This is a genomic window from Duganella sp. BJB476 (assembly GCF_003416895.1).
Taxonomy (GTDB): Bacteria; Pseudomonadota; Gammaproteobacteria; order Burkholderiales; family Burkholderiaceae_D; genus Rugamonas.
Genome location: NZ_QVIO01000006.1, coordinates 393,138 through 449,949, shown reverse-complemented (window position 1 = coordinate 449,949; position 56,812 = coordinate 393,138). Strand labels below are relative to the sequence as shown.

At 62.8% G+C, this 56,812-nt stretch carries 50 protein-coding genes (2 of these 50 only partly in view); 23 read left to right on the top strand and 27 right to left on the bottom strand.

All coding sequences use genetic code 11. The annotated features are described in order from the left end of the window. A protein-coding gene (locus D0T21_RS24030) for a PAS domain-containing sensor histidine kinase (protein WP_116993056.1) crosses the window boundary here: on the top strand, nt 1-366 show its end. The gene continues 795 nt to the left of window position 1, outside the view; the window shows 366 of its 1,161 coding nt (coding positions 796-1,161); the start codon falls outside the window, past its left edge; its stop codon occupies nt 364-366. A 6-nt stretch (nt 367-372) separates the two neighbouring features. Here the strand turns inward: D0T21_RS24030 and D0T21_RS24025 are convergent, their stop codons facing one another. From D0T21_RS24025 to D0T21_RS24015, 3 genes are all read right to left on the bottom strand, one after another. Beyond that, on the bottom strand, nt 373-1,440 hold the full coding sequence (locus D0T21_RS24025; protein WP_116993054.1) for a porin: 1,068 nt from the start codon (nt 1,438-1,440) through the stop codon (nt 373-375). A gap of 183 nt (nt 1,441-1,623) precedes the next feature. After that, nucleotides 1,624-2,277 (bottom strand): class I SAM-dependent methyltransferase, encoded by a 654-nt coding sequence (locus D0T21_RS24020; RefSeq protein ID WP_116993052.1) that lies wholly within the window; start codon nt 2,275-2,277, stop codon nt 1,624-1,626. A gap of 15 nt (nt 2,278-2,292) precedes the next feature. Further along, entirely contained in the window at nt 2,293-3,234 is a 942-nt protein-coding gene (locus tag D0T21_RS24015; RefSeq protein WP_116993051.1) for a CysB family HTH-type transcriptional regulator, read from the bottom strand. A gap of 151 nt (nt 3,235-3,385) precedes the next feature. Between D0T21_RS24015 and D0T21_RS24010 the strand changes: the two genes are divergently transcribed. The 8 genes from D0T21_RS24010 to D0T21_RS23975 are packed head-to-tail and all read left to right on the top strand — an operon-like array spanning nt 3,386 to nt 10,993. Continuing rightward, nucleotides 3,386-5,077 carry a nitrite/sulfite reductase gene (locus D0T21_RS24010; RefSeq protein WP_116993049.1) on the top strand — a complete coding sequence of 564 codons (1,692 nt, stop codon included), beginning with the start codon at nt 3,386-3,388 and terminating at the stop codon, nt 5,075-5,077. Further along, the gene (locus tag D0T21_RS24005; RefSeq protein WP_116993048.1) at nt 5,070-5,663 is read left to right on the top strand and encodes a DUF934 domain-containing protein; all 594 of its coding nucleotides are present in this window, start codon (nt 5,070-5,072) and stop codon (nt 5,661-5,663) included. Before D0T21_RS24010 ends, D0T21_RS24005 begins: the two co-directional genes overlap by 8 nt. Nucleotides 5,664-5,674: 11 nt before the next feature. After that, nucleotides 5,675-6,394, top strand: a complete 720-nt coding sequence (locus tag D0T21_RS24000; RefSeq protein ID WP_116993047.1) for a phosphoadenylyl-sulfate reductase — start codon at nt 5,675-5,677, stop codon at nt 6,392-6,394. Nucleotides 6,395-6,424: 30 nt separating this feature from the next. Next, entirely contained in the window at nt 6,425-7,357 is a 933-nt protein-coding gene (gene cysD, locus D0T21_RS23995) for a sulfate adenylyltransferase subunit CysD (RefSeq protein WP_116993045.1), read from the top strand. Continuing rightward, nucleotides 7,357-8,664: a sulfate adenylyltransferase subunit 1 gene (locus D0T21_RS23990; protein ID WP_116993043.1), complete on the top strand. Its 1,308-nt coding sequence runs from the start codon at nt 7,357-7,359 to the stop codon at nt 8,662-8,664. The genes cysD and D0T21_RS23990 overlap by 1 nt, the downstream gene beginning before the upstream one ends. Before the next feature lie 17 nt (nt 8,665-8,681). Continuing rightward, nucleotides 8,682-9,443: a uroporphyrinogen-III C-methyltransferase gene (gene cobA, locus D0T21_RS23985; RefSeq protein WP_116993042.1), complete on the top strand. Its 762-nt coding sequence runs from the start codon at nt 8,682-8,684 to the stop codon at nt 9,441-9,443. A gap of 39 nt (nt 9,444-9,482) precedes the next feature. Further along, nucleotides 9,483-10,220 (top strand): hypothetical protein, encoded by a 738-nt coding sequence (locus D0T21_RS23980; protein ID WP_116993040.1) that lies wholly within the window; start codon nt 9,483-9,485, stop codon nt 10,218-10,220. Then, nucleotides 10,220-10,993 carry a glutaminyl-peptide cyclotransferase gene (locus D0T21_RS23975; RefSeq protein WP_116993038.1) on the top strand — a complete coding sequence of 258 codons (774 nt, stop codon included), beginning with the start codon at nt 10,220-10,222 and terminating at the stop codon, nt 10,991-10,993. Before D0T21_RS23980 ends, D0T21_RS23975 begins: the two co-directional genes overlap by 1 nt. Here D0T21_RS23975 and D0T21_RS23970 read toward each other — a convergent pair. Beyond that, on the bottom strand, nt 10,983-11,837 hold the full coding sequence (locus tag D0T21_RS23970; protein WP_116993037.1) for a LysR family transcriptional regulator: 855 nt from the start codon (nt 11,835-11,837) through the stop codon (nt 10,983-10,985). The genes D0T21_RS23975 and D0T21_RS23970 overlap by 11 nt on opposite strands. A 94-nt stretch (nt 11,838-11,931) precedes the next feature. On the opposite strand from D0T21_RS23970, the gene D0T21_RS23965 reads away from it, so the two are divergent. Beyond that, nucleotides 11,932-12,423 carry a lipocalin-like domain-containing protein gene (locus tag D0T21_RS23965; RefSeq protein WP_116993085.1) on the top strand — a complete coding sequence of 164 codons (492 nt, stop codon included), beginning with the start codon at nt 11,932-11,934 and terminating at the stop codon, nt 12,421-12,423. Here D0T21_RS23965 and D0T21_RS23960 read toward each other — a convergent pair. Genes D0T21_RS23960 through lptF form a run of 3 tightly spaced genes read right to left on the bottom strand, consistent with a single transcriptional unit; the run spans nt 12,400 to nt 15,062 of the window. Further along, nucleotides 12,400-12,789, bottom strand: coding sequence for a sirohydrochlorin chelatase (locus D0T21_RS23960; RefSeq protein ID WP_116993035.1), 390 nt, complete (start codon nt 12,787-12,789; stop codon nt 12,400-12,402). The two genes, D0T21_RS23965 and D0T21_RS23960, sit on opposite strands and share 24 nt — an antisense overlap. Then, entirely contained in the window at nt 12,790-13,959 is a 1,170-nt protein-coding gene (lptG, locus tag D0T21_RS23955; protein WP_116993034.1) for an LPS export ABC transporter permease LptG, read from the bottom strand. Beyond that, nucleotides 13,956-15,062, bottom strand: coding sequence for an LPS export ABC transporter permease LptF (gene lptF, locus D0T21_RS23950; RefSeq protein ID WP_229211618.1), 1,107 nt, complete (start codon nt 15,060-15,062; stop codon nt 13,956-13,958). Before lptF ends, lptG begins: the two co-directional genes overlap by 4 nt. A gap of 131 nt (nt 15,063-15,193) precedes the next feature. Between lptF and D0T21_RS23945 the strand changes: the two genes are divergently transcribed. Beyond that, nucleotides 15,194-16,690 (top strand): leucyl aminopeptidase, encoded by a 1,497-nt coding sequence (locus D0T21_RS23945; RefSeq protein ID WP_116993032.1) that lies wholly within the window; start codon nt 15,194-15,196, stop codon nt 16,688-16,690. Here D0T21_RS23945 and D0T21_RS23940 read toward each other — a convergent pair. Genes D0T21_RS23940 through D0T21_RS23930 form a run of 3 tightly spaced genes read right to left on the bottom strand, consistent with a single transcriptional unit; the run spans nt 16,687 to nt 17,804 of the window. Then, the gene (locus D0T21_RS23940) at nt 16,687-17,142 is read right to left on the bottom strand and encodes a hypothetical protein (RefSeq protein WP_116993031.1); all 456 of its coding nucleotides are present in this window, start codon (nt 17,140-17,142) and stop codon (nt 16,687-16,689) included. The genes D0T21_RS23945 and D0T21_RS23940 overlap by 4 nt on opposite strands. 60 nt (nt 17,143-17,202) lie before the next feature. Continuing rightward, nucleotides 17,203-17,391, bottom strand: coding sequence for a DUF1653 domain-containing protein (locus tag D0T21_RS23935; protein ID WP_116993029.1), 189 nt, complete (start codon nt 17,389-17,391; stop codon nt 17,203-17,205). 5 nt (nt 17,392-17,396) lie between these two features. Continuing rightward, the gene (locus D0T21_RS23930) at nt 17,397-17,804 is read right to left on the bottom strand and encodes a hypothetical protein (protein ID WP_116993028.1); all 408 of its coding nucleotides are present in this window, start codon (nt 17,802-17,804) and stop codon (nt 17,397-17,399) included. A gap of 418 nt (nt 17,805-18,222) precedes the next feature. Here D0T21_RS23930 and xth point away from each other — a divergent pair, with 418 nt between their 5' ends. Further along, the gene (gene xth / locus D0T21_RS23925; RefSeq protein ID WP_116993027.1) at nt 18,223-18,987 is read left to right on the top strand and encodes an exodeoxyribonuclease III; all 765 of its coding nucleotides are present in this window, start codon (nt 18,223-18,225) and stop codon (nt 18,985-18,987) included. A gap of 1 nt (nt 18,988) precedes the next feature. Here the strand turns inward: xth and D0T21_RS23920 are convergent, their stop codons facing one another. From D0T21_RS23920 to prpB, 8 genes are all read right to left on the bottom strand, one after another. Next, nucleotides 18,989-22,633: a bifunctional diguanylate cyclase/phosphodiesterase gene (locus tag D0T21_RS23920; protein ID WP_116993083.1), complete on the bottom strand. Its 3,645-nt coding sequence runs from the start codon at nt 22,631-22,633 to the stop codon at nt 18,989-18,991. A gap of 178 nt (nt 22,634-22,811) precedes the next feature. After that, nucleotides 22,812-24,485 carry a cation acetate symporter gene (locus D0T21_RS23915; protein WP_199538595.1) on the bottom strand — a complete coding sequence of 558 codons (1,674 nt, stop codon included), beginning with the start codon at nt 24,483-24,485 and terminating at the stop codon, nt 22,812-22,814. Continuing rightward, entirely contained in the window at nt 24,482-24,790 is a 309-nt protein-coding gene (locus D0T21_RS23910; protein WP_116993025.1) for a DUF485 domain-containing protein, read from the bottom strand. Before D0T21_RS23910 ends, D0T21_RS23915 begins: the two co-directional genes overlap by 4 nt. A gap of 66 nt (nt 24,791-24,856) precedes the next feature. After that, a complete protein-coding gene (locus D0T21_RS23905) occupies nt 24,857-26,758 on the bottom strand; it encodes a propionate--CoA ligase (protein ID WP_116993023.1) in 1,902 nt (633 codons plus the stop codon). Nucleotides 26,759-26,784: 26 nt separating this feature from the next. Continuing rightward, complete coding sequence (gene prpF, locus D0T21_RS23900) at nt 26,785-27,975, bottom strand: 2-methylaconitate cis-trans isomerase PrpF (RefSeq protein WP_116993021.1); 1,191 nt, start codon at nt 27,973-27,975, stop codon at nt 26,785-26,787. Between the two features lie 2 nt (nt 27,976-27,977). Continuing rightward, a complete protein-coding gene (gene acnD / locus D0T21_RS23895; RefSeq protein WP_116993018.1) occupies nt 27,978-30,575 on the bottom strand; it encodes a Fe/S-dependent 2-methylisocitrate dehydratase AcnD in 2,598 nt (865 codons plus the stop codon). Further along, on the bottom strand, nt 30,575-31,720 hold the full coding sequence (prpC, locus tag D0T21_RS23890; protein ID WP_116993016.1) for a 2-methylcitrate synthase: 1,146 nt from the start codon (nt 31,718-31,720) through the stop codon (nt 30,575-30,577). The genes acnD and prpC overlap by 1 nt, the downstream gene beginning before the upstream one ends. Before the next feature lie 16 nt (nt 31,721-31,736). Continuing rightward, the gene (prpB, locus tag D0T21_RS23885; RefSeq protein ID WP_116993014.1) at nt 31,737-32,624 is read right to left on the bottom strand and encodes a methylisocitrate lyase; all 888 of its coding nucleotides are present in this window, start codon (nt 32,622-32,624) and stop codon (nt 31,737-31,739) included. A 153-nt stretch (nt 32,625-32,777) separates the two neighbouring features. On the opposite strand from prpB, the gene prpR reads away from it, so the two are divergent. The 6 genes from prpR (at nt 32,778) to D0T21_RS23855 (ending at nt 37,863) form a co-directional block, all read left to right on the top strand. Continuing rightward, the gene (gene prpR, locus D0T21_RS23880) at nt 32,778-34,445 is read left to right on the top strand and encodes a propionate catabolism operon regulatory protein PrpR (RefSeq protein WP_116993012.1); all 1,668 of its coding nucleotides are present in this window, start codon (nt 32,778-32,780) and stop codon (nt 34,443-34,445) included. A gap of 131 nt (nt 34,446-34,576) precedes the next feature. After that, nucleotides 34,577-35,473: an alpha/beta fold hydrolase gene (locus D0T21_RS23875; RefSeq protein ID WP_116993010.1), complete on the top strand. Its 897-nt coding sequence runs from the start codon at nt 34,577-34,579 to the stop codon at nt 35,471-35,473. 7 nt (nt 35,474-35,480) lie between these two features. Beyond that, on the top strand, nt 35,481-36,521 hold the full coding sequence (locus D0T21_RS23870) for a sensor histidine kinase (RefSeq protein ID WP_116993008.1): 1,041 nt from the start codon (nt 35,481-35,483) through the stop codon (nt 36,519-36,521). Continuing rightward, on the top strand, nt 36,521-37,249 hold the full coding sequence (locus tag D0T21_RS23865; RefSeq protein ID WP_116993006.1) for a LytTR family DNA-binding domain-containing protein: 729 nt from the start codon (nt 36,521-36,523) through the stop codon (nt 37,247-37,249). The genes D0T21_RS23870 and D0T21_RS23865 overlap by 1 nt, the downstream gene beginning before the upstream one ends. A gap of 70 nt (nt 37,250-37,319) precedes the next feature. Beyond that, nucleotides 37,320-37,601, top strand: coding sequence for a type II toxin-antitoxin system mRNA interferase toxin, RelE/StbE family (locus D0T21_RS32885; protein WP_116993005.1), 282 nt, complete (start codon nt 37,320-37,322; stop codon nt 37,599-37,601). After that, nucleotides 37,582-37,863, top strand: a complete 282-nt coding sequence (locus D0T21_RS23855; RefSeq protein WP_199538593.1) for a helix-turn-helix domain-containing protein — start codon at nt 37,582-37,584, stop codon at nt 37,861-37,863. The genes D0T21_RS32885 and D0T21_RS23855 overlap by 20 nt, the downstream gene beginning before the upstream one ends. Nucleotides 37,864-37,868: 5 nt before the next feature. On the opposite strand, the gene D0T21_RS23850 is transcribed toward D0T21_RS23855, so the two are convergent. The 5 genes from D0T21_RS23850 to clpS form a co-directional block, all read right to left on the bottom strand. Then, a complete protein-coding gene (locus D0T21_RS23850) occupies nt 37,869-40,313 on the bottom strand; it encodes an ABC transporter permease (RefSeq protein WP_116993003.1) in 2,445 nt (814 codons plus the stop codon). A 141-nt stretch (nt 40,314-40,454) separates the two neighbouring features. Beyond that, a complete protein-coding gene (locus tag D0T21_RS23845; protein WP_116993001.1) occupies nt 40,455-43,754 on the bottom strand; it encodes a S41 family peptidase in 3,300 nt (1,099 codons plus the stop codon). Nucleotides 43,755-43,763: 9 nt separating this feature from the next. Then, complete coding sequence (locus tag D0T21_RS23840; RefSeq protein ID WP_116992999.1) at nt 43,764-47,108, bottom strand: S41 family peptidase; 3,345 nt, start codon at nt 47,106-47,108, stop codon at nt 43,764-43,766. Between the two features lie 115 nt (nt 47,109-47,223). Then, entirely contained in the window at nt 47,224-49,530 is a 2,307-nt protein-coding gene (gene clpA / locus D0T21_RS23835) for an ATP-dependent Clp protease ATP-binding subunit ClpA (protein WP_116992998.1), read from the bottom strand. Beyond that, nucleotides 49,527-49,829, bottom strand: a complete 303-nt coding sequence (clpS, locus tag D0T21_RS23830) for an ATP-dependent Clp protease adapter ClpS (RefSeq protein WP_008446470.1) — start codon at nt 49,827-49,829, stop codon at nt 49,527-49,529. Before clpS ends, clpA begins: the two co-directional genes overlap by 4 nt. A gap of 324 nt (nt 49,830-50,153) precedes the next feature. Here clpS and D0T21_RS23825 point away from each other — a divergent pair, with 324 nt between their 5' ends. From D0T21_RS23825 to D0T21_RS23815, 3 genes are all read left to right on the top strand, one after another. Next, complete coding sequence (locus D0T21_RS23825) at nt 50,154-50,357, top strand: cold-shock protein (RefSeq protein WP_008446468.1); 204 nt, start codon at nt 50,154-50,156, stop codon at nt 50,355-50,357. Nucleotides 50,358-50,570: 213 nt separating this feature from the next. Then, the gene (locus D0T21_RS23820; protein WP_116992997.1) at nt 50,571-50,978 is read left to right on the top strand and encodes a glutaredoxin family protein; all 408 of its coding nucleotides are present in this window, start codon (nt 50,571-50,573) and stop codon (nt 50,976-50,978) included. A 77-nt stretch (nt 50,979-51,055) separates the two neighbouring features. Continuing rightward, entirely contained in the window at nt 51,056-51,235 is a 180-nt protein-coding gene (locus D0T21_RS23815; RefSeq protein WP_116992995.1) for a hypothetical protein, read from the top strand. Nucleotides 51,236-51,281: 46 nt separating this feature from the next. Here D0T21_RS23815 and chrA read toward each other — a convergent pair whose 3' ends face one another. After that, the gene (gene chrA, locus D0T21_RS23810) at nt 51,282-52,622 is read right to left on the bottom strand and encodes a chromate efflux transporter (protein WP_116992994.1); all 1,341 of its coding nucleotides are present in this window, start codon (nt 52,620-52,622) and stop codon (nt 51,282-51,284) included. Nucleotides 52,623-52,694: 72 nt separating this feature from the next. After that, nucleotides 52,695-53,948, bottom strand: coding sequence for an NADP-dependent isocitrate dehydrogenase (gene icd / locus D0T21_RS23805; protein WP_116992992.1), 1,254 nt, complete (start codon nt 53,946-53,948; stop codon nt 52,695-52,697). A gap of 166 nt (nt 53,949-54,114) precedes the next feature. Here icd and D0T21_RS23800 point away from each other — a divergent pair, with 166 nt between their 5' ends. Beyond that, a complete protein-coding gene (locus tag D0T21_RS23800) occupies nt 54,115-54,675 on the top strand; it encodes a pseudouridine synthase (RefSeq protein ID WP_116992990.1) in 561 nt (186 codons plus the stop codon). A 120-nt stretch (nt 54,676-54,795) separates the two neighbouring features. On the opposite strand, the gene D0T21_RS32110 is transcribed toward D0T21_RS23800, so the two are convergent. Together D0T21_RS32110 and rpsT are read right to left on the bottom strand one after the other, a co-directional pair. Next, complete coding sequence (locus tag D0T21_RS32110) at nt 54,796-55,041, bottom strand: hypothetical protein (protein ID WP_158568049.1); 246 nt, start codon at nt 55,039-55,041, stop codon at nt 54,796-54,798. Between the two features lie 132 nt (nt 55,042-55,173). Next, a complete protein-coding gene (rpsT, locus tag D0T21_RS23790) occupies nt 55,174-55,440 on the bottom strand; it encodes a 30S ribosomal protein S20 (protein ID WP_008446456.1) in 267 nt (88 codons plus the stop codon). A 190-nt stretch (nt 55,441-55,630) separates the two neighbouring features. Between rpsT and murJ the strand changes: the two genes are divergently transcribed. Further along, nucleotides 55,631-56,812 carry the 5' portion of a murein biosynthesis integral membrane protein MurJ gene (gene murJ / locus D0T21_RS23785; RefSeq protein ID WP_116992987.1) on the top strand. Its footprint extends 369 nt past the window's final position, so only the first 1,182 of its 1,551 coding nucleotides appear in the window; the start codon lies at nt 55,631-55,633; the stop codon falls past the right edge of the window.

Here is a 56,812-nt window from a genome sequence, read left to right as displayed (position 1 = left end):
GAATTCGTCTCGCGCTACGGCATCGCCTGCACGCTGGACGCGAACGAAGAAGACTTGATACTGGACGACGCCTACAGCACGGCCATCTTCCGCATTGCGCAGGAAGCGCTGACCAACATCACCCGCCACGCCGAAGCGCGCACGGTCTTGCTGTCGCTGTACCGCACCGACGGCCTGCTGCAAATCACCATCCATGACGACGGCCGTGGCATCGCCGAAAAGGATATGGACAAAGCTTCATCCTTCGGCCTGATCGGGATGCGCGAACGCGTCTGGGCACTGCATGGCGACATTTCCATCGTTAGCGACGGCGGCACCCGGATCATGATCCGGCTGCCGCTGCAGCCTCAGGAAAACGTCGCCTGATCCCGCTTAGAACGCGTGACGGATGCCGACGTTGAAGGCCTTGTCGCCGCTACCAGCTTCGTTGTTGTTACCAACGGTGTAGCCGGCGCCGTTCTTGTTCTTGATCTTGGCGTAGGCGACATACATGCCGGTACGCTTCGACACCGAGTACAGGTAACCCAGCGCCCACTGGTCGGCGTCCTGGTTGTTGACGGTCTTGTCGTTCTTGCGGATGTACGAAGCCATGATGGTGCCGCTAGGAGCGACTGGCACTTGCACGCCGATCAGCAGGTCGTTGCTGTCCAGGCTGGCCTTAGGTGCCACGGTGTAGCCGTAGGCGTTAGCCGATGGCAGGGCCGCGCTGTTCACGCCCTTGTCTGCGCCGTAGGCGAAGTAGGCTTTGACAACCTGGAAATCGTAGTTGATCGCGAACAGGGTGTTGCGGCCGCTGTCTTGCAGCTTGGCAGGGGTGGCGCCGACGGCAGCGGTGTCGTTGTTGCGGTTGTTGTACACCAGGCGCGCGGTCAGCGGGCCGTTGGCGAAGTTCAGGCCGAAACCGAACTGACGGCCGGCGGTCGAGCTGCCAGCTTGCTCGCCCAGCGAGTACAAACCGTCGGCGCTGAAGCCGTCCATCACTGGAGTCGAGTAGACCAGGGCGTTGCTGGTGCGGGTGTTCGCGCCGGCTGCCGGGAACAAGTTCTTGATGCTGCCTGCGTAACCGGCGCCGAATGGGTCGGCAACCTGGCTCATGGCGTTGTACAGCATGGTGTATTGGCGACCGATGGTCAGGGTGCCGGCTTCCTTGCTTTTCAGGCCGACGTACGATTGACGGTTGAACAGGGTGCTGGTGGTGTTGTCCAGCGTGCCATCGTCTACTTTCAGGCCGGTTTCCAGGGTGAAGATGGCCGACAGACCATTGCCCAGGTCTTCCGTGCCACGGAAGCCCAGACGCGACTGGCCGCCGATACCGCTGGTGACTTTGGTCACGCTGCCTGCCGCGCCGCCGCGCTCGCCGACCAGACCTGCGTCGACCAGGCCATAGATCGTGACATTCGATTGAGCTTGAGCTTGAGCTGCGAAACCGCCGATGATCATTGCTACCAGAGTAAGTTTTTTCACTTGATGTTCTCTACTGAAGGTTGGAAGAAGTAACTGCATGTAATCAATCTACGGGGCGAATCATGCCTATCAATTACTTCAACAATGTGACATCAACCATTTGTTGTAAATCAGCACCACAATGAACAAAGCCGCGAAACGCGGCTTTGGGAGTGGTTTTTATTTCAAGCGACAGTTGAGCAGGTAGTAGTACTCCAGCCGCTCGATGCGGATCTGCCGGGCCGACGTCGCGAAGCGCTTGCGCAGCGTACTGTCGGTCAGGTAGTTCTTCATCACTTCGTAGCGCTGGCCGTCGTCGGCGGTCAGGATCTGGAAAGTATTGCCTTCCAGATCGGTACGCGCGAACACCATGCTGTTGCCATCGACATAAGTCTCATCCAGCAACACCAGCAGCACGTCCTTGCCCAGCTTGGCCCGCAGGGTCTTCAGGTATTTCTCCTGGTCTTCACGCTTGACGTGTCCCCACAAGCCGGCCGCGAACACCGCCGTGTACTTGCCTTCCAGGTCGTCCGGCAGGTTGAAGGCGTCCATCACGCCGAAGCTCACGACATCCTCGTCCAGGCCGCGGGTTTCGGCCAACGCGATCATTTCCGGCACCAGGTCGGTGGCGTGCACCGATTCCGCCACTTCGGCGATCAGGTCGGTCCAGTAGGCAGTGCCGCAGGCCAGTTCCAGCACCTTGTGGCCCTGGAACAGCTCGGCGACCATTTCCTGCAAGTCATCCAGATCGTCGAAGCGCTCTTCCTGCGCGTAGACCTGGTCATAGTTATCGGCGTTGACGGCATAAAATTGTGCCAACTGGTTGGTAATCATGTCTTACTTTCTAATTTACAGTTCGTAGTGTTCTTTTGCACCGCTCATGGCCTGCTCGATCAATTTACGGTTGAGCGTAGGCGCCAGCAGTTCGATAAAGGTGTAGATATAGCTGCGCAGATAAGCCCCCTGCTTGACCGCCACCCGCGACACATTCATGCCGAACAGGTGCCCCACAGGAATGGCGCGCAGCGATTTGTCGCGCTCGGCGTCGAAGGCCATGCCCGCTATGATACCAATCCCCATGCCCAACTCCACATAAGTCTTGATCACGTCGGCGTCTATGGCTTCCAGCAACACGTCCAGCTTCAGCCCGCGCAGGGAGAAGGCATGGTCGATCTTGCTGCGGCCGGCAAAGGCGCCATCGTAAGTGATAATCGGGAAAGCGGCAATTTCTTCCAGCGTAATCTGCTTAGATTTAAGCAATGGATGGTCCGGCGCCACCACCACCACGTGTTCCCATTGATAACATGGCAAAGTTATCAAACCAGTCACGCCGGCGATGGATTCGGTGGCGATGGCCAGGTCGGCCTGGTCGCGCTGGACCATTTCGGCGATCTGCTGCGGATTTCCTTGCAATAAAGACAAGCGCACCTTGGGGAACTTCAGCATGAAGGCCTGCACCACTTTCGGCAGCGTGTAACGGGCCTGCGTGTGTGTGGTGGCGATGGTAAAACTACCACTGTCCTGGGCCGCATATTCCTTGCCGATGCGCTTGAGGCTGTCAATTTCCTGCATAATTAACTCCACCGATTCCAGCACCAGCCGCCCTGGCTCGGTCAGGCCACGGATACGCTTGCCGTGCCGGGTGAAGATATCGACGCCCAGTTCCTCCTCCAGCTCGATAATCGCCTTGGACACGCCCGGCTGCGACGTAAACAGCGCCTTGGCGGCATCGGTCAGGTTGTAGTTCTGGCGTACAGCTTCGCGCACGAAGCGCAGTTGGTGAAGGTTCATTGCGGGTCCAGGCTCATCATAAATTGAACGTCCATGCTTATACCCAATACGTATATAAGCAAATAAAGACTAAGTCGTATGGAATAAAGACGAAGTTTATTACTATTAGCGCTAGTTTGGGGGTTCTAGCAAGCGACTATCTAGGAAGAATATGTATCAATACGACCAATATGACCATCTCATCGTCCGCGAACGCATCGCCCAATACCGGGATCAAGTGCGCCGTCGCCTGTCCGATGAGCTGACCGAAGCCGAATTCCTGCCGCTGCGCCTGCAAAATGGCCTGTACATGCAGCGTCACGCCTACATGCTGCGCATCGCCGTGCCGTACGGCTTGCTGGCATCCAAGCAAATGCGCATGTTTGCGCACATCGCCCGCAAGTACGACCGCGGCTATGGCCACTTCACCACCCGCCAGAACATCCAGTTTAACTGGATCGAGCTGGAGCAGACCCCGGACATCCTGGCCGACCTGGCCTCGGTGGAGATGCACGCCATCCAGACCTCGGGCAACTGCATCCGCAACACCACCTCCGATCCCTACGCCGGCGTCGCCGCCGACGAGATCATCGATCCTCGTCCGTACGCCGAGGTGCTGCGCCAGTGGTCCACCTTCCACCCTGAATTCATCGCCCTGCCGCGCAAGTTCAAGGTCGCCATCAACGGCGCCGTCGAAGACCGCGCCGCCATCGCCGTGCATGACATCGGCCTGACCGTGGTGCGCAACGACGCCGGCGAGATCGGCTTCAAGTTCATGGCCGGCGGCGGCATGGGCCGCACGCCTATCCTGGGCAGCGTGATTCGCGACTTCCTGCCATGGCAGCACCTGCTGACCTACACCGAAGCCGTGATGCGCGTGTATAACCAGTACGGCCGCCGCGACAACAAGTACAAGGCCCGCATCAAGATCCTGCTGAAGGCCATCGGCGTCGAAGAGTTCACCCGCCAGGTCGAAGCCGAATGGGCCGACCTGAAAGACGGCCCGGAAACGCTGACCGTCGAAGAGATGCAGCGCGTGATCGACTACTTCCAGCCGCCAGCCTACAAGCAGCTGGACGACAGCGACGTGGTCGCGGCGCATGCCGGCAACAAAGCCTTCGCCAACTGGGTCAACCGCAACGTCAAGCCGCACAAGCAGCCAGGCTACGCCGCCGTGGTGCTGTCGCTGAAGAAGACCGGCGTGCCGCCGGGCGACGCCACCGCCGAGCAGATCGACTTCATGGCCGACCTGTCGGACCGTTACAGCTTCGGCGAACTGCGCGTCACGCACGAGCAGAACATCGTGCTGGCCGACGTCGAGCAATCGCAGTTGTTCACGCTGTGGGAGCAAGTCAAGGCCAAAGGCCTGGCCACGCCTAACATCGGCCTGCTGACCGACATGATCTGCTGCCCGGGCGGCGACTTCTGCTCGCTGGCCAATGCCAAATCGCTGCCGATCGCCGCCGCCATCGCGGAGCGCTTCGACAATATCGACTTCCAGCACGACATCGGCGAGATCGAACTGAATATCTCGGGCTGCATCAACGCCTGCGGCCACCACCACGTCGGCAGCATCGGCGTGCTGGGCGTCGACAAGGACGGCAGCGAATGGTACCAGGTGTCGATCGGCGGCTCGCAGGGCAACAACGCCGCCATCGGCAAGATCATCGGACCATCGTTCTCCGCGCTGCAAATGCCGGAAGTGATAGGCCGCCTGCTGCAAGTGTATGTGCGCGATCGCTACGAAGACGAATCGTTCGCCGACTGTGCGCAGCGCCTGGGCGTCGCGCCGTTCAAGGAATTTGTGTACGCCACGCCGATCGTCGAAGCCGGTCGCCTGGTAGGAGAGGATGAATATGTCTGACGTTAAGAACCTGATCATCAAAGGCCGTGAAGTGGTCGAAGATACGTGGCACGTGCTGCGCGCGCCGGAAGCGGCCGACGGCGGCGTGGCCCCTGAAGCCGACGCCATCGCCGCCCTGCCCGTCCCTGCGGGCAAGGTGATCGTGCCGGTCGCGGTCTGGAACGCCCAGCGCGAATCGCTGCTGGCGCGCGCCGCCGCCGGCGAGATCGGCGTCTGGATCGCCAGCGACGAACGCCCGGAAGCGCTGAAGGAAGACCTGTCCAAGTTCGCTCTGGTCGCCGTCGACTTCCCTAAATTTACCGATGGCCGCGGCTACTCGATCGCCTACAATCTGCGCACCCGCCTGGGCTGGACCGGCGAACTGCGCGCCATCGGCGACGTGCTGCGCGACCAGCTGTTCTCGATGCAGCGCGTGGGCTTCGACGCCTACGCCACGCGGCCGGACCGCAACATCCACGACGCGCTCAAAGGCCTGTCCGATTTCTCCGAGACCTACCAGGCATCGGTGGACCAGAAGGTACCGCTGTTCCGCCGCCACGCCCGCAACGTCGGCGTCAACACCGGCGACGCCGGCTACGGCATCTGATCGGAGCAGCCATGAGTGACCTGAACACGCTGATTGCCGACACCAACGCCACGCTGGCGCGCATCGTCAAGGACCACAGCCCGGCGGTCTTCGCCTCCAGCCTGGCGGCCGAAGACATGGTGCTGACCGACTTGATCCTGAAAGGCAAACTGGATATCGGCATCTTCTCGCTCGAAACCGGACGCCTGCATCCAGAAACGCTGGCCATGCTGGACCGCGTCAAGGAGCACTACGACGGCTACGAGATCGCGCTGTACAAGCCGCAGACCGAAGCGGTCGACGCCTACGTCGCCCAGAACGGCCTGAACGCCTTCTACGACAGCGTCGAGATGCGCCGCGAATGCTGCCGCATCCGCAAGGTCGAACCGCTGGGCCGCGCCCTTTCCGGCAACAAGGCCTGGGTCACCGGCCAGCGCCGCGCGCAGTCGGCCACCCGCACCTCGCTGATGGTGGAAGAAGACGATCCGGCCCACCTCATGACCAAGTTCAATCCACTGGCCGACTGGTCGGAGGCAGACATCTGGAACTACCTCCGCGACAACGGCGTGCCGTACAACGCGCTGCACGACCAGGGCTATCCATCGATCGGCTGCGCACCCTGCACGCGCGCCATCGAACCGGGTGAAGATGTCCGCGCCGGCCGCTGGTGGTGGGAGAACCCGGATTCGAAAGAGTGCGGCCTGCATATGGTCGACGGCAAACTGATACGCATTAAATCCGTGGCGGCGTAAGCGCGCCACACAAAAGAATAGGCATAGTCCATGAACGCTTTAGTTGAAAACCACGCCGCGCACGTGAATTCGCGCCACCTCGACGCTTTGGAATCGGAAGCGATCCACATCATGCGCGAAGTCGCGGCCGAATGCAGCAACCCTGCGCTGCTGTTCTCGGGCGGTAAAGACTCGGTGGTCTTGCTGCGCATCGCGGAGAAGGCTTTCCGTCCCGGCAAATTCCCGTTCCCGCTGGTGCACGTCGATACCGGCCATAACTTCGCCGAAGTGATCACCTTCCGCGACAAGCGCGTGGCCGAACTGGGCGAGCGCCTGATCGTCGGCTCGGTCGAAGAGTCGATCAAAAAAGGCACGGTGCGCCTGCGTAATCCGCTGACCGATTCGCGCAACGCCGCGCAGGCGGTCACGCTGCTGGAGACCATCGCCGAACACGGCTTCGACGCCTGCATCGGCGGCGCCCGCCGCGACGAAGAGAAGGCCCGCGCCAAGGAGCGCATCTTCTCCTTCCGCGACGAATTCGGCCAGTGGGATCCGAAGTCGCAACGCCCGGAACTGTGGGACCTGTATAACACCCGCGTTCATCCAGGCGAGAACATGCGCGTGTTCCCGATCTCGAACTGGACCGAGCTCGATGTGTGGATGTACATCGCCCGCGAAAAGCTGGAACTGCCGCCGATCTACTTCGCCCACGAACGCCAGGTCATCCCGCGCAACGGCCTGCTGGTGCCGCTGACCGACCTGACCCCGGCGCGCGAAGGCGAGACCGTCGAAACGCAAGTGGTGCGCTTCCGCACCGTCGGCGACATCTCCTGCACCTGCCCGGTGTCGTCGGATGCGGCCACGGTGGAGCAGATCATCGCCGAAACCGCAGTCACGCAAATCACCGAACGCGGCGCCACCCGGATGGACGACCAGACCTCCGAGGCTTCGATGGAAAAACGTAAAAAAGCAGGATACTTCTGATGAATGCACTGAATGAGAATCTGACTGAACGCGGCCTGCTGCGCTTCATCACCGCCGGCTCCGTCGACGACGGCAAATCCACCCTGATCGGCCGCCTGCTGTTCGACAGCAAAGGCATCTTCGCCGACCAACTGGACGCAATGTCGCGCTCCAAGCACAAGCGCACCGTCGGCGACGCCGTCGACCTGTCGCTGCTGACCGACGGCCTGGAAGCCGAACGCGAACAAGGCATCACCATCGACGTGGCCTACCGCTACTTCGCCACGCCGAAGCGCAAGTTCATCATCGCCGACACGCCGGGCCACGAGCAGTACACCCGCAACATGGTCACCGGCGCTTCGACCGCCGATGCCGTCATCATCCTGATCGACGTCTCGAAAGTGAAGCTGCACGAAGACGGCGGCGTGGACCTGCTGATCCAGACCAAGCGCCACTCGACCATCGCCCACCTGCTGCAAATCGAACACGTGGTAGTCGCCGTCAACAAGATGGACCTGGTGAACTACGACCAGGCGATCTACGACCGCATCGTCAAGGCCTACCGCGAGTTCGCCGAGACGCTGGGCCTGAAGGACATCACGCCAATTCCGCTGTCCGCCCTGACCGGCGACAACGTGGTTGCCGCCAGCGAAAAACTGAGCTGGTACAAGGGCCCGACGCTGATCGAGTTGCTCGAATCGCTGTCGGTGTACGACGAGTCGCACAACGCGCCGTTCCGCTTCCCGGTGCAACTGGTGGCGCGCCACAACGGCCACGAAGCCAACGACTTCCGCGGCTACATGGGCCGTATCGAAGCCGGCAAGGTATCGGTCGGCGACAAGCTGGTGGTACAGCCTTCCGGCCAGAGCGCGACCGTCAAGGACATCGTCACGCTGGAAGGTTCGCATCAGTCGGCGGTGGTCGGTCAGTCGATCACGCTGCTGCTGAACGAATACCTGGACATCTCGCGCGGCGACCTGCTGGCCGGCGCCAGCCAGCCTGCGACCCTGCTCAAGCAATTGAAGGCGGACGTCTGCTGGATGTCCGACGAGCCGCTGGACCAGCGCCGCAAGTACTGGATCAAGCACGGCACCAAGCAGACCTCGGCCAAGATCACCGGCATTGACTCGCTGTTGGACATCAACACCCAGCAGCGCCACAACGCCGAAGGCCTGAAGCTGAACGACATCGCCCGCATCGGCCTGACCGTGCAGCAGCCGCTGGCGGCCGACGCCTACGCCGACATCCGCGCCACCGGCGCCTTCATCCTGATCGACGAAGTCACGCACCAAACCGTCGCAGCGGGCATGATCCGCCTCGGCGAATAAAGTAAGAGGAAACAGCAATGGCATCCCTTGGAAAAGTCTACCTGATCGGCGCCGGTCCCGGCGCCCAGGACCTGATCACCCTGCGCGGCGCGCGCCTGCTGGCGCAAGCCGACGTGGTGCTGCACGACGCCCTGGTGACCGAGGAGATGCTGGATCTGTGCCCTCAGGCCGAGAAAATCCTGGTCGGCAAACGCTGCGGCCAGCTATCGACCGCGCAGCAGTTCATCAACAAGCAGATGATCGACAACGCCCACAAGTTCCCGCTGGTGGTGCGCCTCAAGGGCGGCGACCCGATGCTGTTCGGCCGCGCCGACGAGGAACTGCGCGCGCTGGAAGAAGCGGGCATCGAGGTGGAAGTCGTCCCCGGCATCACCACCGCGCTGGCCGCAGCGGCCGCCAGCAAGCAGCCGCTGACCAAGCGCGGCGTAGCGCGCAGCGTCGCCTTCTTCACCTCCTCCACCGCGCCGGAACACGCCGAGCACGACGCCATCCCCGACACCGACACCCTGGTCCAGTACATGGGCGGCCGCGAAGCCATCGCCACGGCGGAACGCCTGCTGGCGCAGGGCCGCCGTCCAGACACGCCGGTGGTCGTCATCGAAAACTGCAGCCGTCCGGACCAGCATATCCGCCGCCTGACCATCGCCTCGCTGGCGCAAGGCCTGGGCGCGGCCCACGGCCCGGTGCTGGTCATGCTGGGCGACGCGATGAAAACCCGCACCCACCAGCACAGCGACGAACAACAACTCCCTTCAGCAGTACAGCAACTGAGCGCCTGATCCGTAATAGAATGTCCGTTCATACCAAACGAGGTAGTAATGGACACTGTTCACGAAGTGCTGGAACGCGCATGGAAGGCCCACTCCGACGGCGCCTTCGACAGCGCGCTTAATGACTACATCTGGCTGTTCGACGCCAGCGCCGCCGACGCGGAGACCGCGCCGCTGCGCCTGTCCTACGTGCTGGGCGCCTGGGCCAAGCTGGCGGAAGAACACCTGCCGGCGCGCCGCGCCCTGGTTGAGCTGCGCGATCGCGACAGCCAGCGCCTGCTGGCCCAGGCCGACGGCGACGCCGCCGAGGCCCTGTTCAACGACATCCGCGCCATCAACGACAAGCTGGGCGACCTGCAAAACACCTACCATCTATTCCAGCAGCTGCCACAAGCGCTGGCGCAGCAATGCGCCCGCTCCGCACTGCCGTCGATAATGGCCTGCGGCGACTACGCGCTGGCCAGCCGCCACCTGCCGCAGCCGATGCAGCACCTGGCGCAGGCGGCGGCACTGCTCAACCAGCGGCGTGCCGGCTTTAACGTGCTGACCACCGCCGGCATGTCCGCCCTGCTGGCCGAGGTGTACAACTACATCAACGAACTGGCGCTGGTGCTGGACTTGCTGAGCGGCTGCGGCGATACTGCTGCGGCGGAAGCGGCACGCGCCCAGGCAGTGACGCTGGTGCAGTCGCCGGAAGCGCGCGCCTGCGTCCAGGCGGAACTCGACGCCCCCGGCACGACGCTCGACGCCATGATCGAACTCGAAAACTCATCAGTGACCGAATAGTGAAAACGAACTACGCCCAGACCCTGCTCATCCTTGCCCTGCTGCCTGCCGCCGCCAGCGCTCCCGCCGCCATCCCGACTTACGATTTCAAGGTCGTCCACGCCTACCCGCACGACCCGCAAGCCTTCACCGAAGGCCTGCTGTACCGCGACGGCTTCCTGTACGAGAGCACCGGCCTGAATGGCAAATCGTCGATCCGCAAGGTGAGCCTGGAGACCGGCAAGGTCCTGCAGAGCAAAGACATCCCGCCGCAGTATTTCGGCGAAGGCCTGACGGTATGGAAGGATACGCTGGTCGGCCTGACCTGGCAGACCCAGACCGGCTTCGTGTTCGACCTGGCCACCTTCGAGATGCGCGGCCAGTTCGCCTACCCCGGCGAGGGCTGGGGCCTGACCCAGAACGGCAAGGAGCTGATCATGAGCGACGGCAGCGCCACGCTGCGCTTCCTCGATCCCAAGACCTTCCTCGAAGTGCGCCGCGTGAAGGTGACGGCGGACGGCATCCCGGTCGATCAGGTCAACGAGCTGGAAGTGGTGGGCGACGAGATCTTCGCCAACCTGTGGCACACCAACACCATCGCCCGCATCGATCCGGCCAACGGCAAGATCACCGGCTGGATCGACCTGGGCAAGCTGTATCCCGACGCCGGCAAAGGCCTCAACGGCGAAAACGTCATGAACGGCATCGCCTGGGACGCCGAGAAAAAGCGCCTGTTCGTCACAGGGAAATTGTGGCCCAAGCTGTACGAGATCAAGATCGTACCTAGGAAGTAAATAGCGCGATCAACTCGTCGGCCACCGCGCGCACCGGCGCGGCGCGCCGCACATCCTCGTGCATGACGATCCACAGCTTGCGCCTGACCGGGCAGGCCGGCGTGTCGATGGCGACCAGGTCGCCGTGCCGCATATCGAAGAAGTATTCCGGCAGCACCGCCACGCCGCAGCCGGCCAACGCCGCCTGGTACAGCGCGCCCAGGTCGTTCGAGCGCAGGCAGTAGCGGCGTCCGTGGCGTATCTTTTCCAGCCATTGCTGCTGCGGCGTATCCTGCATCAGCTCATCGTAGCCGACAAACTCCCATTGTTCAGGCGTGCGCGCAGCGAGATAGGCGGCGCTGGCGTACAAACGATAAGCCACTGTCGCCAGCGCCCGCACCGCCAGCCCCGGCGCAACAGGGCGATTGAAACGCAGCGCGATGTCCGACTCGCGCCGCATCAAATCCGTCTCGCGCGTCTCTCCGCGTAAATCCAGCTCGATGCCGGGCAGCCGGAAGAGCGCCGCTTTCAGGCGCGGCGCCAGCAGATACGCCGCCAGCGCCGGCGGCGCCGATACCCGTACCTTGCCATTCAACGCGGTGGCGCCGCTGGCCGCCCGCATCAAGCCGTGCAGGTTCTCTTCCATCATGCGCGCATGCGGCACCAGCGCCTTGCCGGCCGCCGTCAGCGACCAGCCCTTGGGGAAACGGTCGAACAGCTTTACCGCCAGCGCGGCCTCCAAAGCATCGATGCGCCGCGCCACCGTGGTGTGTTCGACACCGGCCGCGCGCGCGGCGCCACTCAGGGTGCCGGCGTCGTGCAAGGCCAGGAAATAGCGGAGGTGATCCCAGTCAGGTTGGTCCATTGTGCAATTATGCACATATATCGAACAGATTTCGCTAATTTCGTTCAACTGGTTTTGGCGTTATCGTGACCGTATCATCACCAAGGAGATCGCCATGAAACTGCTGAACCGATTATTTTGCCTCGCCATGTGGGTGCCCACCACGCAAGCCGCTGGCGCCGCGCCCGACTTTCCGCTGGCCGGCGCCTGGACGCTGGTCGCCGCCGACCGGATACTCCCGGACGGCACGCGCGTGCGCGACTACGGCGACGCACCCGCCGGCCTGATGATGATCGATAAACAGGGTCGCTACAGCGTGCAGATCTATCGCGCCGACCGGCCGCGCTTCACCGGCGGCGACAAAAAGAGCGGCACGCCGGCCGAATTCGAGGCGGCCGTCTTCGGATCGAGCACGCACTTCGGCAGCGTCGCCATCGACAGTGAGACCCATACGCTGACCTTCAGCATCGCCAGCGCGGCCTTTTCAAATTGGGAGGGAACGCAGCAGAAGCGCAGCTACGAATTGAACGGGGATGAACTCAGCTACCGCGTGCCGGCCAGGCCGGACGGGCAAATTCCGCTGTCAGTCTGGCGTCGCCTGCGCTGACAGCGAGGCCACGCAGTAGTCGGACAAGGCGTTGAGCACGGCCGCGTTCTCGCCGGCAGCTTCGACCACGTTGATCGTCGCCTGCGGATGATCGAGACGCAGCTGTTCAACCATCAGCGGCAGGTCGCGCAACACATGACCGCCCTGCCCCAGGAACACCGGCACCACCGTGATCTGCGTGACGCCGTCGGCGGTCAGCTCGGCCACCAGCTCCGGCAAGCGCGGCGTCATCAGCTCCAGGAAAGCCAGCGACACCCGGACCTCCGGCGTGCGCGCCTGCGTCAGGTCGCGCAGCCGTTCGAACGGCGCCGCCCACGACGCGGCACGGGCGCCATGTGCAAAAAGAACCAGTGCTTGCTTGCTCATCTAATGTCGCTCCACCCACCACAAGGCCCCCAACGCCAGCAGCAGGAACAATAAGCTGGGCGCGATCGCCGTCACGAACGCAGGGAACGCGCTCAGCATGCCCAGGTGCGAGAACAGGGAGTTCACCAGCTGGAAGCTGACACCGATCATGATACCGACAAAAACCTTCAGACTCACGCCGCCGCTGCGCGTGTGCAGGTAGCCGAACGGCAGCGCCAGCGCCATCAGCACGAAAATCGCCAGCGGGTCGAACAGCTTCTTCCAGAAGGCGATCTTGAAGCGCTCGGTTTCCTGCTTGTTCTCTTGCAGGTGGCGGGTGTAGACCGCCAGCTCGTTGGCCGACATGCGGTCCGGATCCGAGCCGGCCACCGACAGGATCTTCGGCGTCACTTCAGACAGCAGGTCCTTGGTGGCGCTATGGCGGGTTTCGATCAGGCCGGTGCCCTGGGCGAAGTTGTTGGCCAGGTTGGCTTCGCTGTCGGGCTTGAGCAGCGCCGGATTGGTGAAGATATTTTCCGTCACATCCGACAGTTGCCAGCTATTGTTACCCTTGAAGGTGCCGATCTTGGCCAGCGTGATCGAACGCAGGCGGAAGCTGGTGTCGAACTCGTACAGCTTGACGTCGACCAGCGTGCCGTCCGGCTGTACCTGGCGCACGTTGAAGAAGCGCGAGCCGGTCACGGTGCCGCTCATGCCGTCCGACTTGACGATATCCTTGGTCCACAGGCCGGAGCGGAACTCCGACGAGATCGCGGCGCCGCGCGCGCTCAGCTTGATTTTTTCGGCCAGCGGCGCGGTGCGCGGCGCAATCAGCTCGCCGAAAATGAAGGTGACGATCACCAGCACGAAGCCGATCTTGGCCAGCATCCAGGCCACCGTGCCGGTCGACATGCTGGCGGCGCGCATGATGGTGAATTCGGACGTCGCCGCGAACTGCGCCATCGTGTAGATGGTGCCGATCAGCGCCGCCAACGGCATCACCTCGTACACGTGGGCAGGCAGCCGCACCAGCACATACAGGAAGGCATACTGGATGGTGTAGCCGTTCTTGCCGACCGACGGCAACTCACCCGTCAGGTCCATGAACGCTTGCAGCGCCAGGAAGGCGACCAGCAGGAATGCCACCGCCTGCAAAATGGTGGTGGCGAAATAGCGTTGCAGGATTCTCATTGCGATACAACTTTCTTGTCAGCGGCGCGCGAGCGCTTCAACGCCGCCAACAACGCCAGCGGATGGTAACGATGGTTCAGGTTCAGGCGCCAGGCGAACAGCACGAACACCAGCAGCGCGACGACCAGGTGCAGCGGCCACCACGACAGCACGAACGCCGATTTGCCTTGCTTGACGCTGGCCTCCACCAGCTTGACCATATTGCTGTAGCTGAAGAAGATCAGCAGCGCGATGATCAGGTTTGCCGAGCTGCCGGCGCGCGGATTGACAAAGCCCAGCGGGATCGCCAGCAGTATCAGCACCAGGCAGGTGAGCGGCTGCGCGATGCGCCACAACACCTCCGCGCGCCCGACCGGGGTGGTATCGGAGAGCAGTTCCATGATCGGCACGGCGGCGACATTACGCTCGGTGTCCATGTCCTGGTTCTGGCTGGTCACGCGCATGCTGTAGCTCTCGAACTCCATGGTCTGGAAGTCCGATTGGCCGGGCGTGCCCTGGTAGCGGCGGCCGTTCTTCAGCACCAGGAAGCGTTCGCCCTTGGCGCCGGTGTTGACCACGCCCTCGCGCGCGACGATGACGGCGGTGCCGTGTTCGTCGACCGTGTTGACGAACACGTTCTGCACCACTGCGGTCTTGCCGGCCACGCCCTCGACGAAGAAGATGCGGTTGGCCGATGCCGATTCTTTGAACTGCCCAGGCGAGACCTTCTGCAGATCCTCGCGCTTTTCAAAGCGCTCCACGTATTCCGAGCTTTTCTGCTTGGCCCATGGCGTGGCGACGAAGCTCAGGGCAGCCGTCGCCAGCACCAGCGGCAGGCCGAAGGTCAGCACCGGCGCTATCCATTTGGTCAGACTCAGGCCAGAAGCGAACCACACCACCATCTCGGAATCGCGATAGGTGCGCGTGACGACCATCAGCACCGAAATAAAGCTGGTGAGGATCACAAGAGTTGGCAGATAATTCAAGGCTGCGAAAGCGATCAGCGCGAGCACGTCGCCGGAGGCTACCTTGCCGCCGGCAGCCATGCCGAGGACACCAATCAGTGTCCAGGTGACGCAGATGCTGAACAGCACGGTGAAGGTGGCGCCGGCGGCACTTGCCATTTCACGTCTTAGGGCGCGTTGAAAGATCATTCGAAAGTTATAATTCGGTAGTTAAGGGCCTCACAGGGCCACAAGTTTAAATAACAGCCTCTCAAACAGGCTGGCAATTCGTACACGACACGGAGAATCAAATGGACTTTAGCATAAAAGCATTCGACACAAAAAACACCATCGCTTCGGCCAAAGCCGGCGTTGTCGCCGTCGCGGTCTTTGAGAACAAGAAGCTGTCGCAGGCCGCCAAGGCGCTGGATGGTTCCGGTGAAATCACGGCTGCGCTGAAGTCCGGCGACATCTCCGGCAAAGCCGGCACCACCCTGCTGCTGCGCGGCGTGAAAGGCGCGAGCGCCGAACGCGTGCTGCTGGTCGGCCTGGGTAGCGACGATGGCGTCAGCGAGAAGAATTTCGCCAGCGGCGTGTCCGCGGCGCTGAAGGCTTTCTCCGCGCTGGGCGCGAGCGACGCTATTATCGCACTGCCGATGACCGAAGTGAAAGAGCGCGACGTCAATTGGGCGATCCGCTGCGTGGTGCAAAGCGCGCACGAAAGCGTGTTCCGCACCGATGGCCAGAAGAGCAAGAAGGATCCGGCGCCAACCGGCGTGAAGAAAATCGCGCTGGCCGTGCCGAATACCGCCGCCACCAAGCTGGCGCTGGCCCAGGCCGAGGCGATCGCCAACGGCATGGACCTGACCAAGGAACTGGGCAACCTGTCGGCCAACATCTGCACCCCGACCTACCTGGCCAACACCGCCAAGAAGCTGGGCAAGGACTACAAGTTCGACGTTGAAGTGCTGGACCGCAAACAGCTGGAAGCGCTGAAGATGAACAGCTTCCTGTCCGTCACCAACGGCAGCGAGCAGCCGCCGAAGTTCATCATCCTCAAGCACATGGGCGGCAAGCCTAAGGATGCGCCGGTGGTGCTGGTCGGTAAAGGCATCACCTTCGACACCGGCGGCATTTCGCTGAAGGCCGGTCCAGGCATGGACGAGATGAAGTACGACATGGGCGGCGCCGCGTCGGTGCTGGGCACCTTCCGCGCCATCGGCGAGATGAACCTGAAGCTGAACGTGATCGGCGTGATCGCCGCCTGCGAGAACATGCCTTCCGGCCGCGCCACCAAGCCGGGCGACATCGTCACCTCGATGAACGGCCTGACTATCGAGATCCTGAACACCGACGCCGAAGGCCGCCTGGTGCTGTGCGATGCGCTGGCCTACGCCGAGCGCTTCAACCCGGCCGCCGTGATCGACATCGCCACGCTGACCGGCGCCTGCATCGTCGCCCTGGGCCACCACAAGAGCGGCCTGTTCACGCGTGACGACGACACCCACAACAAACTGGCCGACGAGATCATGGCCGCAGGTAAAGCCGCCGGCGACACCGCGTGGCGCCTGCCGATCGGTGAAGAGTACAACGAGCAGCTGAAGTCCAACTTCGCCGACCTGGCCAACATCGGCACGCCGGGCGGCGCGTCGTGCACCGCCGCGGCCTTCCTGGAGAACTTCACCCGCAAGTACACCTGGGCCCACCTGGACATCGCCGGTACCGCATGGAAATCGGGCGGCGCCAAAGGTGCTACCGGCCGTCCGGTACCGCTGCTGTCGAACTTCCTGATCGGCCGTACCAACTAATAGAGCGTCACCCCGGCAGCCGGCGGCGGCAGCGCATCGCGCTCCGCCGCCGGGTGCATCACCACCGTCAGCGTGGCTGGATAGTCATAAGCCGCGCCGGTATTCTTGTCGATGAAGTAGCCGACACCCGCCGTCAGCGCCAGATTCCCCCACAGATTCCCGTCCACCTTGGAGTCGACCTTTTCGTAGGCCCAGCCCGCGCCCTCTTTCTGGCAATCGATGCGCAGCGCGCCCGCGCTCTTGCGCAACGTAACGCGCGCTGGCGTGGTCACGAACCATTTGCCGACGTCGTTGTACAGCACGCAGCCGACACCGGCGATCTCGCGATGATCGAGCACGGTTTGCACCAGCACGTTTTGTTGGGTGGATTCAGTCAGGGAGGCGCAGCCGGCCAATAGGGATAGCAGCGCGGAAGCGCTGGCAACGGCGGCTGCAACGGGGCGGAAATACATGGTCTGCCTCAGGGTTAGTGGGTCAGACCAGTGTAGCAGCCCGCGAACGGTTCTATATGCTCAATCAAGAGGCGTAAAGCGTTGCACTTTTACGCCATCGACTTCGATCATTTCAAAAAACACGTCTTTCGGCCGGGTCCAGATGGATCCGTTCGCGGCGCGATAAACGATCATGGCACTCAGATCGGATTCCAGGATGGCCTCGCATACCAGTTCGTAGAGGCCCCCTTTGTAGTGCTTGAAGCGCATCCGGGTCAGGCGTTATGCCGTACCGGCTCAGCCGCTGCAATGCGTTCTTCCGCCTGCTCTTGCTGCTTCTTCTTCAGACCCTGCACCACTTTCAGGATATCGTCCATGCCACGTTCACCGCCCAGGGTGGAGAACGCATCCAGCACTTCGTTCAGCACCTGGTTGCGCACCTCAGCCTCGTCGGAGTTGATGACCGGCGGACGTTGAACGGCAGCCTTGGCCTTTTCCAGCGCGGCGGCTTCCTTTTGTGCAGCCGTCTTGCGGCCGCCCGGCGTTTTGCCGTGCTCCAACGCAGCTTGCCAGATGACCCAGCGGCGTTGCGTTTCAAAAACCAGGTACTCTTCTGGTTTGTCTTCCCGGCGTCGGACGATGTGACCGTCTTTCTGCGCCCACGTCTCGAATGCAGCTCGCATTTTAATTCCTTTGTAAATGCGCTACGCGCAATTCACTGTTAAAACCACAAGTAATTTCCCTATAGTACCATTTCTTGTTGATGTACAACACAAAAATGAACCCCGGACACTACTATTTTTGATTGCTCGACGGAAATACAAGTTTTCCACCCAATTTGTATCAGTATATTTCTATTTTGCTTATTTTGTCTTTATTTACCGTTCTATTTTGACAACAACGAGACACTCCTAGCAATTTTTTTTTAATTTCACACATTTTGCAACATTTTAGGCGTTGGCAGTGCCCGCACGAAAGACTTTTTCATGTTTTTTTATAAAAATCGTCAAATTAACAATCCCATGTGTTAAATCAAGATGCTGTAAGATTCGCTCATGCAGGCTAAAGCCTCCCCCAAAACCCGCAAGGACACTGACTCAGATGAAAATAGCCACATGGAATGTTAACTCACTCAACGTTCGCCTGACGCACGTCTTGAAATGGCTAGAGGAGAACCCTATCGATGTCCTCTGCATTCAAGAAACAAAATTAACGGACGACAAGTTTCCGGTGGCCGCCATCGAGGCCGCCGGCTATCAGGTCGCCTACAGTGGCCAGAAAACCTATAACGGCGTCGCCATCCTGTCCAAACTGCCGATCGCCGACGTCATCAAGAACAATCCGCGCTACGAAGACCCGCAGCAGCGCATCCTGGCCGCCACCATCGATGGCGTGCGCGTGGTGTGCGCCTACGTGCCCAACGGCCAAAGCGTCGACTCCGACAAATACGAGTACAAATTGGGCTGGCTGTCGTCGTTCCACGACTGGATCAAGGAAGAAGCCGCGCTGCATCCGCAGCTGGCGGTGCTGGGCGACTACAACATCGCGCCGGAAGACCGCGACGTCCACGATCCGGCCGCGTGGGCCGGCCAGGTGCTGGTATCCGACAAGGAGCGCGCCGCCCTCACCCGTTTGCTCGACATCGGCCTGACCGATTCCTACCGCCTGTTCGAACAGCCGGAAAAATCGTTCAGCTGGTGGGACTACCGCGCGCTGGGCTTCCGCCTCAACAAAGGCCTGCGCATCGATCACATCCTGCTGTCGCCGGCGCTGGTGGCCCGTTGCAGCGCCTGCGTGATCGACCGCGCACCGCGCAAGTGGGAACAGCCGTCCGACCACGCTCCGGTGATCGCCACGCTGGATTAAGTTAAAGCCTGGGCAGCAGCAGCTGGGCCGTCGCGTGCGGCACCGGCTGCGAGAACAGATAGCCCTGCGCATACTGGCAGCCGTTGCGCTGCAATAGCGCGTACTGGCCTTCGGTCTCCACCCCCTCCGCCACCACCGACAGCTGCAGGCTGTCCGACAGCGCGATGATCGCCGCCACAATCGCGCGGTCTTCCGCGCTCTCTTCCAGGTCCTTGATGAAGGCGCGGTCGATCTTGATCTTCTTGACCGGGAAACGCTTCAGGTAGGCCAGGCTTGAATAGCCGGTGCCGAAATCGTCGATCGACAAGCGGATACCCATGGCGTTGATCTGGCCCAGGATGTCCAGCGTCTGCTCGCCGTGCTGCATCAGCGCCGTCTCGGTGATCTCGAATTCAATCAGCGACGGATCGATGCCGGTTTCGTCGAGGATGGCGCGGATCGACTCGATCAGCCCACGATGCATGAACTGGCGCGGCGACAGGTTCACCGCCAGCGGCACCGGCGCCAGGCCGGCGTGCTGCCACGCCATGCTTTGCTTGCAGGCCTGGCGTATCACCCACTCGCCGATCGGCACGATCAGGCCATTATCCTCGATGATGGGGATGAAGTGGTCCGGCAGCACCAGCTCGCCGCCGCCACGGCGCCAGCGCAGCAGCACCTCCATCGTGTGCAGGCGGCGCGTGCCGATGTCCATGATGGGCTGGAAGTGCAGCTCGAACTCGTCCTGCGCCAGCGCGCCGCGCAGGCTGGACTCCAGCTCGAAGTGGGCCGCCGCCGTCTGGTTCATCGCCTCTTTGAAGTACTGGTAATTGTTCCTGCCGCTGGCCTTGGCGTGGTACATGGCGGCGTCGGCGTGGCGCATCAGGGTCTCGACGTCGCCGCCGTCGTCCGGATACACGCAGATGCCGATCGACGGCGTGATGTGCAGGTTGCGGCCTTCGAGCGGGAAGCTGTCCGACAGCGCCTCGATGATCTTCTCCGCCACATGGCTGGCCTCTTCGGACGAGCGGATGCCCGGCACCAGCACCACGAACTCGTCGCCGCCCAGGCGGGCCACGGTGTCGCTGGCGCGCACCGCGCGGCACAGGCGGCTCGCCACTTCCTTCAGCAGCTGGTCGCCGGTCATGTGGCCCAGCGAATCGTTGATGGTCTTGAAGCGATCCAGGTCGATGAACATCACCGCCAGCCGGCGCTCGGAACGCTGCGCCGCCAGCATGGCGCGGTCCAGCCGGTCCGACAGCAGCGCGCGGTTCGGCAGGCCGGTCAGGCTGTCGTGGTAGGCCATGTGGTGCACGCGGGCCTCGGCCTGGCGGCGTTCGACGATCTCGCCTTGCAGCAGCGCGTTGGCGCCGGCCAGTTCGGCGGTGCGTTCCAGCACCCGCACTTCCAGGTCGTCGCGCGCGCGGCTGACCGCATCGGCCGCTTCGCGCCGCTCGGTGATATCGTCCACCAGCCATACCGAACGCCCGGTGGCCTGCGCCAGGTCGAACGGACGGCCGGACAGCCGGCCCCAGAACGTGCTGCCGTCCTTGCGCACCAGCTGGTATTCGGAGGCGTGCACGCGGCCGGCGTGGAAGTCGTCGGCGGTGGCGGCGCGCGCCGCTTCCCACGCATCCTTGTCGGCGTAGAAGGCCTGCACGCTCAGCTGGTTCATCTCGCCGGGCGCGTAGCCGAACAGCTCCTCCATCTTGGTGTTGCAGCGCAGGTTGCGGCCCTGCTCCACCACCGAGATGCCCAGCACCGCGCTGTCCAGGATGGCCTGGTTTTCCAGCAGCGCGTTGCGCAGCGATTCCTCGGCGCGCTTTTGCTCGGTGCGGTCCTCGATCACCCAGATCGTGCCCTGGGTCGGATCGTCGGGATTGACCACGTAGCCGATCAGCTGCGCCCACATCAGGGTATCGTCGGAGCGGCGCATCTCCATCTCGATCTGGAACGGCTTGCCGATCGACAGGAAGGGATAGGCTTGCGCGCCCAGTTTTTCGTAGGACTCCTGCGACGGATACAGCGCGCGGCCGGGCAGGCCCAGGCCGGCGTCGCCCTCGTAGCGGAACATCTCGCCGAAGCCGCGGTTGTAGCGTGTGATGACGCGGTTCTTGGTGAACAGGATGCTCATCGAGGCGTTGGTCATGATGGCCTCGACCTCCATCTGCGTCTGGCGCGTGCTGGTCACGTCCTCCAGGATCCAGATGGTGCCGCCTTCGCTGTGCGCGTCGTCCACCGCCTTGGCGCGCACGCGACACCAGAACAAGCTGCCATCCCGGCGTTTGAACTCGTATTCCTTTTTCTCGAACGGCCGGCCGGTGCCCAGCAAGGGCGCGGCCTCGCGGCCGAATTCCTCGTAGCGCTCCTGCGACGGGAACACCATGGCCGACGGCTGCCCCACCATTTCGTCGATGTCGTAGCCGAACATCTCCGCCATGCGCGGATTACAGCTCAACATGACCTGCGCCTTGCTGAACAGGATGCCGACCGAGGCGTTGTCCAGGATCGCCTTCTGCTCCAGCAGCAGCTGGCGGGTCGCCTCTTCATGCCGCTTCTGCGCGCTGCGGTCGTCGAAGATCCAGATGGTGTCCTGCTGCGTGCGGCCCGGATTGATCACGTAGCCGAAGGCGTGCGCCCAGAAGGTCGAGCCGTCCTGGCGCCGCATCTCCATCTCGGCCTGGTAGGGCTTGCCGCGCGCCAGCAGCGGCCGCGCCTTGCGCACCACCGCGTCGAACGCTTCCTGCGACGGATACAGCGTCGACGTCAGCTGGCCGACGCCGCCATCGTCGTTGAAGCCGAAGAATTCGGCGAAGCGGTGGTTGTAGCGCAGGATGCGGTTGTCGCGCTGGAAGCCGATCGCCAGCGGCGCGCTGTCCATGATGGCCTGCATCTCCAGCAGCGCGCGGCGCAGCTTCTCTTCGTCGATGCGGTGCTCGTTGATGTCTTCCATGATCCATACCGTGCCTTCGGCGGTGTGGATAGGATCGATGGCGCGGCCGAACAGGCGGGCCCAGAACAGCGAGCCATCCTTGCGGCGCAACTGCGCCTCCTGCATGAAGGACAGGCCCTGCGACAGCGGCGGGCCGGCCTTGCGGCCCAGGTCGACGAAGTCCGCTTCGCTCGGATAGACGGTGACGCTGGCCACGCCTTCCAGCTCCTGGCGGCTGTAGCCCAGCATTTCGGCGCAGCGGATATTGCACTCCTGGATAACCCCGTCCTTGCTGAACAGGATGCCGACGGCGGCGTTCTCCAGGATGGCCTGCTGCTCCAGCAGCGTCTTGCGCAGGGAGCGCTGGTCGCGCTCCACCGCGCTGATGTCGTGGAAGACGATGGTGGCGCCCTGCACCGCCGAACTGGCCGGCAGCGGCTTGCTCCATGCCTGCACCGACAGGTATTGGCCGTTGGCGCAGGTCAGGCAGCTGTCCCAGCGCCGGCCCGCATTGGAGGCCTCCAGCGCCGCGTCGAGCGCCTCGACGCTGGCGCCGCGCACGTGGCGCGCGAACAGGTCGGCTATCGGCCTGCCGCCGGGGTCGAAACCCAGCAACTCCACCAGCTCCGGATTGGCAGCCAGCACCACGCCATCGGTGCCATAGGCGCACGCGGGAACGCCGATCAGCGCCAGCGCGTCAGCTACGAAATCAGGATTGGTCGAAACTCGATTCATGTACACCAATGGCACCCAATAAAAGATGCCACCTCGCCCGTTACTTTCCGGCAGCATAGTTGGCAGATCATAAACCACATTGGGCGCATTAGCCATCGCACACACCGAGCGGCGCCCCTAAAAACGACAATGCCCGGCGAACCAGGCATTGTCGTCATCTGACCACTTGTCAATTACATCAGTGAGCGCTGGCTCCTGCGGCGCCGATACCGGTCTCCGAGCGCATTTCCTGCGCCTCGTAGCCGGCGCGGTCGATGCGCGCGCGAGGACTCTTATCCAGCACCGAGAACAGCCAGATGCTGGCGAAGGCCGCAGGTATCGAGAAGATAGCCGGCGACGCGTACGGGAACAGCGCATCGGCATGGCCCAGCACATCGACCCAGACCGATTTCGACACCACGGTCAGCACCACGGCCGTGGTCAGGCCGATGAAGCCGCCCACGGTGGCGCCGCGGGTGGTGCAGTCCTTCCACAGCACTGACATGAACAGCACCGGGAAGTTGGCCGAGGCGGCGATAGCGAACGCCAGCGACACCATGAACGCGATATTCTGCTTCTCGAACACGATGCCCAGCACCACGGCAACGACACCCAGCGCCACGGTGGTCAGGCGCGACACATGCAGTTCCTTGGCGCTGCTGGCCTTGCCCTTCTTGATCACGGTGGCGTAAAGGTCGTGCGATACCGCCGAAGCGCCGGACAGCGTCAGGCCGGCCACCACCGCCAGGATGGTGGCGAAAGCCACGGCCGAGATAAAGCCGAGGAAGACATTGCCGCCCACGGCCTTGGCCAGGTGGATCGCCGCCATGTTATTCCCGCCTAGTAGTTTGCCGGCGGCGTCCTTGAACTCGGGATTGGTGCTCACCAAAACGATGGCGCCGAAACCGATGATGAAGGTCAGCACGTAGAAGTAGGCGATCCAGCTGGTGGCCCAGAACACCGACTTGCGTGCCTCCTTCGCGCTAGGCACGGTGAAGAAGCGCATCAGGATGTGCGGCAGGCCGGCGGTGCCGAACATCAGCGCCATGCCGAACGAGATCGCCGACACCGGATCCTTGATGAAAGTGCCCGGTCCCATGATGGCGTCCTTCTTGGCGTGGATCTCGACCGACTTGGCGAACAGAGCCTCGGGGCTGAAGTTAAACTGCGCCATCACCACGAAGGCCATGAAAGTGGCGCCGCCCAGCAGCATCACCGCCTTGATGATCTGCACCCAGGTGGTCGCGGTCATGCCGCCGAACAGCACGTAGATCATCATCAACGAACCTACCAGCACCACCGCGATCCAGTATTCAAGACCGAACAGCAATTTGATCAGCTGCCCCGCGCCGACCATCTGCGCGATCAGGTAGAACGCCACCACCACCAGCGTGCCGGAAGCGGAGAAGATGCGGATCGGCGCCTGCTTGAAGCGGTAGGCGGCGACATCGGCAAAGGTGAAGCGGCCCAGGTTGCGCAGGCGCTCCGCCATCAGGAAGGTGATCACCGGCCAGCCGACCAGGAAGCCGATGGCATAGATCAGGCCATCGTAACCGTTGAGGAACACCGCTGCGGAAATTCCGAGGAAGGACGCAGCCGACATGTAGTCGCCGGCGATGGCCAGGCCGTTCTGGAAGCCGGTGATGCCGCCACCGGCGGTGTAGAAATCAGATGCCGATTTGGTCTTGGCGGCCGCCCACTTGGTGACGAACAGCGTGAAGATGACGAAGGCGCCGAACATGGTGATCGCGGTCCAGTTGGTCGGCTGCTTGACCGCTTGCCCCAGATCAACTCCGGCCGCAAGCGCCGCTCCGCCAGCGCCCAGCAGCGTCAACGCGGCGAGCCCGCGCAGCATGCGTTGAGCGGCGTTCATGCCCGCACCCGTTCTTGAATCGCGTGGGTCAGGTCGTCGAATTGCTTGTTGGCGCGACGTACATAGATGCCGGTGACCAGCACAGTGAACACGATCACGAACAGGCCGATCGGCATCCCCCACGTCATCACGCCAGCGCCGGTCTTCGACGCCAGCAGCTCCTTGTCGAAAGCGATCAGCAGGATGTAGCCGTAATAGACCAGCATCATCACCGCAGTCAGCGCCCAGCCGAAACGGGAGCGGGCCTTGACCAGCTTGTGATAGCTGGGGTCCCGCTTGATTTTTTGAACCAGATCGTCATGCATCGCGTGTCTCCTGTGTTGTTTGTCACCACAATAAACAGCGAGGCTTACCGATCCCTTACGCGCACACTATTTCGCCACACCGGCTTGCAGAACCCGTTGTATCTGCTGGAGCGAAGCCGGATCTTCGATCGCCGTCAGGTCGCCTGGGTTGCGGCCTTCGCAGATGGCCTGGATCGAACGGCGCAGTAATTTTCCAGAGCGGGTCTTCGGCAACTGCGGCACGAAATAAACGCGCGACGGCCGCGCGACAGCGCCCAGTTGATGATCGACCACGCCGAGGATCTCGCGTTCCTGCGTCGTACATCCTTCTTCGCTGGCGGTACGCGTCGCGTCCTTGACGATAACGAAGGCAACCGCCACCTGGCCTTTGAGCTTGTCTTCCACGCCGACCACCGCCACCTCGGAAACGTTGGCGTGGCTGGAGATGGATTCCTCGATCTCGCGCGTGCCGAGACGATGGCCGGCGACATTGATCACGTCATCGGTGCGGCCGAGGATGAAGTAGTAGCCGTCTTCGTCGCGCACGCCCCAGTCGAAAGTCGAATACACCTGCTGGCCATCGAAGGTGGACCAGTAGGTATCGACAAATCGCTGGTCGTCGCCGTACACGGTCTGCATGCAGCCTGGCGGCAGCGGGCCGTCGATCACCACCACGCCCTTCTCGTTGGCGGCACATTCCTCGCCAGTCGATTCGTTGAGCAGCTTGACCTTATAGCCGTACATCGCCACGCCGGGGCTGCCCAAGCGCGTCGGCGTGTCCTCGACGCCCTTGGCGATCGACAGGATGGGCCAGCCGGTTTCGGTCTGCCAGTAATTGTCGATGATGGGCACGCCCAGTTCTTCGTGTATCCATTGCGACGTGGTTTCGTCGAGCGGTTCGCCGGCCAGGTACAGCGCGCGCAGCGACGACAGGTCGTACTTGCGCATGAACTCCGGCGGCTGCTTGCGCAGCACGCGGATCGCCGTCGGCGCCGAGAACATGCGCGTGACTTTGTACTTCTCGACGATGCTCCACCAGATGCCGGCGTCCGGGCAGATCGGCAGGCCCTCGTACATGATGGTCGCCATGCCGGCGATCAGCGGGCCGTAGACGATGTAGGAGTGGCCGACCACCCAGCCGATATCGGAGGTGGCGAAGAAGGTCTCGCCGGCCTTGCCGCAAAAGTTGTACTTCATCGACGACGCCAGCGCCACCGCATAACCACCGACGTCGCGTTGCACGCCTTTCGGCTTGCCGGTCGTGCCGGAGGTGTAGAGGATGTAGGACGGCTCGTTCGACTCCAGCCAGGTCACTGGTACGCGCGCATCCATGTGGGCGGCGCGCAGGCTGGCCCAGTCCTCGTCGCGGCCGGCCACCAGTTCCATCGGCGCCAGCTTGCGGTCCACCAGCAGCACCTTGGCCGGCTTGGCGGACGACAGTTCGATCGCCTCGTCCAGCAGGTGTTTGTAGGGGATAGCCTTGCCGCTGCGCGAACCGGCATCGGCGGAGATGATCAGCACCGGCCGCGCATCGTCGATGCGACTGGCCAGGCTGTTGGCGGCAAAACCGCCGAACACCACCGAGTGAATCGCGCCGATGCGGGCGCAGGCCAGCATCGCGAACGCGGCTTCGGCGATCATCGGCATGTAGATCAACACGCGGTCGCCACGGCCGACACCCAGCTCCTGCATCATCGCAGCGCAGCGTTCGACTTCGGTACGCAATTCGTTGAACGAGTAGCTACGCTCTGTATTGGTTTCGGTGGAGATGGCGATCAGCGCGGGCTGGTCGCCCTGGCTGGCACACCAGCGGTCCACGGCGTTATGGCACAGGTTAGTCTGCCCGCCGACGAACCACTTGGCGAACGGAGGATGGGAATAATCCAGCACTTTCGTGCATGGGGTGTGCCAGTCGATGAGCGCTGATTCGTCCTGCCAGAATTGTTCAGGCGTGACGATAGAGCGCTGATAAAAATCAGCGTATTTCATATCTCCTCCGTTATGGTGTGTTCAGCTTAGAACGTGTCGCCGGGGATGCGTACCCAACCTTCCATCAACACGCGGGCGCTGCGGCTCATGACCGCTTTTTTTACGCTCCACTCGCCGTTCTGCTGCGCCGCTTCCGCGCCGACCCGCAGCGTGCCGGATGGGTGGCCAAAGCGCACCGCATCGCGCGCGCCGCCGCCCGCCGCCAGATTCACCAGCGTGCCCGGTATCGCCGCAGCGGTGCCGATAGCTACCGCCGCCGTCCCCATCATCGCGTGATGCAGCTTACCCATCGACATGGCCCGCACCAGCAGGTCAACGTCGGTGGCGGCGACCTGCTTGCCGCTCGACGAAGTGTACGGCGCCGGCTTGGCGACGAAGGCCACCTTGGGCGTATGCTGGCGCGTGGCCGCGTCGTCGATATGCTTGATGAGGCCCATGCGCAGCGCACCATGCGCGCGTATCAGTTCGAAGCGTGCCAGCGCTTTCGGATCGCCGTTGATGGCGTCCTGCAGCTCGGTGCCGAGGTAGCCGATATCTTCCGCGTTGACGAAAATGGTCGGGATGCCGGCGTTGATCATGGTCGCCTTCATGGTGCCAACACCGGGCACTTCCAGTTCGTCGACCAGTTGGCCGGTCGGGAACATGGAGCCGCCCACGCCCTCTTCTTCCGCTGCCGGGTCCATGAATTCCAGCTGAACTTCGGCTGCGGGGAAGGTGACGCCGTCGAGTTCAAAGTCGCCGGTCTCCTGCACTTCGCCGTTGGTGATTGGTACGTGGGCGATGATGGTCTTGCCGATATTGGCCTGCCATACGCGCACCACGGCCATGCCGTCGCGCGGAATGCGGTCCGCGTCCACCAGGCCGCCGCTGATGGCGAAGGCGCCAACCGCAGCGGACAGGTTGCCGCAGTTGCCGCTCCAATCGACGAAGGCCTTGTCGATGGAGACCTGGCCGAACAGGTAGTCGACGTCGTGATCCGGCTTGCTGCTCTTGGCCAGGATCACCGATTTGCTGGTACTGGAGGTGGCGCCGCCCATACCGTCGATCTGCTTGCCGTATGGGTCCGGACTGCCGATCACGCGCAGCAGCAAGGCGTCGCGCGCGGCGCCCGGCTGTTGTGCTGCGGCCGGCAGATCCTGCAAGCGGAAGAACACGCCCTTGCTGGTGCCGCCACGCATATACGTGGCGGGGATCTTGATTTGCGGTGTGTGAGCCATGATCAGGCAGCCTTTACGGATTCAAGGAAGTCCTGGGCGAAGCGTTGCAGCACGCCGCCCGCTTCGTAGATCGACACTTCCTCTGCCGTATCGAGGCGGCAGATCACCGGCACTTCGACACGCTCGCCGTTGCGGCGGTTGACCACCAGCGTCAGCGTCGAACGCGGGGTGCGCTCGCCGATCACGTCGTAGCTTTCGGTGCCGTCCAGCGCCAGCGTCAGGCGGTTCACGCCCGGCTGGAACTCCAGCGGCAGCACGCCCATGCCGACCAGGTTGGTGCGGTGGATGCGCTCGAAGCCTTCGGCCACGATCGCTTCCACGCCCGCCAAACGCACGCCCTTGGCCGCCCAGTCGCGCGACGAGCCTTGGCCGTAGTCGGCGCCGGCGATCACGATCAGCGACTGCTTGCGCTCCATGTAGGTCTCGATGGCTTCCCACATGCGGGTGACTTTGCCTTCCGGTTCCACGCGCGCCAGCGAACCGGCTTTGACCTTGCCGTCGGCATCGCGCACCATTTCGTTCTTCAACGTTGGATTGGCGAAGGTGGCACGTTGCGCAGTCAGGTGGTCGCCACGGTGGGTGGCGTAGGAATTGAAGTCCTCTTCCGGCAAACCCATTTTCGCCAGGTATTCGCCGGCCGCGCTATTGAGCATGATCGCGTTCGACGGCGACAGGTGGTCGGTGGTGATGTTATCGCCCAGGACCGCCAGCGGCAGCATGCCTTTCAGCGGACGGGCGCCGGCCAGCGCGCCTTCCCAGTACGGCGGACGGCGGATGTAGGTGGTCTGCGGACGCCAGTCGTACAGCGGCTTCACTTTGATGCCGTCGTCTTCCTGCTTGGCGAACATCGGGATGTAGACCTTGTTGAACTGCGCCGGCTTGACGCTGGACGCGACCAGCGCATCGATCTCTTCGTCGGTCGGCCAGATATCCTTCAGCGTGACCGGCTGGCCGTTGGCGTCGAGGCCGAGGACGTCCTTCTCGATGTCGAAGCGGATCGTGCCGGCGATGGCGTAGGCCACCACCAGCGGCGGCGAAGCCAGGAAGGCCTGCTTGGCGTATGGGTGAATACGGCCATCGAAGTTGCGGTTACCCGACAACACAGCGGTGGCGTACAGGTCGCGGTCTATCACTTCCTTCTGGATCACCGGATCGAGCGCGCCGGACATGCCGTTGCAGGTGGTGCAGGCGTAAGCGACCACGCCGAAGCCCAGCTGTTCCAGTTCAGGCATCAGGCCCGCTTCTTCCAGGTACAGCGTCACCGTCTTGGAGCCGGGCGCCAGCGAGCTTTTCACCCACGGCTTGCGGGTCAGGCCGCGCGCGTTGGCGTTGCGGGCCAGCAGGCCTGCTGCGACCATGTTGCGCGGGTTGTTGGTGTTGGTGCAGCTGGTGATGGCGGCGATGATGACCGCGCCGTCAGGCATCAGGCCAGGCTCGTTCTCCACCACGCCGCTGATGCCGCGCGCGGCCAGCTCGGAAGTCGGCACGCGGTTGTGCGGATTCGACGGGCCGGCGATGGTACGCACCACCGACGACAGGTCGAACTTCAGCACGCGTTCGTATTCGGCGGTCTTCAGGGCTTCGCCCCACAGGCCGGTTTCCTTCGCATAGGTCTCCACCAGCTTGACCAGTTCATCATCGCGGCCGGTCAGCTTGAGGTATTTGATGGTTTGCTCGTCGATGTAGAACATCGCGGCGGTGGAGCCGTATTCCGGCGCCATGTTGGAGATGGTCGCGCGGTCGCCCAAGGTCAGGTGCGAAGCGCCTTCGCCGAAGAACTCCAGGTACGACGAAACGACCTTTTGCTTGCGCAGGAATTCGGTCAGCGCCAGCACGGTGTCGGTGGCGGTGATGCCGGCTTGCGGCTTGCCCGTCAGCTCGACGCCGATGATGTCCGGAAGACGCATCCACGATGCGCGGCCCAGCATCACGCTTTCCGCTTCCAGGCCGCCAACGCCGATGGCGATCACGCCCAGCGCATCGACCATCGGGGTGTGCGAGTCGGTGCCGACCAGCGTATCCGGGAAGGCCACGCCGTCCACCGCCTGAATCACCGGCGACATGCGCTCCAGATTGATCTGGTGCAGGATGCCGTTACCCGGCGGGATCACGTCGACGTTCTTGAACGCCTTCTTGGTCCAGTTGATGAAGTCGAAGCGGTCTTCGTTGCGACGGTCTTCGATGGCGCGGTTCTTGTCGAAGGCATCGGGATCGAAGCCGCCGCATTCAACCGCCAGCGAGTGGTCGACCACCAGCTGGGTCGGCACCACCGGATTGACCAGCGCAGGATCGCCGCCTTGCAGCGCGATGGCGTCGCGCAGGCCGGCCAGGTCGACCAGCGCGGTCTGGCCGAGAATGTCGTGGCACACCACGCGCGCAGGGAACCATGGGAAGTCCAGGTCGCGCTTGCGCTCGATCAGCTGCGACAGCGAAGCGTTGAGCGTCGCCGGATCGCAGCGGCGCACCAGGTTTTCAGCCAGTACGCGCGAGGTGTACGGCAGCTTGGCCCAGGCACCTGGCTGGATCGCGTCGACAGCGGCGCGCGCGTCGAAGTAATCGAGCTTGGTGCCCGGCAGGGATTTACGGAATTGGGTGTTCATTATTTGCGGTCCTTGATCGGGACGAACTTCAGGTCTTCAGGACCGACGTAGTTCGCGCTTGGACGAATGATCTTGTTGTCGATGCGCTGCTCGATGATGTGCGCGGCCCAGCCGGACGTGCGCGAGATGACGAACAGCGGCGTGAACATCGCGGTCGGCACGCCCATCATGTGGTACGACACGGCCGAGAACCAGTCCAGGTTCGGGAACATCTTCTTGATGTCCCACATGACGGTTTCCAGGCGTTCGGCGATGTCGAACATCTTCATCGAGCCGGCTTCCTGCGACAGCTTGCGCGCCACTTCCTTGATGACGACGTTGCGCGGGTCGGAGATGGTGTACACAGGGTGACCGAAGCCGATCACGACTTCCTTGTTGGCGACGCGGTTGCGGATGTCCGCTTCGGCTTCGTCGGCGTTTTCGTAGCGCTTCTGGATCTCGAAGGCGAATTCGTTGGCGCCGCCGTGTTTAGGGCCGCGCAGCGCGCCAATGGCGCCGGTGATGGCGGAGTGGATGTCCGAACCCGTGCCGGCGATGACGCGGCTGGTGAAGGTGGAGGCGTTGAACTCGTGTTCCGCGTACAGGATCAGCGAGGTGTGCATCGCCTGGACCCAGCTTTCGGACGGCTTCTCGCCGTGCAGCAGGTGCAGGAAGTGGCCGCCGATGGAGTCGTCGTCGGTTTCCACGTCGATGCGCTTGCCGTTATGGCTGAAGTGGTACCAGTACAGCAGCATCGAACCGAAGGAAGCCATCAGGCGGTCGGCGATGTCGCGCGCGCCTGGCACGTTGTGGTCGTCCTTCTCCGGCAACGTGCAACCGAGTACCGAGACGCCGGTGCGCATCACGTCCATCGGATGCGCCGATGCTGGCAGTGCTTCCAGCGCGGCTTTCAGCGACGCAGGCAGGCCGCGCAGCGAGCGCAGTTTGGTCTTGTAGCCCTTCAGTTCAGCGGCAGTCGGCAGTTTGCCGTGTACCAGCAGGTAGGCGATTTCTTCGAACTCGCAGGTGCTGGCGACGTCCAGGATGTCGTAGCCGCGGTAGTGCAGGTCATTGCCGGTTTTGCCGACGGAGCACAGTGCGGTATTACCAGCGGTGACGCCGGACAGGGCGACGGATTTTTTTGGTTTGAAAGTAGCTTCGGTCATTTTATAGGTCTCCTGATTATTTTTTCTGTGCGGCGAACAAGGCATCCAGCTTTTGCTCGAAGCTGTGGTAGTTGATGCGCTCATACAGTTCGGCGCGGGTTTGCATGGTGTCGACCACGTTCTGCTGCGTGCCGTCGCGGCGGATCGCGCCGTAGACGTTTTCCGCAGCCTTGTTCATCGCGCGGAAGGCGGACAGCGGATACAGCACCAGGCCCACATCGGCGCTGCGCAGTTCGTCCACGGTGAACAGCGGCGTCGAGCCGAATTCGGTGATGTTGGCCAGCACCGGCACTTTGACGGCGGCGGCGAATTTTTTGTACATATCGAGGCTGATCATCGCTTCCGGGAAGATCATGTCCGCACCGGCTTCCACGCAGGCGACGGCGCGTTCGATCGCGGCGTCCAGGCCTTCGACGGCCAGCGCATCGGTGCGGGCCATGATGACGAAGTTTTCATCGGTGCGCGCATCGACTGCGGCGGCGATGCGGTCGACCATCTCCTGCTTGGAGACGATCTCCTTGCCCGGACGGTGGCCGCAGCGCTTGGCGCCGACCTGGTCTTCGATGTGCATGGCGGCGGCGCCGAACTTGATCATCGACTTGACGGTGCGCGCCACGTTGAAGGCGGAGGCGCCGAAGCCGGTGTCGACGTCGACCAGCAGCGGCAGGTCGCATACGTCGGTGATGCGGCGCACGTCGGTCAGCACGTCGTCCAGGCTGGAGATGCCCAGGTCCGGCAGGCCGAGCGAACCCGCCGCCACGCCGCCGCCCGACAGGTAGATCGCCTTGAAGCCGGCGCGCTTGGCCAGCAGGGCGTGATTGGCGTTGATCGCGCCGACCACCTGCAATGGGGACTCTTCTTGTACGGCTTTGCGGAACGCGGCGCCTGCGGAGTATTGACTCATGTTATGACCTTTCAATGTTGCAGTGAAGTTGGGCTATCTAGTGCAAGGGGCGTGCCAGACATGCACCCTATATAAATCAACAACTTACGCATTCCATGCGTTTCATAGTCGTTTCAATTTGAAACAACGAAACAGATGAACTACAATTGAAACATGCGCCACTCCACTCCCCTGCCCTTCGACGTCAACGACAAACCGGTGATCTGGACGGTGTCCGTCTCGCGCCTGTACGACCTGTTCCGCGACATCACGCTGGAATACGACGACCTGGCCACCATAGAACCGATCAACCTCGGCTTCGACGAAGCGGCGCGCCACATCCGCGAACGCATGGCCACCGAGCGTTGCGACGCCGTCATCGCCGCCGGCTCCAACGCGGCCTATCTCAAAGGCCGGCTTTCGGTGCCGGTGGTGATCGCCAAGTTCAGCGGCTTCGACGTGATGCAGGCGCTGGCGCGGGCGCGCCGCGTATCGGAGCGCATCGGCATCGTCACCTACCAGGAGCGCCTGCCGGAGCTGGCCGAATTCGCCGGCACCTTCGGCTTCGACGTCGAGCAGCGCACCTACGCGACGGAGGAAGATGCGCGCGCCCAGATCAACGACCTGAAAGCGGCCGGCATCAAGGCCATCGTCGGCGCCGGCCTGATTACCGACCTGGCCGAGGAAGCGGGATTGACGGGCGTATTCGTCTACTCGGCCGCCTCGATCCGCCATGCCTTCGACGACGCGCTGGAGATGGCGCGGCTGACGCAACTTGAATCGAACCGCAGCCGCACGCGCGGCGCCGTGGTGGCCGACACGCTGCGCGCCAAGCACGGCATCAACGACCTGCGCGGCGACTCCGACGCGATGGAGGGGCTGCGCCAGTCCGTGGTGCTGTACGCGAAATCCCCGGCGACCGTGCTGATACAAGGCGAAACCGGCTGCGGCAAGGAACTGGTGGCGCAGGCCATCCACCGCGAGAGCCCGCGCACGCTGGGCCAGAACCGCCCCTTCGTCGCAGTCAATTGCGGCGCGATTGCGGAATCGTTGCTGGAGTCGGAACTGTTCGGCCACGAAGAAGGCGCCTTCACCGGCGCGCGGCGCGGCGGCCATGCGGGCCTGTTTGAAGCGGCCAATCGCGGCACGCTGTTCCTCGACGAGATAGGTGAAATGCCGCTGACGCTGCAAACCCGTTTGCTGCGCGTGCTCGAAGAACGCGAGGTGGTACGGGTGGGCGGCACGCGGCCGATCGCCGTCAACGTCCGCATCATCAGCGCCACCCACTGCGATCTTGAGCAGCGCGTGCGCGAAGGCCGCTTCCGCGCCGACCTGTTCTACCGGCTGGCGGTGCTGCGCCTGTCGCTGCCGCCGCTGCGCGCACGACAGGAAGACGTGATGACGCTGGCCGAATGGTCGCTGAAGAATGCACTGGCCTCGCTGGGCGCGCGCCCTCATCCCAACCTGCACGCCGAGATGGCGACCTGCGCGCCGCTGCTGCAACGCTACGACTGGCCCGGCAACGTGCGCGAACTGCGCAACCTGACCGAGCGCCTGGCGCTGTTCCTGGCCGCCGAGCCATTGCAGGCCTTGACACCGGCCTTCGTCCTGAGCGTGGCGCCGGAACTGGCGACTCACACCGCCACGCTGCACAGCGCCGGCACGCAGGCCATCGGCTTCAGCTCCGGCACGCTGCCACTGGCGCTCGCGCCGCCCCGCCCATCCGCCGAAAGCGCCACCGCAGTGCTGGCCCGCTTCGGCGGACGCCGCGACGCCGCCGCCGACTATCTCGGCATCAGCCGCACTACGCTGTGGCGCAAGCTGCGCGCCGAAGCCGGCTAGGCAGGCGGTACTGCCCAACTACCGCTCATCCTTTCAAAAAACCGTTCATCCAGTAGTCGTCGCCGGTGCGATGCCGGTTCGATAGCATGGCCTCACTTATTTGACACAACGTCACAACCAAGGAGGTCACCATGCAACGCTCGCTCATCCAACGTATCGCCACCATCGCCGCCAGCCTGGCGCTGGCTTACGCCGCAGCACCAGCCGTCGCCGCCGGCACCGCCGCGGCTTCCGCGCATCCGGCCTTCAAGGTGGAAGTCACCGGCAAGGGCGAGCCTGTGATCCTGATTCCCGGCCTGGCCTCGTCCGGCGAAGTATGGAACGGCACGGTCGCCCACTACTGCGGCAACCGCCAGTGCCACGTCGTCACCCTGGCCGGATTCGCCGGCGTGCCCGCCATCGAAGGCCCGCTGCTGCCGGCAGTGGAACAGCAGCTGAGCGACTACATCACCGCCAATAAATTCGACCATCCCATCGTCATCGGCCATAGCCTGGGGGGCTTCCTGGGCATGAAGCTGGCCGCAGACCATCCCGATCAAGTCGGCCGCCTGGTCATCGTCGACACCTTGCCTGCACTGGCCGCCATCCAGATGCCCAGCATTACCGGCGCACAGATGAAGGAAATGGCCGCTAACACACGCACACGCATGGAATCGATGGATGCCGAGTCCTACCGCGCCAACCAGCTGAAGACCCTGCACGTCATGATCACCAAACAGGAAGACATCGACCGCGCCATCGGCTGGGGCAAGCAATCCGACCACGCCACCATCATCAACGCGATGGTCGAGATGATGAGCGAGGACCTGCGCCCCGAAGTGAGCCGCATCAAGGCGCCGACGCTGGTGCTGGGCGCATGGATCGCCTACAAGGACTATGGCACCAAGCCGATGTTCGAGCAGCTGTACAAAAGCCAGTACCAGCAGCTGCCCAACGTCAAAGTGGAGCTGGCCGACAACGCCCGTCATTTCATCATGTACGACGATCCGGCTTGGATGTATGATCGCATCGATAACTTTTTGAAATAAACCCATCATGACCAACGACCGTCCACTGCTCGCGCGCATGAACTGGTACTGGCTGTTCCAGCTGGCGGGTTGGAACTTCCTGCCGCTGCTGATGCTGGCCATGAGTCCGGGCGCCGATCACACGCCACGCATATACGCCATTGCGCTTTGGGGTGTCGTGGCCGGGCTGTTGATTTCCGATACCTGGCACCGGCTGCTCAAGCGCCAGATTCGTAACGGCGTGCGGATCAGCTGGAAGATGATGGCGGTGGCCATCCTGATACTGGGCGCCCTTCATGCCGGCGTGCAGACAGTCGGCTACCTTGTCATCAAACCGATGGGCAAGGTACATGGCATAGCCTGGGTGCCGGGCGTACTGATGTTCTGGTGGGGCGTTTATCTGGTGTGGAACATCTTCTACATGGCGGTGCTGTCGCTGCGCCGCGCCAACCGCCTCGAGCAAGAGGCGCTGCGGCTGGAGATCAGCGCCAAGGACGCCGAGCTGCGCGCCTTGCAGGCGCAGGTCAATCCACATTTTTTCTTCAACAGCATGAACAGCGTGCGCGCCCTGATTTACGAAGACCAGGACTCCGCCGCACAGATGATCGACCAGTTGGCCAGCGTGATGCGCTATGCGCTGCAATCGGGCCAGCATGACACGGTGCCGCTGGCGGCGGAGATCGAAGCCGTGCAGGCCTATCTGGCGATTGAAAAAATCCGCTTCGAAGAACGCATGCGAGTCAGCGTGGAAATCGGACTGGGACTGGACCAGGTACGCATACCGCCAATGGCCTTGCAGACGCTGGTCGAAAACGCCGTCAAGTATGGCGTCGAGACCAGTCCCACCGGCAGCGAGATCCGCATCCGCGCGCAGCGCATGGACGACGGCAAGATCCACATCGAGATCGCCAACCTGGGCGCGATCCTGCCGTTTGCAAATTCCACCAAGGTTGGCCTGGTCAACACCCGCAAGCGCCTGGCGCTGGCGCTGGGTTCCAACGCCAGCCTGGATCTGACTGAAAACAGTGGCTGGGTACGCGCCACGATGACTTTACCGGAGGCCGCCTGATGCGCGCATTGCTGATCGACGACGAACGCCTGGCGCGCGCAGAACTGCGCCGTTTGCTGGCGGCACACCCTGAAGTGGAAATCGTCGGCGAGGCCGTCAACGCGGCCGATGGCATCCAGCAGATCATCGCGCTCAAGCCGGATCTGGTGTTCCTCGACGTGCAGATGCCCGGTGGTAGCGGCTTCGATATGCTGGCTGCGCTGGAGGAAGCGCCGGAGGTGATCTTCACCACGGCATTCGACCAGTATGCGTTGCAGGCGTTCGAGGTCAATGCGCTGGACTATCTGCAGAAACCGATCCAGGCGGTGCGCATGGCGGCGGCCTTGCAGCGCTGCTCGTTGCGCCACAGCCGCGCGCTGGCCTATGCGGCGGCAGGCGTCCCTGCCGTGGCGCCGACGGCGGCCAAGAAGCTGTTCATCAAGGACGGCGAGCGATGCTGGTTTGTCGGCTTGCAGGATGTGCGGCTGTTCGAATCGGACGGCAATTACACGCGCGTCTACTTCGACGACCACAAGCCGCTGATGCTGCGCTCCTTGAACCAACTGGAGGAAAGACTGGACCCGCAACGCTTCTTCCGCGCCAGCCGCCGCCACATCGTCAACCTGGACTACGTCGACCAGGTCACGCCCAACGACGCCGGCGGCCTCGATCTGCTGCTGCGCGACGACCTCGAAGTGGAAGTCTCCCGCCGCCGCGCCGCCCAGTTCAAAAGCTTGGCCAGCCTGTAGAATTTGAAGCAGATCAGTTAGCTTTCACTATTCGTTTGATCTGCTATATTGAATCTGCCCAGTATGGCGGATGTGGCACATTGTCGAACATCGTCGGGTTCAGCAAAAAATGGCATCGGCTCCGGCCGAGGTCGTTAAGCGTTATGAGAAGTGGAAAGACGTCGCACACAGCTTCGGACCGCAAGGGGTGCAAGCGATCAAAGGCAATCACGACGAAGCTCTGCGCGGAAAATGGACCGGATATCGCTCTTCTCGCCTGGGATCCAAGTGGCGCATAATTTACCAAGTTACCGCAAATGTGATGCTGATTCGAATAGTTGAGGTGAACGCGCATGACTACAGAAAACATTGATATGACGGACTTTCTGCCTGAGAAAAAATATATAGATATTTCTGTCGGTGAGTCGGTCCGTATCGTGCGCGAAATGAACGAACTTTCGCGGCCTCGGCTTGCAGCGATCACTGGCATTTCAGAGGCCACGCTTCGCGCCATTGAAAATGACCAGCTGGAACTGACCATCGAGCAGGCCACGGTATTGGCAAACGCACTGCAAGTTACCCCTGCCATACTAATGACAACCGGGGTACGGGAAAATACCAAATCCGCCGCCTGACAGCGTTACGTCCGCAACGCCTCCGCCGGCACCATGCGCATGGCGATCCAGGTGTGGCGGGTGATGGCGATCAACGCGATGACCAGCGTCAGCGACAGGGCTAACAGCAAGGTCCAATAGCCGATCGGCGCGTGTTCGACATAACCCGACAGGTAGCGGCGAATCGCGATCACCGCTATCGGCAAGGCGATCACCGCCGCCGCCAACACCAGCGTGCCGATTTCTCGCACCACCAGCAGGCCGATGTCGGCGCCGCGTGCGCCGTGCAGCTTGCGCATGACGATCTCCCTCGCCCGCCGCTGCACCGTGTTCGCCGACAGCACATAGGTGCCGAAGGCGGCGATCGCCAGCGCGATCCCTGTGGCGACCGACATCAGCTTGGCCAGGCGCGCATCATCGGCATAGTTGGCAGCCAGTACATCGCTGACGCGGACGATCTTGGGGATCGCATCCGGGAAAAAGCTCGGCCACAACGCCTGCACGCTGCGCTCGACGGCCGCCGGATCGGCAGATGCGCGCACGCTCAACACCGTCCCCGCAGTCCACAGCTCGTAGGCCGTCGCGATCGGTTTATCGCGCAGCGAATGGAATCTCAAATCAGGAGCGATGCCGACGATGCGTTTGTAGATCACCTTATTTTCAAACCCCTTGAACAGCAAGGTCTGACCAATTGCCTCCTCGGCGCCGGCAAAACCCAACTCACGCGCAGCGACTGCGTTCAGCACCACCGGCACCCGGTCATCCTCCTTGTCCACGGCAGCCTGGAACAAGCGCCCGGCCAGCGGCGCGATGCCGTAAAGCTCGAAGAAATTCGCGCTGACCGATTTCATTTCCATCCCTGCGCTCTGCCCACCGGGACGCGTCATGTCATGGGTCCAAGCCCAATCGAGCCGGCCCACCGGATCTTCCGATATCGCCACACCGGCCACGCCAGGCTGCGCCGCCAGTGTCGAGTAAAAGCGCCGCGCCTTCTCGCTGTCCTTGACCCGTTCCGGCATGTCGACGATCACGAACGGCGTCGGATCGAAGCCGGGCGAGGCGTGCATTGCATAATGGGTCTGCCACGCCACAGCGATCGTCACGCTGGCGAAACCCATCGCGACCGACACCTGCAACACCGTCAACGCGCGTCGCCATTGCATGCTGGCGCGGGACTCCGTGTCGGGACGGCCTGCCAGCACCTGGGTCGGATGCACGCGCAGCGCGACCCACGCCGGGTAGATCGCCGTCAGCACGCCCAGCATGCCGCCCAGGCCAAACGCGGCGACGATATTCTGCAACGAGAACAAGCCATCCAGCTGACGGTTGACCAGCTGCGAGAAGACCGGCAGCGCCAGCCACGCCAGCATCAATCCAAGCGCGGTGGCCGTCAGCGCCACCAGCAGCGATTCGAGCAGGAACAGCAGCATGAGCTGTCCCACGCCGGCGCCCAGCACCTTGCGCATCGCCACCTCGCGCTGGCGCCGCAACACGCGCACCATGCTCAGGTTGACGTAGTTGATCGCCGCCATAATCAGGATCAGCAGCGCAAGCCCCGCCAGGCCGGCGACCAGCACAGGATTGGCGCGGTCGCCGGGAGCCGACACGAAACTGTTCTGCATTTTGTAATCGAAGTAGGCATCGCGCAGCGACGACATGGTGAGTTCTATCGCCTTGCGCTTGCCGAGGCGGGCGCGCATCTCCGGCGGGAAGTTCTGCATGCTCGGCGCCGTGTCCACCACTTTCTGCAAGCTGTCGATGATCGCCGGCAGCGAGGCGCCGGGCTGCACGCGCAGCAGCATCTTGCCCATCCAGCCATGCTCGCCGGTCATCATCTCATGCCGGATATCCGCCCCCGCCACCACCGAGTTGACGCCGAAAAGCAGCTCGAACGGTATCGTCGTATTGCCCGGCGGCGTAGGCACCACGGCGCCTACCTGCACGGTTTTCCCTTCCGTGAGCATCGTGCGGCCCACCGCATTGACCGTGCCGAACAAACGCAGCGCGCCGGCCTCGGTGACGACAAAGCGATCGGGCTTGTCCAGCGCATCCGCCAGGTTGCCCTGCACCGCGCGCAGTCCAAGCATCTCCGTAAAACCTGGCATGACGGTCAAGCCGCGCACCGCAAAGATGCTGCGGTTGATCCGCACAGTCAGCGGCGTGATCTCCGGCCGCGCCGGGATGTAGACCGCGGCGCCGACGACGCCCGGCGTCTTCAGCGCAGGCTCACGCAGGAACATCGGCACCACTTCCTGCAGGGGCGACGCCGGATCGACGTTGAAGTGCTGCTTGACGACATAGACCCTGTCCACAGCCGGAAAATGGGTGTCGTACTCCATCGAGTAACGCACAAAGCCAAGCAGCAGCAGGCACGCGGCCAGGCCGACGCCCAAACCCAGCACCACCGCCAGCGTGTAGGCCGGCTCCTGTACCAGCGCGCGCCAGCCGATGCGAAAGTCTCTTAGCTTCATGTGAGTGAAAATCCGTGATGGGAGAAACCCATAGCGTTTGCAACATCCATGCCACGGTTGTTCATGCGCTTCCAAGGCCGCATTCGGGCGGCCGATGTTCGGAAGTGAACGTTATGGCTGTTCACTTCCGAACACTTTGCCTTACTTCGCCTTGATCGGGAAGGCCGGATGCACCGGGCGCACCGGCGGGTTCTTCGCCAGTTCGGCCTTGATGACTTCAATCGCCTTTTCCAGCTGGGGATCGCGGCCGGCGATGACGTCGGCCGGATTCTGGTCGATCTCGATATCCGGCGCGACGCCCTCGTTCTCCACGCCCCAGCCGCCGTCGCGGGTCCAGAAGGCCAGGTTGGGCGCGGTGATGCCGCCGCCATCCATCAACGTCGGGAAGCCGAGGACGCCCACCAGGCCGCCCCAGGTACGCTTACCGATCAGCGGTCCCATCTGGTTTTTGCGGAACATCCACGGCAGCAGATCGCCGCCCGAACCGGCCGTTTCGTCGATCAGCATCGCGCGCGGTCCCTGGATCGAGGCCGACGGGGTTTTCATGTCGGCGCCGTAGCGCATGGTCCACCAGGCGATTTCCTTCTTCTGCAAAATCTCCAGGTAGTAGTCGGCCACACTGCCGCCGCCGTTGAAGCGTTCGTCGATGATGACGGCGTCCTTGTCGGCCTGCGGGAAGAAGTAGCGCTTGAAGTAGGTGTGGCCCAAGGTTGCGGTGTTCGGCACGTACACATACGCGACCTTGCCGCCGGTGGCCGCGTTCACCTTGCGGATGTTCCCTTCGATCCAGTCGCGGTTGCGCAGCGCGTCCTCGGTCGCCACCGGCACCACGGTGATGGTGCGCGATTTGCTGCCGTCCGCGTTCGGGCCGACGGTGATGTCGATGGCCTTGTTGGCGGTGTTCTCGAAGGCGCTGTACAGGTTCGTCGGCGCCAGCAGCGGACGGCCTTCCACCGCCAGCAGGTATTCGCCAGCCTTGACGTTCAGGCCAGGCTCGGTCAGCGGCGCGCGCAGCGCCGGGTTCCAGTTCAAGCCGCCGTACACCTTCTTGAAGCGATAGTGACCATCGCTCACCTCGTAGTCCGCGCCCAGCAGGCCGCCCGGCACCGCCTTGGCGTCGGTGAAGAAGTCGCCTCCTCCACCGCGATGGTGGCCCACGCCTATCTCGCTGCACAGCCATTGGATCAGGCGATTCAGGTCGCCGCGGCTGGACAGCTCGGGCAGGAACTGCGCGTACTTGGCGCGCATCTTGTTCCAGTCGGCGCCGTGCATGCCGGGATCGTAGAAGAAGTCGCGGTTGATGCGCCAGGCTTCGTTGAAGATCTGGGTCCACTCGGCGCGCGGCTCGGCGTGCACCTCGATCGCTTCGACCTTGATCTTGCCTTCGCCCGGCGTCAGCGTCTTGGCGGTGGCGCTGCCCATGGCCCAGGCTTCCTTGGCCCGGTACAGGATCTTCTTGCCGTCCGCGGAGACTTCGAAGTCGTCGGCTTCGGCCAGCAGGGTTTCGGCCTTGCGGTCTTTCAGGTCGAAGCGCTGAATGGCTTTCTTGCCGTCGTTCTCGCGCAGGAAAAAGATCTGCCCCGCTTCGCCTGTCTCCAGGTCGGACAAGGCAGCTGCAGGAATGGGCAGGTCGACGATGCGGGTTTCGATGCCGTCGAAGTCGATCGAGATCGGCGCCACCGGCGCGACCGTCACTTTGGGATCGTCGCGGCCCGTCTTCGGATCGACCTTGGCCGGTTCCGGCTTGGTCGCGTCCTTGGCGGCCGCCGGCGCGGACGATGCGGCACTCTTTTCCTCGTCGCTCTCCTTGATCAGCGGCGACGGCAGGTCGCGCCGCAGCACGGCCATCCAGACGGTGCGGGTCACGCGGTTGTCTTCGTTCTGCTGCGAGAACCAGTTGTTGCTAGGCCCGGCGTTGGTCGAGGCGAAGAAGTACAGGTACTTGCCGCTCTTGTCGAACACTGGATCGACGACGTCGGACAAGCCATCCGTCACCGGCCACGATTTGTTCTGTTCCAGCGAGTAGATGTAGGCGCTGCGGGTGTAGGTCATCGAATTTAGCGCGTAGGCGATCCAGCGCGAATCGGGCGCCCACGCGGCGCGCAGCGTCTTGTTCACGCCGTATAGCGGTTCGCTGGCGATCTTCCTGGTCGTACCCGAGGCGATATCCAGCACATACAGCGTCCACGCGTTGTCGGTGTAGGCGATCTTTTTGCTGTCGGGCGACCACACCGGATTGTCGTAGAAGCCGGCGCCGGTGAGCTTGAATTTGCGCGGTTCGCCCTTGCCGTCCTGCGCGCGGATGTGCAGCGCGTACTCTCCCGATTCGTCCGAGAAGTAGGCGACGGAGCGGCCGTCCGGCGACCAGGCCGGCGAGCGCTCATGCGCGGCAGGCGTTTGCGTCAGGTTGCGCACATCGCCCTTGTCGGCCGGGATGGTGACGATCTCGCCGCGGAACTCATACGCCACGCGCGCGCCGGACGGCGAGATCGACGCATTGCGGATGTACTTGGCGCCGCTGACCCAGCGCGGGCGCGACGCACCCAGGTCGCTGTTGACGCCGATGGTCAGTTTGCGCGACTGCCCGCTGGCCAGGTCCAGCGCATGCAGATAACCGGCCTGCTCGTAGACGATGCCGCCGCCATTGGCCGCGATGTTCAGCACTGGGAAGTCTGTATGGCGGGTCAATGCGCGCACGGCCTTGGTCTTGACGTCGTAGGCGTACAGATTGAATTCGCCGTCGCGGTCGGAGCGGAAGTAGACGGTGTCGCCTATCCACACCGGATCGACATCGTTCGAGTGCGTGGCCGGCTGCGGAATCTGCTGCACCGATTTGTCCGCACGGTTGAACAGCCACAGGATGGAGTTGGTGCCGCCGCGATAATGCTTCCACTGCATGAAGGCCGGCGAGAACGGGTTGTAGGCGATCTGCTTGCCGTCCGGCGACCAGCCCGCGCGCGCGGCGTTCGGCACTTCCAGTTCGGTCTCCACGCCGCCGGTTACCGGCACCGTGAACAGCTTGCGATAGCGGTTGTTGAACGCTGCGCGCGGCGACGTGAACATCACCGCCTTGCCGTCGGGCGTGAAGCCTTGCGCGACGTCCGCGCCGGGATGGTAGGTCAGCCGCTTCGGCACGCCGCCTTCAACCGGCAGCAGGTAGACATCGATATTGCCGTCGACTTGCGCGCTGTAGGCGATCGATTTTCCGTCCGGCGAAAACACCGGGTTCGATTTCTCGCCCGGATCGGCAGTCAGGCGGCGTGGCGACGAGCCGTCGCGATTCGCCAACCAGACGTCGCCCGCGTAGATAAAGGCCAGGTGCTGCGCCGACAGTGCCGGCTCGGTCAGCATGCGCGTGTCGCTGGTGCTGGGCAGCGCCAGCGCGCTGTGGCTCATGGCCAGCAGCGCTGCGGCGACGGCGGCGGATAGGATGCGTTTCATCGTGTCTCCTTATTTGAGCGCAGGGATGGCTTGTGGCTGATAGGCCTTGATCGGCTGGGCCTTCAGCTTCTTGTCCAGCAGCTCCAGCGCCACTTCCAGCTGGCGGTCCTGGCCTTGATAGGTGGCGTGCGGCGGGTTGTCCACTTCCACATCCGGCGACACACCCACGCCCTCGATCAGCCACTGGCCGTCGGCCGTGTTGAACTGGCCGTTTTCGGCCACGCGCGCCATGCCGTTGTCGCTCAGGCGGTTGTTATCGCTGAGCCAGACGCCGGCGCCCGCCGTGCGCTTGCCGACCAGCGGCGCCAGTCCCAGCGCCTTGATGCCGGCCGCGAAGGTCTCGCCGTCCGAGTAGGTGTATTCGTCCACCAGCACCACCAGGTGGCCGCGGAAGGTGTTCTGCATATTCGGCGCAGGCAGCGCCCCAGGCGACGACCAGAAGGCCCACGCCTTGCGCAGCAGCTTCTCGATCACCCAGCTGTCGATGTTGCCACCGTTGTTGCGGCGCACGTCGATAATCAGGCCTTCGCGGTTGACGTTGGCGTAGAAGTCGCGCGCGAACGAGGCGATGTCGCGCGGGCCCATGGCGCGCAGGTGCAGGTAGCCGATGCGGCCCTTGGATGCGGCGTCCACCTGGCGCGCGCGGCTCTGCTCCCAGTCGCTGTAGCGCAGGCCGGCCTGCTTGCCCATGTTGACCGGCGTGACGATCACTGAGCGTGTACCACCTTCCTTGCGCTTCACCTGCAGCAGCATCTGTTTGTCCGCCTGGTTCAGCAGCAGATCGGCGATGTCGCGCGCCTCCAGCACCGGCTTGCCGTTGACGGCGGTGATAACGTCGCCCTCCTTCACGTCCACGTCGGGTTGCAGCAACGGGCCGCGTTCGGACGGCAGCTCCGGTTCGCTGCGGTAGATGTGGTCGACGCGGTAGCCGTCGGCGGCGCGCGTGAGCAGCGCACCCAGGCCGGCCGGCGAGCCTTCCGGCGTTGGCCGGCGCAACTCGCCCGGCGCGATCTGCGAGTGCAGCGCGCCCACTTCGCTGATCATCATGCCCAGCACGTCGTTCAGCTCCGCGCGGTCGGTCACGCGCTCGACCAGCGGCGCGTACTTGGCGCGCACGCCGGTCCAGTTCACGCCGCGCATCTTGGCGTCGTACAGGAAGTCGCGGTGCATGCGCCAGGCGTCGTTGAACATCTGCGTCCATTCGAGGCGCGGGTTGGAGGTGAAGGTCCAGTCGTCCACCTTGACCTTGGCCTTGGAGACGTCGGTCGGCGCCTTGGCGCCCGCCTCCACCACCAGCATGTCGCCGGCACCGCTGGCGGCGAAGCTGCGGTAGTACAGGTGCTTCTTGTCGAAGGCCAGGTCGTATTCGCGCACGCCGCCGGCGAAGACTTCCGGCTGCGGGCCGTTGGCGGCGATCGCCAGCGTTTTCAGGTTGGCCTTGCCGTCGCTGCCGTCGGCGTCGAGGAAGTACAGGCGTTTGTCGTCGATTTGCAGGTTGCGGTAGTTACCGGCCGCCAGCGGCACTTCGAACAGGCGGTCCGCCAGGCCGGCGTAGACGATGGCCGGCAGCGCCTTGCCCGATTTTTTCTCCGGCACGGCTTTGGCGACAGCTTTTTCCACCGCCTTCTCGGCGGCCTGCTCGACGGCTTTTTCGGCCGCGCCTTCGGCCGGCTTGTCGCCCGGCTTGTTCAGTTCATCGTCCGGCTTGAAGGGGAAGCGGTTGCCCGGCTGGAGCGCCAGCGCATACACGCCGGTGCGCTTGTCGAACACCGGTCCCATATTGCGGTCGCCCCAAGGCGAACCATTCGCCAGCTGGAAGTTGCGGGCCGAGAGGAAGTACAGCCATTTTCCGTCCGGCGAAAACACCGGTGAGCGCGAGGTGTAGCGATCACTGGTGACGAAAGCCAGCTGTTTCGATTCGAGATTGTACAGGCCGATCTGCTCGCGCTGTTCGGTGCTGGCGGCGCGCACCAGCGCCAGGTTCTTGCTGTCGCCGGACCACAGGATTTCGTCGTGCTTGTCGACGCCGGCCTTGCCCGCATCGTCGATGACGGTGTTGGCCTTGGTGGCCAGGTCGAGCAACCAGAAGCGCCCCTTCTTGTCGGTGTGGCCCAGCCAGCGGCCGTCCGGCGATGGATACAGCTGCCAGCGATGGCTGTTGCCGTCCCTGGTCAGCTGCTCGCCCTTGCCGGAACCGTCGGCGGCGAATTTCCAGATTTCGTTTTCGCCGGTGCTGTCGACGATGGCGTAGACCCACTTGTCGTCGTGGCTGAACACCGCCTCGCGGGCGCGAGCGCCTTCCGGCACCGCGATCTCCACGCGGCGCTGCGAACCGGTGCCGGCCACGCTGACGCGGCCGCGCGCGGTCAACACCAGGCGTTCGTCCTTGCCGGAGATTTGCACGTTGGTCAGGTTCTCCAGCGGCGAGCGGATCTGGCGGGCGCGCTGCTGGTCGAAGTCGGAAACGAGGCTGATGGCCAACTGTTCATCCTTCGCTGCGACCAGGTCCAGCACGTGCAGATCGGCGCCCAGCTGGTAGACGATGCGGCCGTCGCCCAGCGCGGCGTTGCGCACATCCCAGTCGGTGTGGCTGGTCAGCTGGCGCGGATCGCTGCCGTCGGCCGCCATCGACCACAGGTTGTCGGAGCCGCCACGGTCGCTGATGAAGTAGACGCGGCCCTGCCACCACATGGGCCGCTTGTTGTTGCCGGCGTCGGAGGCCAGCAGCGGCGCGGCTTCCGTGGCGCAGGCCAGGTCGTAGCGCCACAGCTGCGCGTGCGCGCCGCCGCGATAGCGCTTGACGTTGTCGTTGGTGAGCGCCAGGCCGTTGCGGGTGAAGTACAGCGTCTTGCCTGCGTCGTCGAGCACCGCGTCGTTGGCGTCTGCCACGGCGAATACGCGGCGTTGCAGGTCGCCCGGCTTGACGGCCGCGATGACGTTGTTGCGCGACGGCCCTTTGCTATCGAGCGTGGTGACCAGCACTTCGCCCTGCGCGGTCCAGCCCAGCACATTCACCGCGCTGTTCTCGAAGGTGATGCGCTTGGGCAGGCCGCCCGCCACCGGCATCACGTAGGCTTCCTGCCCGCCTTCGTAGGAGGCCGAGAAGGCGATCCATTTGCCGTCGTGCGAGATGGCGGCGTTGGTTTCGGCGGCCGGGTGGGTGGTCAGGCGCTGCGCGGCGCCGCCGTGGGCGCCGGTCTTCCACAGGTCGCCCTCGGCGGTGAAGACCACAGCGTCGCCACGGATGGCGGGGTATCGGTAGTAGGCGTCGGCGGCGGAGGCGGTGCCGGACAGCAGGCCGGCGGACAGGAACATCAGGACGAGAGGACGGAGCCGGAGAGAAGTCGGGATCATGGGACAGTTTCAATGTTTGTCAAATGGAACGACAATTCTGGCACAGCTTTGCCCCGAAAAGAAAAAAACCCCACCGCCGCGAAGGCTGGTGGGGTTTTCGGAACGTCTAAGCGGCTTATTCGACTTCGACGGTTTCCGGTGGCGTCGTCGGTGCGGCGTCTGGTGGTTCCGGGAACTCCAGTTTGACCTGGTCCTTGTCGTCCAGGTCGACCGTCACGCGGCCGCCGGTGACCAGGCGGCCGAACAGCAGCTCGTCGGCCAGCGCCTTGCGGATCATGTCCTGGATCAGGCGCGCCATCGGACGTGCGCCCATCAGCGGATCGAAACCTTTCTTCGCCAGGAACTTGCGCAGTTTCTCGCTGAAGATCGATTCGACTTTCTTCTCGTGCAGCTGCTCTTCCAGCTGCATCAGGAACTTGTCGACCACGCGCAGGATGATGTCCTCGTCCAGCGCGCGGAAGCTGATGGTGGCGTCGATACGGTTGCGGAACTCCGGCGTGAACATGCGCTTGATGTCGGCCATCTCGTCGCCTGCCTGCTTGGAATTGGTGAAGCCGATCGAGGTCTTCTGCAAGCTCTCGGCGCCCGCGTTGGTGGTCATGATGATGATCACGTTGCGGAAGTCGGCCTTGCGTCCGTTGTTGTCGGTCAGCGTGCCGTGGTCCATCACCTGCAGCAGGATGTTGAAAATGTCCGGATGGGCTTTTTCAATCTCGTCCAGCAGCAGCACCGCGTGCGGTTTCTTGGTGATGGCTTCGGTCAGCAGGCCGCCCTGGTCGAAACCAACGTAGCCCGGCGGCGCGCCGATCAGGCGCGACACGGCGTGACGCTCCATGTACTCGGACATGTCGAAACGAATCAGCTCGATGCCCAGGATGAAGGCCAGCTGCTTCGCCACCTCGGTCTTGCCGACGCCGGTAGGACCGGAGAACAGGAAGGAGCCGATCGGCTTGTCGGTCTTGCCCAGGCCAGCGCGCGCCATCTTGATCGCCGATGCCAGCGCTTCGATCGCCGGATCCTGGCCGAACACCACGTTGCGCAGGTCGCGGTCGATGGTTTGCAGCTTGCTGCGGTCGTCCTGATTGACGGTCTGCGGCGGGATGCGCGCGATCTTGGCGATGATGTCCTCGATCTCGGTCTTGCCGATGGTTTTCTTCTGCTTCGATTTCGGCAGGATGCGCTGGGCTGCACCGGCTTCGTCGATGACGTCGATGGCCTTGTCCGGCAGGTGGCGGTCGTTGATGAAGCGGGCCGCCAGCTCGGCCGCGGTCGACAGCGCCGACGACGAGTATTTGACGCCGTGGTGTTCTTCGAAGCGCGACTTCAGGCCGCGCAGGATCTGCACGGTCTGCTCGACGGTAGGCTCGTTGACGTCCACTTTCTGGAAGCGGCGGCTCAGCGCGTGGTCTTTTTCAAACACGCCGCGGAACTCGGTGTAGGTGGTCGCACCGATGCACTTCAGTTGGCCGTTGGCCAGGGCTGGCTTGAGCAGGTTGGACGCGTCCAGCGTGCCGCCCGAGGCCGAACCGGCGCCGATGATGGTGTGGATCTCGTCGATGAACAGGATGCCGTTCGGATTGTCCTTCAACTGCTTGAGGACGGCCTTCAGGCGCTGCTCGAAATCGCCGCGGTACTTGGTGCCGGCCAGCAGCGCGCCCATGTCCAGCGAATACACAACGGCATTCGACAGGATTTCCGGCACGTCGTTCTGGGTGATGCGGTAGGCCAGGCCTTCGGCGATGGCGGTCTTGCCCACGCCGGCTTCGCCCACCAGCAGCGGATTGTTCTTGCGGCGGCGGCACAGGATCTGGATCACGCGATCCACTTCGTCCTCGCGGCCGATCAGCGGATCGATCTTGCCTTCGGCGGCGGCCTTGTTCAGGTTTTGCGTGAACTGGTCGAGCGGGCTTTCCTTGGTCTGGCCTTCGCCGCCCGGCGCGCCCTCTTCCACGCCTTCCGAGGCCTTGGCGGCGTCGGTCTGCTGGTCCTTGCGCACGCCGTGCGAAATGAAGTTGACCACGTCCAGGCGGGTCACGCCCTGCTGGTGCAGGTAGTAGACCGCGTGCGAATCCTTCTCGCCGAAGATGGCCACCAGCACGTTGGCGCCGGTGACTTCCTTCTTGCCGTTGGAGGCGGACTGCACGTGCATGATGGCGCGCTGGATCACGCGCTGGAAGCCGAGCGTAGGCTGGGTGTCCACTTCGCCCGTGCCGGGCACGGTCGGCGTGTTGTCGCCGATGAAGTTGGTCAGCGTTTTACGCAGGTCTTCAATGTTGACGGCGCAAGCACGCAACACTTCGGCAGCCGAAGGATTGTCAAGCAAGGCCAGCAGCAAGTGCTCCACCGTGATGAATTCGTGCCGTGCCTGCCGAGCTTCGACAAACGCCATGTGCAAACTTACTTCTAATTCCTGCGCAATCATACTTCCTCCATCACGCATTGCAGGGGATGCCCCGCCTTGCGTGCATGCGTTAAAACGAACTCCACTTTGGTACAGGCTATATCTTTTGAAAACACGCCGCACACTCCTTTGCCGTAGCGATGAACACTGAGCATTATCTGCGTGGCCGTTTCACGGTCTTTGTTGAAATACTCCTGGATGATGGCGACCACAAACTCCATCGGCGTGTAGTCATCATTGAGCAACGCCACCTGGTACAGAGGTGGCGGTTTCAGCGTTTGCCGCTCCAAGAGGGTTTCGGTGTCATGCTTGGTTGCCATACGCTTATATTCTAATGCTTTCGAGGTTGATGCAATGTGCATTTCACTATACACATTCAATTGTTTTCCATCTTACGCGTTTTCTGAACTTGACGCAGATGGCGCCCCATTCGCCAAAATCAAGAGTTGCTTTTTCGCCAATTGAGTTAAAAGTAGCAAAATGCATACAAATCTGCTTGACTTTAGAATTTGGTCCGCTAACAATGCGTTATCGGCTGCGTGCAGAAATGTACAAGGTGATAAGAAGTGAGGCGTGAGGAGGGGGCAAGAAGCTTCTTGCTTTTATGGCTCGTGTGATCCGTTTTAATTTTGAAAGTTCTTTTTATGGCAACAGGTACAGTTAAGTGGTTCAATGATTCCAAAGGTTTTGGCTTCATCACTCCAGATGACGGCGGCGAGGATTTGTTCGCTCACTTCTCCGCAATCAACATGAACGGTTTCAAGACCCTCAAAGAAGGTCAAAAAGTTCAATTCGAAGTCACGCAAGGCCCTAAAGGCAAGCAAGCTTCCAACATCCAATCGGCTTAATTTTTTAAGCAGCAGATGTGAAAAACCTCGCGACGCGGGGTTTTTTTTCGTCCCTACCCCATCGGCAAGTGTTGCAGAAGTCCGACACCGACGCCAGCGCGTGACAATTCAATAGAATCGTCAAAATTGAAAAATGCATAATCTTATTCGTTAAGGTAATAGTGCCTATCAGGCATATACCTGAATCGCCGTTCGTCTCTTACCAAGGGCCATATGAATAGCATGCACGTCAAGCGTATCAAAACCGTCGTGGTCTACGCCGCCATCCTCGCGCTGGGACTGGGTGTGGGCCGGGTGGCATCCAGGGTGCCGCAGTGGCTGACGCCGGCCTACGTCGAAGGCGACTTCCAGGCCTACTATCCCGACGCCGCCACCAAGGTGGTGCTGTACGGCACCAAGACCTGCCCGTTTTGCCAGCAAACACGCGCCTACCTGAGCGCGCACCACATCCCCTACTCCGATGTCGACATCAGCCTCGGCGGCAAAGGCCAGCAGGACTACCGCAGCTTCGGCGCAACCTCCGTGCCGGTGATCCTGATCGGCAACCGCCGCATCACCGGATTCAGGCAGCCGGTCATTGATGCTGCACTCGAACAGTTGCAGCGGACCACCAGCCGCTGAGCGCCAGGTTGGGGCCGTGTACATGGACGGCACGGTTGCAGGCGTCACCTACGTCCAGTCACTTGGAGAAGTTCAATATGAATAAGAAACTGAAACTGTTTTTGTTTGCAATCGGCATCGGCGCGGCATCGGCGCCTGTCCTGGCCAGCTGCACCTACTACTGCGTCGTCGAATACAAGGCCTGCGTTAAATCCGGCGAGCCCCTCTCCGACTGCGTAGCCGAGCGCGACGCCTGCGAAGAAGCCTGCGGCGGCTAAGCCCGGCCTGTGTTGACGGGCCAGCGCCAGCGGCGCTGCCCGTCTATCAAAGTGACGGCGCCAGCAGTTTGAGCAGCAGTCCCACAGCGGCGCAGACAGCGATCACTTGCGGCACCTTCTGCTTGTAGCGCAGCAGCGCCACCGCCGCCCCCACCGCGATCAGCGCCGCCGCCCAGTCGGGCGAGCCGCCGAAGCCGGTCGGCCAGACGACGTGCCATGCAAAGAACAGCGCCAGGTTGAGGATCACGCCGACCACGGCCGCCGTGATGCCGGTCAGCGGCGCGGTGAAGCTGATATCGTCGCGCGTGGCTTCGACCAGCGGGCCGCCGGCCAGGATGAACACAAACGACGGCAGGAAGGTGAACCAGGTCACCAGCACGGCCGCCACGGCGCCGGCCAGCGGCAGCTGCGCCGCGCCGAACGGCGCCTGCCCCCAGCCACCGACAAAGCCGACAAACGCCACCACCATGATCAGCGGGCCCGGCGTGGTTTCGCCCAGCGCCAGGCCGTCCATCATCTGCGGCGGGGTCAGCCAGCCGAAGTTGACTACCGCACCCTGATACACATACGGCAGCACCGCGTAGGCGCCGCCAAAGGTCAGCAAGGCGGCCTTGGTGAAGAACCAGGCCATCTGGGTGTAGGTGTGGTGCCAGCCGGCGGTCAGCACCAGCAGCGCCATCGGCGCCAGCCACAGCAACGCACCGCAGCCGCATACCAGCGCCAGCCGGCTCCAGCGGAAACCGGCATGCGGCGGTGGCGGCGTGGCGTCGTCGATGACGGCGGCCCCATACGATGTCTTGGCAGCGCCATGCCCGCCGGTCTTGAACGCCTGTGGCAAGAAGCGGCCGCCGGCATAACCGGCCAGCGCGGCGCCGGCGACGATCAGCGGGAACGGCAGCTGCAAGGCGAAGATCGCCACAAACGCGGCGCCGGCGATGGCCCACAGCCAGCCGTTGCGCAAGGCGCGCGTGCCGATCCGGTGCGCGGCCTGCAGCACGATCGCCGTCACCGCCGGCTTGATGCCGTAGAACAGGCCCGCCACCAGCGGCTGCTGGCCGAACGCCATGTACACCCACGACAACAGCACCAGCAACAGCAGCGACGGCAGCACGAACAAGGCGCCGGCGATGATGCCGCCGCGCGTGCGATGCAACAGCCAGCCGATGTAGGTGGCCAGCTGTTGCGCCTCGGGGCCGGGCAGCAGCATGCAGTAGTTCAGCGCATGCAGGAAGCGGCGCTCGGAAATCCAGCGCCGGCGCTCGACCAGCTCCTGGTGCATGATGGCGATCTGGCCCGCAGGTCCGCCAAAGCTGATGCAGCCCAGCTTGAGCCAGAAGCGGAAGGCTTGCCAGAGGGTTGGTGCAGTCGGCGCGGTATCGGGCGTCATCGTGGTCCTCATAAAAAAGCCCCGCTCCATCGCTGGAACGGGGCTGCGCTAGCGGATGCCGGCGCGCATTGTTTACATCTGTTCGATCATCACGTCGCCGAAGCCGGAGCACGACACCTGGGTCGCGCCTTCCATCAGGCGGGCGAAGTCGTAGGTGACCTTTTTCGAGTCGATGGCTTTCTCCATCGATTTGATGATCAGGTCGGCCGCTTCGATCCAGCCCATGTGGCGCAACATCATTTCGGCGGACAGGATCAGCGAGCCCGGGTTCACATAGTCCTTGCCGGCGTACTTAGGCGCGGTGCCGTGGGTGGCTTCGAACATCGCCACCGAGTCCGACAGGTTGGCGCCCGGCGCGATGCCGATGCCGCCCACCTGTGCCGCCAGCGCGTCGGAAATGTAGTCGCCGTTCAGGTTCAGGGTGGCGATCACGCTGTACTCGATAGGACGCAGCAGGATCTGTTGCAGGAAGGCGTCGGCGATCGAATCCTTGATGATGATATCGCGGCCGGTCTTCGGATTCTTGAACTTGCACCATGGGCCGCCATCGATCAGCTCGGCGCCGAATTCTTTTTGCGCCAGTTCGTAGGCCCAGTCACGGAAGCCACCCTCGGTGTACTTCATGATGTTGCCCTTGTGGACGATGGTCACCGACGGCTTGTCGTTGTCGATGGCGTACTGGATCGCCTTGCGCACCAGGCGCTGCGTGCCTTCGATCGACACCGGCTTGATGCCCAGGCCCGAGGTTTCTGGGAAGCGGATCTTGGTCACGCCCATTTCCTTGACCAGGAAGTCCAGCAGCTTCTTGGCGCCTTCCGAGCCTTGCTGGTATTCGATACCGGCGTAGATGTCTTCCGAGTTCTCGCGGAAGATGACCATGTTGGTCTTCTCCGGCTCTTTGACCGGCGAAGGCACGCCGGTGAAGTAGCGCACCGGGCGCAGGCAGACATACAGGTCCAGCTGCTGGCGCAGGGCCACGTTCAGCGAACGGATGCCGCCGCCGACCGGCGTGGTCAGCGGGCCCTTGATCGAGACCACGTAGTCCTTCAGCACGCTCAGGGTTTCTTCCGGCAGCCACACGTCCGGGCCGTACACGCTGGTCGATTTTTCGCCGGCGAAGATTTCCATCCAGCTGATCTTGCGCTTGCCGCCGTAGGACTTGGCCACTGCCGCATCGATCACCTTGATCATGACCGGGCTGATATCCACGCCGGTGCCGTCGCCCTCGATGTAGGGAATGATCGGGTTATCTGGTACATTCAGGGAAAAATCGGCGTTGACGGTGATTTTTTGGCCGTCGGCAGGTACTTTGATATGCTGATACATCGTGTTCTCCGAAGTGGCATGAATTTGTTGCCGGTTTAGTACACTTATCCCAAGTCTTCTATAAGACATAAGACACTGTTTCACATTATGCACCAGTATTTTAGTAGGCGCCACGGTTTTCCTACACCGGCCGTCAAGCCTACACCAAAATCATCTTAAGAGAAGTATGTCCCTCATTCTATTTAATAAACCTTTCCAGGTGCTGTGCCAGTTCTCGCCGCAAGACGGCCGCGCCACCCTGGCCGACCACCTGAAGATCCCCAACATCTACCCCGCCGGCCGCCTCGACGCCGACAGCGAAGGCTTGATGCTGCTGACCGACGACGGCAAGCTGCAACACACCATCGCCCATCCAGACCATAAGGAAGCGAAGATTTACCTGGTGCAGGTCGACGGCGTGCCGGACGCGGAAAGCCTGGCCAGGCTGCAAGCGCCGCTGGACCTGGGCGACTTCGTCACCAAGCCGTGCAAGGCGGTGCAAATCGCCGAGCCGGCGTGGCTGTGGCCGCGCAATCCGCCCATCCGCAGCCGGGCCGAGCAGCCGACCAGCTGGCTAGCGATCACTTTACAAGAAGGCAAGAACCGCCAGGTGCGGCGCATGACGGCGGCGGTCGGCCTGCCGACCTTGCGGCTGGTGCGCAGCGCCATCGGCGCCATCTCGCTGGCGACCCACCCCTTGATGCCGGGCGAGTGGATGGAGGTGTCGGCCAAGGACCTGGCCGGCTAGATTGATGCGTTGCAGCAAATAAAATTCTGCTTTTTACGCATTTTTGTGTCAACTGGAAATTTTCGGGCGGCGTTAATGAGATAGATTCATATGAATCTTCGTTTTTTTCAGCTGGTTTAATCAACTGCCAAAGGAACTCATCATGTCCAAGATCATCGCTGCCCTGGTTGCCTCCCTGTTTGCCGCTTCCGCTTTCGCTGCCGCCCCATCGGCGTCGGCATCCGCTTCGGCCGCGGCTTCGGCCCCGATGGCATCGGCTCCTTCCGCTTCGGCCTCCGCCGCCGCATCGGCACCGAAAGCCAAGAAAGCCAAACACAAGAAAGCCGCCTCGGCTGAAGCTTCGGCCTCGGCTTCGATGCCAGCCAAGTAATCGCCGCCATCCCGGCAAGCCGGCCTCGGGCCGGCTTTTTTGCGTCCTTTTTTACGTCCGCACATGCGAAAAAACCCGCGCTGGCCAGAGGCCAGGCGGGTTCTTGCTTTAAATCCCAGCGAGGGGAATTAAGCGGACAGTGCCTTCAGGGCAGCTGCCAGACGGCTCTTATGACGAGCTGCCTTGTTTTTGTGGATGATCTTCTTGTCCGCGATGCTGTCGATGGTCGACACGGACGATTGGAAGATTGCCGTCGCAGCAGCTTTGTCGCCGCCTTGGATCGCTTTGCGTACTGCTTTGATAGCGGTGCGCAGGGTCGAACGCTGGGACGAGTTGTGAGCGTTTTGCTTGACTGCTTGACGAGCGCGTTTGCGCGCTTGTGCGGTATTTGCCATGGAATTTCCTAAAACAGGGTAAAGGTGCGTTTGCAAACATTATTGTTTGCCAAAAGGTGCGTTCAGTGCGTCTGCCGAACCATGTGAGTCAAACTACTGCCTGCCAAACATTAGTGTCTGCGTAACAGAATTCTGTACAGCCTGCGATTATAGCGATGTTTTCTGTCAGGAGCAACTATAATCACTGCCCATGAACTTGCTTAAAACTCTAGCCGCCATCTCCAGCATGACCATGCTGTCCCGCGTCACCGGATTATTGCGTGAAACCTTGTTTGCCCGGGCCTTCGGCGCCGGCGCCTACACGGACGCTTTCATCGTCGCGTTTCGCATTCCCAACCTGCTGCGCCGCCTGTTTGCCGAGGGGGCCTTCTCGCAAGCGTTCGTGCCGATACTCTCCGAGTACAAGAACCAGCACGGCCAGGAAGCCAGCAAGACGCTGGCCGACCATGTGGCCAACACGCTGGTGTGGTCGACCTTGTTTGTCAGCGCACTCGGTATTATAGGCGCGCCGCTGTTTGTGTACCTCATCGCCACCGGGCTGGACAAGCAACCGGGCGCCTTCGACGCCGCCGTCTGGATGACGCGGTTGATGTTCCCTTATATTAGCTTCATGGCGTTTGTCGCCATGGCTGGCGGCGTGCTCAACACCTGGCGCGAGTTCAAGATCCCGGCCTTCACGCCGGTGCTGCTGAATGTCTCCTTCATCGCCGCCTCGCTGTTCCTGCAATCGCACCTGGAGCAGCCGATCTACGCGATGGCGATCGCCGTGTTCGTCGGCGGCGTCCTGCAGGTGGCGATACAGATCCCGGCGCTGATCAAGATCGGCATGCTGCCGCGCCTGTCGTGGAATCCGGCGGCCGGCCTCGGCGATCCGGGCGTGCGCCGCGTGCTGAAGAAGATGGGACCGGCCGTGTTCGCCGTCTCGGCCGCGCAGATCAGCCTGATGATCAACACCAGCATCGCCTCGCGCCTGGCCGAGGGCAGCATTTCCTGGCTGTCCTACGCCGACCGCCTGATGGAATTCCCCACGGCGCTGCTGGGCGTGGCGCTGGGCACGATTTTGCTGCCCAGCCTGTCGAAGGCCAAGGCCGACGGCGATAGCCAGGAATATTCCGACCTGCTGGACTGGGGCCTGCGCCTGACCTTCCTGCTGGCGCTGCCGGCGGCGGTGGGCATGGCCGCGCTGGCCAAGCCACTGATCGCCACCCTCTTCCACTACGGTAAATTCACCGACGAGGCGGCCACGCAGTCGTCCTACCCGCTGATCGCCTACAGCGCCGGCCTGCTGGGCATCATCCTGGTCAAGACGCTGGCGCCGGCGTTTTACGCGCGCCAGGACATCCGCACCCCGGTCAGGATCGCCATTGGCGTG

What these genes read in the sequence shown, in the direction of transcription:
- D0T21_RS24025 (WP_116993054.1), bottom strand. Translation starts at nt 1,440, where the DNA reads ATGATCATCGGCGGTTTCGCAGCTCAAGCTCAAGCTCAATCGAATGTC.
- D0T21_RS24020 (WP_116993052.1), bottom strand. Translation starts at nt 2,277, where the DNA reads ATGATTACCAACCAGTTGGCACAATTTTATGCCGTCAACGCCGATAAC.
- D0T21_RS24015 (WP_116993051.1), bottom strand. Translation starts at nt 3,234, where the DNA reads ATGAACCTTCACCAACTGCGCTTCGTGCGCGAAGCTGTACGCCAGAAC.
- D0T21_RS24010 (WP_116993049.1), top strand. Translation starts at nt 3,386, where the DNA reads ATGTATCAATACGACCAATATGACCATCTCATCGTCCGCGAACGCATC.
- D0T21_RS24005 (WP_116993048.1), top strand. Translation starts at nt 5,070, where the DNA reads ATGTCTGACGTTAAGAACCTGATCATCAAAGGCCGTGAAGTGGTCGAA.
- D0T21_RS24000 (WP_116993047.1), top strand. Translation starts at nt 5,675, where the DNA reads ATGAGTGACCTGAACACGCTGATTGCCGACACCAACGCCACGCTGGCG.
- cysD (WP_116993045.1), top strand. Translation starts at nt 6,425, where the DNA reads ATGAACGCTTTAGTTGAAAACCACGCCGCGCACGTGAATTCGCGCCAC.
- D0T21_RS23990 (WP_116993043.1), top strand. Translation starts at nt 7,357, where the DNA reads ATGAATGCACTGAATGAGAATCTGACTGAACGCGGCCTGCTGCGCTTC.
- cobA (WP_116993042.1), top strand. Translation starts at nt 8,682, where the DNA reads ATGGCATCCCTTGGAAAAGTCTACCTGATCGGCGCCGGTCCCGGCGCC.
- D0T21_RS23980 (WP_116993040.1), top strand. Translation starts at nt 9,483, where the DNA reads ATGGACACTGTTCACGAAGTGCTGGAACGCGCATGGAAGGCCCACTCC.
- D0T21_RS23970 (WP_116993037.1), bottom strand. Translation starts at nt 11,837, where the DNA reads ATGGACCAACCTGACTGGGATCACCTCCGCTATTTCCTGGCCTTGCAC.
- D0T21_RS23965 (WP_116993085.1), top strand. Translation starts at nt 11,932, where the DNA reads ATGAAACTGCTGAACCGATTATTTTGCCTCGCCATGTGGGTGCCCACC.
- D0T21_RS23960 (WP_116993035.1), bottom strand. Translation starts at nt 12,789, where the DNA reads ATGAGCAAGCAAGCACTGGTTCTTTTTGCACATGGCGCCCGTGCCGCG.
- lptG (WP_116993034.1), bottom strand. Translation starts at nt 13,959, where the DNA reads ATGAGAATCCTGCAACGCTATTTCGCCACCACCATTTTGCAGGCGGTG.
- lptF (WP_229211618.1), bottom strand. Translation starts at nt 15,062, where the DNA reads ATGGCAAGTGCCGCCGGCGCCACCTTCACCGTGCTGTTCAGCATCTGC.
- D0T21_RS23945 (WP_116993032.1), top strand. Translation starts at nt 15,194, where the DNA reads ATGGACTTTAGCATAAAAGCATTCGACACAAAAAACACCATCGCTTCG.
- D0T21_RS23940 (WP_116993031.1), bottom strand. Translation starts at nt 17,142, where the DNA reads ATGTATTTCCGCCCCGTTGCAGCCGCCGTTGCCAGCGCTTCCGCGCTG.
- D0T21_RS23935 (WP_116993029.1), bottom strand. Translation starts at nt 17,391, where the DNA reads ATGCGCTTCAAGCACTACAAAGGGGGCCTCTACGAACTGGTATGCGAG.
- D0T21_RS23930 (WP_116993028.1), bottom strand. Translation starts at nt 17,804, where the DNA reads ATGCGAGCTGCATTCGAGACGTGGGCGCAGAAAGACGGTCACATCGTC.
- xth (WP_116993027.1), top strand. Translation starts at nt 18,223, where the DNA reads ATGAAAATAGCCACATGGAATGTTAACTCACTCAACGTTCGCCTGACG.
- D0T21_RS23920 (WP_116993083.1), bottom strand. Translation starts at nt 22,633, where the DNA reads ATGAATCGAGTTTCGACCAATCCTGATTTCGTAGCTGACGCGCTGGCG.
- D0T21_RS23915 (WP_199538595.1), bottom strand. Translation starts at nt 24,485, where the DNA reads ATGAACGCCGCTCAACGCATGCTGCGCGGGCTCGCCGCGTTGACGCTG.
- D0T21_RS23910 (WP_116993025.1), bottom strand. Translation starts at nt 24,790, where the DNA reads ATGCATGACGATCTGGTTCAAAAAATCAAGCGGGACCCCAGCTATCAC.
- D0T21_RS23905 (WP_116993023.1), bottom strand. Translation starts at nt 26,758, where the DNA reads ATGAAATACGCTGATTTTTATCAGCGCTCTATCGTCACGCCTGAACAA.
- prpF (WP_116993021.1), bottom strand. Translation starts at nt 27,975, where the DNA reads ATGGCTCACACACCGCAAATCAAGATCCCCGCCACGTATATGCGTGGC.
- acnD (WP_116993018.1), bottom strand. Translation starts at nt 30,575, where the DNA reads ATGAACACCCAATTCCGTAAATCCCTGCCGGGCACCAAGCTCGATTAC.
- prpC (WP_116993016.1), bottom strand. Translation starts at nt 31,720, where the DNA reads ATGACCGAAGCTACTTTCAAACCAAAAAAATCCGTCGCCCTGTCCGGC.
- prpB (WP_116993014.1), bottom strand. Translation starts at nt 32,624, where the DNA reads ATGAGTCAATACTCCGCAGGCGCCGCGTTCCGCAAAGCCGTACAAGAA.
- prpR (WP_116993012.1), top strand. Translation starts at nt 32,778, where the DNA reads ATGCGCCACTCCACTCCCCTGCCCTTCGACGTCAACGACAAACCGGTG.
- D0T21_RS23875 (WP_116993010.1), top strand. Translation starts at nt 34,577, where the DNA reads ATGCAACGCTCGCTCATCCAACGTATCGCCACCATCGCCGCCAGCCTG.
- D0T21_RS23870 (WP_116993008.1), top strand. Translation starts at nt 35,481, where the DNA reads ATGACCAACGACCGTCCACTGCTCGCGCGCATGAACTGGTACTGGCTG.
- D0T21_RS23865 (WP_116993006.1), top strand. Translation starts at nt 36,521, where the DNA reads ATGCGCGCATTGCTGATCGACGACGAACGCCTGGCGCGCGCAGAACTG.
- D0T21_RS32885 (WP_116993005.1), top strand. Translation starts at nt 37,320, where the DNA reads ATGTGGCACATTGTCGAACATCGTCGGGTTCAGCAAAAAATGGCATCG.
- D0T21_RS23855 (WP_199538593.1), top strand. Translation starts at nt 37,582, where the DNA reads ATGACTACAGAAAACATTGATATGACGGACTTTCTGCCTGAGAAAAAA.
- D0T21_RS23850 (WP_116993003.1), bottom strand. Translation starts at nt 40,313, where the DNA reads ATGAAGCTAAGAGACTTTCGCATCGGCTGGCGCGCGCTGGTACAGGAG.
- D0T21_RS23845 (WP_116993001.1), bottom strand. Translation starts at nt 43,754, where the DNA reads ATGAAACGCATCCTATCCGCCGCCGTCGCCGCAGCGCTGCTGGCCATG.
- D0T21_RS23840 (WP_116992999.1), bottom strand. Translation starts at nt 47,108, where the DNA reads ATGATCCCGACTTCTCTCCGGCTCCGTCCTCTCGTCCTGATGTTCCTG.
- clpA (WP_116992998.1), bottom strand. Translation starts at nt 49,530, where the DNA reads ATGATTGCGCAGGAATTAGAAGTAAGTTTGCACATGGCGTTTGTCGAA.
- clpS (WP_008446470.1), bottom strand. Translation starts at nt 49,829, where the DNA reads ATGGCAACCAAGCATGACACCGAAACCCTCTTGGAGCGGCAAACGCTG.
- D0T21_RS23825 (WP_008446468.1), top strand. Translation starts at nt 50,154, where the DNA reads ATGGCAACAGGTACAGTTAAGTGGTTCAATGATTCCAAAGGTTTTGGC.
- D0T21_RS23820 (WP_116992997.1), top strand. Translation starts at nt 50,571, where the DNA reads ATGAATAGCATGCACGTCAAGCGTATCAAAACCGTCGTGGTCTACGCC.
- D0T21_RS23815 (WP_116992995.1), top strand. Translation starts at nt 51,056, where the DNA reads ATGAATAAGAAACTGAAACTGTTTTTGTTTGCAATCGGCATCGGCGCG.
- chrA (WP_116992994.1), bottom strand. Translation starts at nt 52,622, where the DNA reads ATGACGCCCGATACCGCGCCGACTGCACCAACCCTCTGGCAAGCCTTC.
- icd (WP_116992992.1), bottom strand. Translation starts at nt 53,948, where the DNA reads ATGTATCAGCATATCAAAGTACCTGCCGACGGCCAAAAAATCACCGTC.
- D0T21_RS23800 (WP_116992990.1), top strand. Translation starts at nt 54,115, where the DNA reads ATGTCCCTCATTCTATTTAATAAACCTTTCCAGGTGCTGTGCCAGTTC.
- rpsT (WP_008446456.1), bottom strand. Translation starts at nt 55,440, where the DNA reads ATGGCAAATACCGCACAAGCGCGCAAACGCGCTCGTCAAGCAGTCAAG.